We start from the raw sequence: 56,276 nt of genomic DNA, 5'->3' as shown, positions 1-56,276 counted from the left end.
CAGCGCGGCTTGCTCGTCGCAGTTGACCTTGGCCAACATCAGCTTGCCGGCGTGACTGGCGGTAATATTCAGCAGGGCCGGCAGCAACGCCTTGCAGGGCACGCACCAGGGCGCCCAGAAATCCACCAGCACAGGTTTGTCGAAGGAGGGTTTCAGCACGAGGTGATCGAAGGTGTCGGCGGTAACGTCGAAGATGCTGGCTTGGCTCATGGGGTCTCGGATCAGCGATGGCAATGGAGTCTATATAGTGCCGGCTGGCCGATTATCAAGTTGCAGCGGCGAAAAGCCAGCCCAGTTCGCCATTACTGCGCGCTGGGCCGGCTGGCGGAAAAAGTTGCAAACATCCCGCCTAAAAGTGTGCCTTCAATAGCAGGCTCGCGGTGTTCTGATTGGTTTCGCCGACAAACTGTTCGCTGACATAACCACCATCTTCAATACCGAATTTATGCTTCCAGTAATCATACTCGATGCCCACATAGACCTTTTCTCGCCAGCCCAGGGCCTTGCCCAGGTCGTATTTGATCTGGGGGTTGATATGTACGTTGGCGTGATACTCGCCGCGACTGTTTTTGTCATTGTCCACAACCCAGTCGATGAAGCCATCAATCACCAGGTCGGACCGGCCCACCGGGATGGTATAGCTCCAGGCCGGGGTGATCTGCCAGACATTATCGCCAGGCCGCCCGCCATCGGTGGTACGCAGATAGGTGTTGAGCTGGAAGTAGTCGAACCCCGGTATTGCCAGGTCGATGGCAGGGCCGATCAGATATGCTTCCGTGTCGCCTTTACCGAATTCGTAGGTCATCGAGATCAGGATGTCAGTGATAGGGCCGAAGGCCAGATTGCTGCCACTGATCTTGCCGATGGACAGGCGCGGGGAGAATTCACCATACAGTGTTCGATCATCATCCCCATCATTGGCTCCCTTGCCGTTGAAGTTGATCTGGTCAACGAACAGAAACAGATCACCAACGCTCCAGCCGCTGGCATGTTCGAAGGTGAAGGTCTGTTGGATTGAGGGGTCTACCTTGAAGTTCTTCCCGTAGAGATAGGTCAGGCTGTTGGTGTGCCATTGGACAAGTTCTTCCGCACATACTGAACCAGAAACGAGACCGGCGCCCATAAGTAGAAGTGGTAGGGTTTTTTTCTTCATGAGTAATATTCCAGTAGTTATTTTTATTATCAACGGCTCGCAGGCCGGTTTGTTTTCCGCTCTTTCTGTTTTCGGAGACAGAACCATTTTTCGCATATGAGTGCTGACAATGACTGAACTCAATGCAGTATTAAGCAGACTAGGTGCGGCCAGGTGATTGGTGGGGGTGGACTCAGTCAGGTTTAGGCGCTATGGGCTCTAAAAAAGTAGAGGGGTATAGTAGTTTGCTCGCTAGGACGTAGATCAGAGCGGCGCAAACAATGCCATTTAGGGGGGCTATGCTGAGCAGTCCTGTTTCTGGCGACATCAGCGAGGTGATAATGGCCAGTGCCCAGGCAATCATCGCTGCCCAATTGATGTTTTTGAACTGGTGTAGGGCAAAGTCTGGATAATGAGTTTTATACCGCAAGTAGAAGTCGCCGATGATGACGCCACCAATCGGTGGCAGAGCGATGCTCAAAAAAGTCAGCCAGCCGACAAAGTTATTATAGAGCAAGTCGGCTAGGGCTGTGCCGGCCAGGCCGGCGATCCACACCAGATGGACCCGCTTTAATCCGGTGAGATTGGTCAGGCCAAGGCTAGAGGCATAGAGGGCATTATCATTGGTAGTCCATATATTCAGTATGAGCAGAATCATGCCGCCGCCAAGCAAACCCTGGATAGCTAGCACTTCGGCAATATCGGCATGCGAGGTGGCTATCGCGCCGATCGCGCCAAAAAAGAACATCAGGCTGTTGCCGAAAGTGAAACCGATAATGGTAGCCCAGACACCGATCTTTCTGCTTTTGGCAAAGCGGACAAAGTCAGGTGTTAGGGTGGCACCGCTGATAAAGGAGCCGACAGCGAGAGCAATCCCAACCGAGAAGGTGAGCGGCGAACTCGGGACATTATCCAGCAGAGTCCTTATACCCCCATCGGTATCGACAATTGCTTTGCCGACTGAGGTGAAACCGAGAATCAAAATAGCGGGGACGGCAATGATGCTCAACCATTCGATGGCTTTAAAACCGACCGCCACAGTGTAAGTCATAGCCAAACCGCCAATGATAATGACCCAGAAAAACGGGACCCCAAGGAAAGTGGTGATCGGGTGAGCGAGCATGGCCAACCCCACTCCGAACCAGCCGATCTGGGTAACCGCCAGCATGAAAGAAGGCATTTTGGAGCCGGTTTTGCCGAAGGAGTACTGGGCGAGCAGGTGGGTGGAGATATTGGTCTTGGCTGCGGCATACCCCAGCAAGGAGCCATAAAGGCCCAAGATCAGGTTGCCGGCCAGAATCACTATCAGCAGGTCTGGCCAGAGGCGAAAGCCTTCGCCCAGCTTGCCGCCAGTCCACATACTGGCGGCAAAGAAAGTAAAGCCGAGCATGACGGCGGACATGGATATCAGGCCGCGGCGGTAGCTTGGCGGCACAATGGAGGAGGCGTAATCATCATGGGTGCCGCCGGCATGGGCGGGCTTTACGGGCTTCGGCATGGATACAGTCTCTTTTTATTGTTATGGGGACGGCTTACTGTGAGTCAGAACACATCTTGAATAAAACTGATGTTACGTGGCTGCCCATTGCTCAGCAGTTGCGGGACGGCGGCTGCCGTGCGGCAAATGACCTGGCCGTTGCGGATCACCTCCAAGCGGGCCGGACGCAGGCGCAGGGCTTCAATTGGATTGCTGGCTTGCAAGATCACCAGGTCCGCGCGATTGCCGGGCTGCAGGCCATAGCCGTCCAGTCCGAGTACTTTGGCGCCGTGGGTGGTGACGGCGGCAAAGGCGGCTTTCATTTCTTCGATACCGGTCAACTGACCAACGTGCAGCCCCATGTGAGCCACATCGAGCATGTCGTGTGACCCGAGGCTGTACCAAGGATCCATAACGCAGTCATGACCGAAGGCGACGTTGACGCCTGCGGCGAGCAGTTCCTTGACTCGGGTCATGCCACGGCGTTTGGGATAGTTGTCATGCCGACCTTGCAGGGTGATGTTGATCAATGGGTTGGCGACTACATGCAGGCCGGCTTCGCTAATGAGCGGAATAAGCTTGCTATTGACGTAGTAATTATCCATGGAATGCATGGAGGTGAGATGCGAGCCAGTGGCTCGCTCCTGCAAGCCGAGACGCTGGGTCTCATAGGCGAGAGTTTCGACGTGTTGGGAGTCCGGATCGTCGCTCTCATCGCAGTGTAGATCGATGGACAAGCCGCGATCCGCGGCTAACTCACAAAGGGCGGTGATCGATCGATTACCTTCTGTGCGGGTGCGCTCGAAGTGGGGTATGCCCCCAACCACATCGACACCTAAGTCCAGGGCACGGAGCAGGTTCTGCTGTGCATTGGGGGAGCGGTAATAGCCGTTCTGCGGAAAGGCTACCAACTGCAGATCGATCAGGTGTTTCAATTCGCTGCGTACTTCTAGCAGGGCTTCGACAGCCATCAGGCTATCATCTGATACATCTACATGGCTGCGTATCGCCAAGGTGCCGCGTGCGATTGACCAGTGGCACAGTTCTATGGCGCGTTTCTTTATTGCCTCGAAAGTCAGGTCGGGCTTCAGCTCGTTCCAGACAGTAATACCTTCAAGCAAGGTACCACTCTGGTTGAGACGCGGCTGGCCGAGGCTCAGGGTAGAGTCCATATGAAAATGACTGTCGACAAAGGGTGCGGTGGCCAGGCAGCCTGGGTGGCAGAGTACTTCTTGGGCCTGAGTCTGGATATGCGGCGCAATCTCCAGAATTTTTCCTTTATCAATTGCGATGTCTACGTTCTTCGCTCCGCAAGTCAAATTGACTCCACGGATAAGTAAATCAATCATTTCCCCCACCTCCACTGTTCCATAAACTCTAAAATTGGCGCACGAGAATGCCTCCGGCAATCAATAACGCGATACCCGCTACTCGCCCGATACTGAGGGCATGTGGGGTAAATCCTGCGAGGCCGAAATGATCAATCAAGGCTGCAGCAGTCATTTGCCCGACCAGCACCATTCCCAGCATGGTCGCTGCACCCAGCCGGGGGCTGAGCATAACCATTGCAGTAACAAAAAAGGCACCCATGATTCCCCCGCTCCACTGCCAGAAGGGCACCGAGGCGAGATCTCCCCAAGCAGGGCGCGGTAAGCGAACGGTCATGCATACGACTAGCAGTAACAACAGCCCGATCGCAAAGGAGACACATGATGCCCACAAGGCATGCCCTGCGCTCAACGCCAGCTGTGCATTCAAGCCTGCTTGCAACGGTAAGACAGCCCCCGCCGCCAACGCCATGAGTAGATACATCCACACTTTATTTTCCTCGTCTGCGCATGGGGCTGCTTTTTGCCATCGCTAGCCTTGGCGTACCACGGGTTGCGGCGTATTCAACTCGTTTTCACGGGCAATGGCATCAAACACCGGGCCAAAGGCTGGCCGGGGTATGTATTGGCCGGCGCCTTCGACGGCAAGCAGCTCACCTTCACGCCAGACGATCTTGCCGCGGCTCAGTGTGTGGCTTGGTATGCCGGTTACCGTGCGGCCTTCAAAAATATTGAAGTCGATATTCTGATGGTGAGTCTTGGCTGAGATAGTGCGGGTGCCAGCCGGATCCCAGACCACCAGGTCCGCATCGGCGCCGACGGAGATAGAGCCCTTGCGCGGGTACATGTTGAACAGCTTGGCAGTATTGGTTGAGGTCACCGCAACGAACTCGTTCATGGTCAGGCGGCCCTTGTTAACGCCTTCATCCCACATGATTGCCAAGCGATCCTCAATACCGGCGGTGCCATTGGGGATACGCGTGAAGTCATCCTTGCCAGCGGCTTTCTGGTCGGCGCAGAAGCAGCAGTGGTCGGTTGCGGTGGTTTGCAGATTGCCGCCGCGCAGGCCTTGCCAGAGCGCTTCCTGATGCTCTTTGGCCCGAAAGGGCGGGCTCATGACGTGGGCTGCGGCAAACTCGAAGTCGGGATGCCGATAAACGCTGTCGTCAATCACCAGATGACCGGCCAGAACCTCGCCGTAGACGCGATTGCCATTATTGCGAGCGCGGGTAATGGCTTCCAGTGACTCTTTGCAGGAGACATGCACGATATAGATAGGCACGTTCATGGCCTGGGCAATATGGATGGCCCGGTTGGCGGCTTCCGCCTCCACAACGGGCGGACGCGACAGCGGGTGGGCTTCAGGGCCGGTCATGCCCTTGGCGAGCAGTTCCTGCTGCAACTGATAGACCAACTCGCCATTCTCCGCGTGGACCGTCGGCATTGCCCCCAGCTCGACCGACCGGCGGAAGCTTTTCACCAGCGTTTCATCGTCCGCCATGATCGCATTCTTGTACGCCATGAAATGCTTGAAGCTGTTGACCCCGTGCTCGCGCACCAGCGTGCCCATTTCCTCGTGTACCGAGTCGTCCCACCAGGTAATGGCAACGTGGAAGGTATAGTCTGCTGCCGCTTTGGCGGCCCAGTCGCGCCATTGATGATAAGCCTCGAGCAAGGACTGTTGCGGCGCCGGAATCACGAAATCGATGATGCTGGTGGTGCCGCCAGCCAACCCCGCGGCCGTGCCGGAGTAGAAGTCATCACTCGCTACGGTACCCATGAAAGGCAGTTGCATATGGGTGTGGGGGTCGATGCCGCCGGGCATCACATACTGGCCGCCTGCATCTATCACTTGCGCAGTAGAGGGCGCATCCAGATTCTCGCCGATCGCAACAATTTTCCCAGCGTCGCAATAGACGTCGGCTCGATAGGTCTTGTCGGCGGTGACCACGGTACCGTTTTTGATGAGTACGGACATGTCTTATTCTCCTTGCAGATCTTGGCGAGCCGGCGATTGCACGTATCTTCCGGCTCGATAGGTAACCCGGTTCATGCGGGCTTCAGGCTATTGCGCATGAGGATCAGATAGACGCCGCCGGCGATCATCAGGCCGACAAACCAGGCGTAGGTATAAATTTCCTGGAATACGACGGGAACGTTATCGACAGCGCCGGCGACATGCAGAAAGCCCGGCAGATTTGGCAGCACGCCGATCACCAGGGCGATCATGGCTGCTGGGTTCCAGCCGTTGCGATAGCTGTATTCGCCATTGTTGCGGAACAGCGCGTGATGATTCAGCTTGGTTTTGCGGATGATGAAGTAGTCAGCGACCATGATGCCGGCCACGGGGCCGAGCAGGGCAGAGTAGCCAATCAGCCAGGTGAAGATATAAGCGCTGGTCGACTCCAGCAGCTTCCACGGCATGATCGCAATACCGATACCCGCGGTCAGGTAGCCGCCCATCTTGAATGAAATCTTGCTGGGGCTGAGGTTGGAAAAGCCGTTGGCCGGGGCGACAACGTTGGCGGCGAGGTTAGTGGTCAGGGTGGCCAGGATCAGGGCGATCAGCGAGATGACAACGGCGACGCCGCCCATCTGACTGGTCAGCTCAACGGGGTCCCAGATGGCTCGACCATAAATCACTACGGTCGCCGAGGTAACAGCTACTCCGATGAAGGCGAAGAGCGCCATGGGCAGGGGAAGCCCCAGCGCCTGACCGATGAACTGGTCTTTCTGGCTGCGGGCGAAACGGGTGAAATCGGGAATATTGAGAGCCAGTGTGGCCCAGTAACCTACCATCGCGGTCAGCCCTGGCCAGAACACGGCCCAGAACTGCCCTTCCCGGGCACCGCCGGCAACAAACTGTGAGGGTGTCGAGAGCATTTCACCAAAACCGCCCGCCTTGAAATAAGCCCAGCCCAGCAGCGCAAGACCCATGGCGATCAGGAAGGGGGCAGCGTAGGTTTCCAGCCAGCGGATGGATTCAGTGCCATAGGCGATAAAAACGACGTGCATGGCCCAGAATAGAAGGAAGCAGGCCAATTGCCCCGGATCTATGCCGAGAAAGCTGATAACACTGCCGGAAATGGCATTGTCGGTCATGATGTTGATGATGATATAGATGGCCGAGCCGCCCACCCAGGTCTGGATACCAAACCAGCCGCAGGCAACCAGCCCGCGCAGCATGGCCGGCAGTTTGGCGCCTGCGGTGCCGAAAGAGGAGCGCAGCAGAACCGGGAAAGGAATGCCGTGTTTGGTACCCGCATGACCGATGGCGATCATGGGCACCAGCACAATGAGGTTGCCGAGCAGAACAGTTAAGACCCCTTGCCACCAGGACATGCCTTCAGCTACCAGTCCAGCTGCCATCATGTAGGTCGGAACGCAGACGACCATGCCAACCCACAGACCGGAGATGCTTTGCCAGGTCCAGGTTTTGTCTTCTTCTCTGGCGGGTGCCAGATCTTCATTCCATAAGTCTGCACTTGGGCTGCTGCTCAAGGAGGTATCGTGCTGAAGTGAACCAGTTTGGGTGTGCATTACATGGTGCCTCGACTCTATTGTTTTTATTTAGCACGCCTGTATTCAGCGTTTTTTTACGGGTATTGCAATTTGATATCGCTGGCGCTTATTAAAAGTTCAATAACGCTAATTAAGTGCGCTCTGCCTGGTTGTTGCGGGTAGTGGGTTTGGTACGAGTGTCTAAGTCAGAAGCTGCGGGCGGCTGACATAGAGGGGGGATGATCTGAAAGTGGTATGGAGAAATACCCAGTAAGATGGCTGCACATTATTTCATCCTCTTATTATTGCTCTCTGATCGAGATGTTTTAAGTCGAATGCCAGTACAACGAACGGGTGCCAGTACCCATAACGGCTAAGCATCAGTGGGTATGGCTTTACGATGATTGCATCGTTGTCTTATAAGTTTAAGGCGATGGAAATGACCGTATTTAATAACTGTTGTTTGCAAACCTACAATCAAGATTTGAGACGGTCAAGGATTATTTTTCCAATCGGTCAAAACTCGCTGCAATTAGTAGCCTGGGTTTTTTGGGCTGTCCGCAGTGCGCCCGGCGCGGAGTGATCTGAGCGGGTGGGGACACCGAAGCGGTCACTCAGGCCTGCGCAGAAGGGTGTCAGCGGATAGCTATTTCACCCCTCGATCGAGTTCTTCCAGATAGCTCTCAAGCACCAGGTTCGGCGGCGCGCCTTTGCGGGTAATGGCGCCATAATGGGTGATGTATCGGTTGGCCAACGGGTCGATTGCCCGCATGGCTTCATCGCGCACCCAGCGTTCGGCGTAGTGGGTGGGTAGGTAACCGATATAGCGGCCAGTCAGGATAAGAAAAGCAATCCCTTCGCGGTCCGTTGCTGATGCCGCGGCCTTGAGTGGCTCGTGCAATGCCTTGATTTTTGGCGTTTGCGCATAGGCTGGCAGGACCGCATCCCAACCACTGAGCGTTACCGGCTCCGATGCCGGATGGTGGTACAGCGGATGGGTTGAGCTGCAATACAACTGCGAGACTTCTTCGTACAGCGGGCGGTAATGCAGCCCAGGCAGGGATTTCAGGTCAGGGATGATACCCACATGCAAGCGGCCGTCCAGAACACCCAGTTCTATATCATTGGGCGGAATCATCCGGATATTGATGTGCACCTCCGGGCCGCGGTCCTTCAGCGCGCCCAATGCCTGGGTGATCAGCATCTGCGGCATGGTCACCAAGCTGTCGGTGATCCCGATGTTGAGCTCGCCCTTCAAGTGGTCATGCAAACTGTTCACGTGGGTACGGAAGCCTTCGATGGCAGCCAGCATCTGCAGGGTAGCCTGGTACACCTCGCCGCCTTCCTGGGTCAGGGAAAAACCGCTACGGCCCCGTTGGCAAAGACGCAGTGCAAGACGGCCCTCCAACTCATTCATGGCGATGCTGATCGCCGCTCGGCTGATATTCAGCTCGACTTCGGCTGCGGAAAAACCGCCGCATTCAACCACCTTGCGAAAAATACGCAGCAAGCGCAGGTCGGTATCACTGATTTGGCCAGGCACTGCCAGCTTACGGTTTCTCATCTTGTTTTCCTCGATAACCGGTTCCTGGCAGGATAACGGAGGACACAAAGTAAGTTAAGTAAACGCTTGCATGAAGGTAAATAAGTTTGGGTTTTACTTTAGCTTGCTACTGGCGAGACTGGCTGCACAAACAACGTACACAAAGGGTGATGTTATGTCTGATCTTAATAATCAGCGCCATGCCGGACTGACCCCCGAGCAGCTTGATGCCTACTGGCTTCCCTATACTGCAAACCGCCAGTTCAAAGCGGATCCACGCATTGTTGTCGGTGCCGAAGGCAGTTATTACATAGATGCTGATGGCCGCAAGATATTCGACGGTCTTTCTGGGCTCTGGTGTTGTGGGGCTGGACATAACCGTCCGGAGATTGCCGAAGCGGTGACCAAGCAATTGCGTGAACTGGATTACGCTCCGGCTTTCCAGTTTGGTCACCCCAAGGCCTTTGAACTGGCCGAGCGGATTACCCAGCTGACGCCGCAAGGCCTCGATCATGTGTTTTATACCAACTCCGGATCTGATGCGGCGGATACGTCGTTGAAAATCGCCCGGGCCTATTGGCGCAAAAAAGGCAAGCCGACCAAGACCAAGCTGATTGGCCGGGCCAAGGGCTACCACGGGGTCAACTTCGGCGGCATCAGCCTGGGCGGCATCGGCGCTAACCGGGCACTGTTCGGCCAGGGTATCGATGCGGACCATCTGCCGCATACCTTGCTCAAGGAAAACCTCTTCAGCCGTGGCATGCCCGAGCGTGGTGTGGAACGTGCCGAGGATTTGCTGGAGCTGATTGCCCTGCATGACGCCTCGAATATTGCCGCCGTCATTGTTGAGCCCATGGCCGGTTCAGCCGGCGTATTGCCGCCGCCGGTAGGTTATCTGCAACGCCTGCGCGAGATCTGTGATCAGCATGAGATTCTGCTGATTTTTGACGAGGTCATCACCGGCTTCGGGCGCGTGGGGGCCAACACCGGCGCGGAAGAGTTCGGCGTTACCCCGGACATGATGAACGTTGCCAAGCAGCTTACCAATGGTGCTGTGCCGATGGGCGCGGTGATCGTACAGCGCGAAATCTATCAGACTTTCATGGAGCAGGGCGGCCCGGAATATGCGATCGAGTTGCCGCATGGCTATACCTACTCCGGTCACCCGGTAGCTTGTGCTGCGGCGTTGGCCTCGCTGGATATTCTGCAAAATGACCGCCTGGTTGATCGGGTCAGGGAAATGAGCCCGATATTTGAAAACGCCTTGCACGGTCTCAAAGGCACCCGCTACGTCACGGACATCCGCAACTACGGGATGGCCGGCGCGCTGCAGATAGAGAATCACCCCGGTGAGCCGGCCCGCCGCACTTACGAGATTGCCATGAAGTGTTGGAAGAAAGGCTTCTACGTACGCTACGGCGGCGACACCATTCAATTAGGCATGCCCTTCATCGTTGAGCGTGAAGAAATTGACAATGTCATCAATGCCATCGGCGATGCCATCAACGAACTTGACTGAATAATACCGCTAACAATACAGGCAGAGAGAAGAGACGATGAAGACGATCGGACACTTGATCAATGGCACTATTGATACGCAATCCAGCCGTACCCAGGACGTTTTCAATCCGTCAACGGGTGAGGTATCAAAACAGTTGGCGCTAGCGAGTAAAACCACCGTCGAAGCCGCTATTGCCGCTGCACAGGCTGCTTATCCTGCCTGGCGCAACACGCCACCACTCAAGCGCGCGAAGATCATGTTCCGCTTCAAGGAATTGCTGGAACGCAATGCAGATGAGATCTGTCGCCTGATCGGTGAGGAGCACGGCAAGATCGCCCATGACGCCATGGGCGAGCTGCAACGGGGGATTGAAAACGTTGAATATGCCTGTGGCGCTCCTGAGTTGTTGAAAGGCGAATTCAGCAAGAATGCCGGTCCGGCGATCGACTCCTGGAGCGAGTTTCAGCCGCTGGGCGTAGTGGCAGGTATTACGCCATTCAACTTCCCGGCAATGGTCCCGCTGTGGATGTATCCCATGGCGATTGTCTGCGGTAATACTTTTGTACTCAAGCCGTCCGAACGTAACCCGTCAGCGGTGCTGTTTATTGCCGAGCTGCTGCACGAAGCCGGTCTGCCGCCGGGTGTGTTGAATGTGGTCAATGGCGATAAGGAAGCAGTGGATGTGCTGCTGACCGATGCGCGCATCCAGGGGGTCAGCTTCGTTGGTTCGACACCCATCGCTGAATATATCTACACCACGGCGAGCGCCAATGGCAAACGCTGTCAGGCGCTAGGCGGGGCCAAGAACCACGCCATCGTGATGCCGGATGCCGATATGGATAACGCCGTATCAGCATTGGTTGGCGCTGCCTTCGGTTCATCCGGAGAGCGTTGCATGGCGCTGTCGGTGGCTGTGGCGGTAGGCGATGAGGCAGCTGACGCATTGATCAGCAAGATGACCGAACAGATGAAGAGCCTTAAGGTGGGTGCCTTCTCGGACAAGACTAACGACTTTGGTCCGGTCATCACCCGGGCGCACCAGGAAAAAGTCATCGGTTATATCAATAGTGCCGAACAGCAGGGCGCAACGCTGGTGGTGGATGGTCGCAAACCGACGGTGGCAGGGTATGACAAGGGCTTTTACGTTGGTGGAACGCTGATTGATAACGTAACCGCTGAAATGACCTGCTATAAAGAAGAAATCTTTGGTCCGGTGCTATTGGTCATGCGTGTCAACAGCATGCAGGAAGCCATGCAGCTGATTGATGACCATGAATACGGCAATGGCACCTGCATTTTTACCCGTGACGGTGAGGCGGCACGCTATTTCAGTGACAACATCCTGGTGGGGATGGTCGGTATCAACGTACCGCTGCCGGTGCCGGTGGCCTATCACAGCTTTGGCGGCTGGAAGCGTTCATTGTTTGGCGACCTGCATGCCTACGGCCCGGATGCGGTGCGCTTCTACACCAAGCGCAAAACCGTGACCCAACGCTGGCCATCAGCCGGGGTGCGCGAAGGAGCGCAGTTCTCTTTCCCTTCCTGAGGGAGAATGACAAAAAAGCCGGATCGTCATGATCCGGCTTTTTTATGTTCAGCGAGGAGAGTGTTCAGCCAAGATAGTGCCGCGGCACACGATTCAGATTGCAGAATAACTGATAGGGGATTGTGTCAGCCCAGTCGGCAACCTCGCTGGCTGGCACACCGTCACCCCAAAGCTGCACATCGCTGCCCAGACCGCAGGCGGGCAAGTCGGTGAGATCGACTGTCAGCATATCCATGGACACCCGACCGATCAGCGCCGCGCGCTGGCCGTCCACCAGAACGGGCGTCCCGCTTTTGGCGTGCCGGGGATACCCATCCGCATAGCCCATGGCGACCACCCCAATCCGGGTGGGGCGTTGGGCAATGAACTGCGCGCCGTAACCGACCGGCTCGCCGCTGGCAATATCGTGCACAGCAATAATTCGCGAATTCAAATGCATCACCGGTTTCAGCCTTGCGGCGCTTTTCTGGGCGAGGCTGAAGGGAGAGGCGCCGTACAGCATGATGCCTGGTCGTAGCCAATCCCCATGGGCCTGTGGCCAGGCCAGGGCGCCGGGAGAATTGCACAGGCTTGATGGGCCATCCAGATGGGCAGTGGTTTCATTGAAGCACAGCAGTTGATGCTGCGTTGTGTCGCCGCCCGGTTCGTCGGCGCGGGAGAAATGGGTCATCTTTACCAGGCTGGCTACTTTGCTACTGGCTTGCAGTGCCTTCCATATTTCCACGTACTCTTCAGGTTTGAAGCCCACCCGGTGCATGCCGGTGTCCAGCTTCAGCCAGACATGCAAAGGGCGCTCGATATCGGCCTCAGCCAGGTCGCGCAGCTGGCCATGATGATGAATGACAACCCACAGATTATATTGCTGAATCAGCATCAGCTCCGCTGCGTCAAACCATCCTTCCAGCAATAGAATCGGTTGTTGAATACCCGCATTGCGCAGTAATAGTGCTTCTTCTATACAGGCGACGGCAAAGCCATCCGCTGATGCACAGAGCGCTTGAGCGCAACGAACGGCACCATGGCCGTAGGCGTTGGCTTTTATGACCGCCAACGCTTTGTTTCCCGAAAGTTGCTTGGCCAACTGGTAGTTATGACGCAGAGCGCCAAGATCGATTAATGCATGGGCTGGACGCATAGTCTTATTCCAGAATATCGGTTTGGGGCGAGCGACTTCAGAGCGCGGCAGCCAGCCCAGGCGAATGCGCATCTGCGGCCTGGGATGCCACGCTGCGAGAAGACGCGGTTAAAGAGCGGCGGTCATGGCGATTTCCACCAGAATATGAGGCTCGACCTGTTTGGCTTCCAGGATGGCGCGAATGGGCGCTGTCCCTTCTGGCAGCCATTGGCCCCATATCCGGTCCATGGTCTCCAGGTCAGTCTTGATGTTCTTCAGGTAAATGGTCGCGGACAACAGCCTGGTTTTATCGCTGCCGGCTTCCATCAGGAGTTTCTCGATCGCCGCCAGGGTATTGCCAGCCTGCACGTTGAGATCGTTGCCGAGCGGGCTGGTATCGGCAAATCTGCCCGTCAGATAAACCCTGTCCTGATGCATCAAGACCTGACTCATCAGTACATTGGTATACGGTGATTGGATGTTCATGCATGCGCTCCTTATTTTTATTTTGCGTAACGCTCTATCTCAAAACTGTCCATCTGCAGCCGGCTCGGTTGGGTAACTGATAGGGCACGCCGCAGCGCTCCAGTACCGCGATATCCTTGGCCGCGGCATCGAGCTGTTTCTGGGTACGGAACAGCTGCAAGGTACCCAGCTCGCGATGTTCATAATTCAGGCCACTATCGGCGCGCAGTTGCATCAGACAGTCGCGGCTATACTCGGCCAGACGAATCATGCGTTCTTTATTAACGGCGTAGCGGCCTTCGGTACAGTTGGACAGCATCTGCATCATCCAGCGATATTGCTGCGGATCGGCAGTAGGGCGGATGGCCAGGGGGGGCATGCTCGGACAGCAGCCACTTGATGGCTTTGAGAGGAACGCCGGGGGCCGCCCACGCGGAGTAACCAGGTGAAATCATGCCGGCATTGCCGAAGCTGGTTTCCAGGCCTGGGCCAGGTTGGCGGTCGAGCACCGTCTCTTCATAGCCTGCTTTAGCCAGATACCAGGCGCAGGTTATACCAAGTACGCCACTACCAAGAATCAGTGCTTTCATTATTATCCTCCCGGGCGCAACCCGGCGCGCGGTTGTTAGTTGTTGTTTTTCTAGTTGGCTTACGGGGTGCCCGCTGTTACTTGTTTCTTATTGTTAATTTGCACATAGACTGTTTGCTGATATTGGTATGCGACAACATTTACAAGTGCATCCTCGGGCCGGGGGTCGCTAGTTGCCAGAGGGCTCAAGGTGTATACTCGCGCCCCTTACGAACCAACAGCGCCGGTAGCAACGCTACTTGCCAGCCACCTGGCCCGAGACCGCAACCAAGAGGTACTCCCTTGGATCGAACCCCCTTTCATTTGACTGAAAGCGCCCCTGAAAATGACGACGCGGCCAAGCCCCGCAAGCGCTCAAGCGCCCGCAAAGCCCAGGAAGCCCGCATTCTGGAAGCTGCCGAAACGCTATTTGCCCAATATGGCTACAACGGTGCATCTATCGAAGCAATTGCCGAGCAAGCCGGGTTGTCCAAACAGAACATGCTTTATTATTTTCCGTCCAAGGAAAACCTGTATCACCATGTGCTGAAAAACGTACTTGATCTCTGGGTCGAAAAAATGACCTTGTTCGAGCAGGCTGGCGATGACCCAGCCAGCAAATTGAGCAGCTATATCCTGGGCAAGCTGGAACTTTCAAAATTACGGCCCAATGGTTCCAAGATATTCGCCAATGAGATCATCAATGGCGCGCCTTATATCAAAGATTATCTACTGCAAAAGCTGTTGCCCAAACTTGATGCCGATATCGCTTTGGTTAAAGAATGGATTGCCGATGGCTTGATGGACCCAATTGATCCTCACCACCTGTTCTTTTCCATCTGGGCAACGACCCAGACCTATGCTGACTTTTCTTCCCAGATTGCTTTGGTGTTGCGTAAAGACAGTCTGGATACCGGCGACTTTGAAGCGGCAGGGGAGTTTCTTACCCATACCATTCTCAAAGGCACCGGACTCGCCAGGTAACCCGTTGCCCTGAAAGAGTCTGGCTGTCTGCTCTTTCAGGAGCTGGCGCTCACTCAACTCAGCTGTTGGCGCGTGCCACGACTGCCTGGAAAAGCACATTGCAGCCGGCGGCCAGATCTTCCGGCGTCGCATTTTCCGCTTCGTTGTGACTTATGCCATTCTCACAAGGCACAAAGACCATGGCTGTAGGGGCGACGCGGGAGATATAGCAGGCATCATGCCCCGCGCCGCTGACGATATCCCGATGGCTATAACCAAAATCCGTTGCTGCCTGGCGGACCAGGGCAACGCAGTCGGCGTCAAAGGGAACGGGTGGCGAGTACCAGATCTGCTCGAAGGCCATTTCCAATCCCAGCTCTGTGGATACGGAATCAGCTGTTTCACGCAGAGCCTGGTCCATTTGTGCCAGGACCTCAGCATCGGGGTGGCGGAAATCCACGGTAAAGAACACTTGCCCGGGAATTACGTTGCGCGAGTTGGGAAACACCTGCAGCAGACCGACGGTAGCGCAGGCGTTCGGTTGATGAGCGAGGCCGATTTTATTGACCTGATCAATCAACCGGGCGGCGCCGACCAAGGCATCCCGCCGCCGGCTCATGGGGGTGGGGCCAGCATGGGATTCCTGGCCGGTCAGAGTGATTTCATACCAGCGTTGACCCTGCGCATCCGTGACCACACCAATCTGTTTTTTCTCATCTTCGAGGATCGGGCCCTGCTCGATATGCGCCTCAAAGAACGCCTTGAATGGGCGCCCACCGACATCGTCGGGGCCGTTATAGCCGATACGCGCCAGCTCTTCACCCATGGTCTTGCCATCCAGGTCCGCGCGGCTCAAACCGTAATCCAGTTCAAACACGCCGGCAAACACCCCGGATGCCACCATCGCCGGTGGAAAGCGTGAGCCTTCCTCGTTGGTCCATACCGAGGCTTCAATGGGCGCTTGGGTATCGATGCCCTGGTCATTCAAGGTGCGAATCACTTCCAGGCCGGCCAGTACGCCGTAGATACCGTCGAACTTGCCGCCGGTAGGTTGGGTATCCAGGTGGCTGCCCATCACCACGGGTGGCAGGGAGTCATCCAGTCCGGCGCGGTGGGCGAAGATATTGCCCATCTTGTCGATGCGAATGGTGCAGCCGGCGTCTTTGCACCATTGCACAAATAGATCACGTGCCTGCTTGTCCAGGTCGGTCAAGGCCAGCCGACAGACACCGCCTTTTTCCGTGCCGCCAATCTCGCCCATGTCCATCAAGCTTTGCCATAGCCGTTGCTGGTTGATCATGGTGTTCTGCATTGTCATTGCCTCATTCGGTCATTGTTGTTTTTGGAATGCAGATGCCCGACAGAGCGGGCAACTGCTTCTGGCGCGGGCCAGGTCCTCGTCAAACCGGTGGTGGTTTCACCACCGGTGCCAGCTCAGGCCTGGAATCGGGGAATAATGTGCGCGCCATACTGGGCAATGATGTTTTCCTCATCGCCATTATCCAGATAGATATTGAATTGTGTGGCCCCGGCCGCCTTGAGCTCATTGAGCTTGCTGACATGCTGCTCGGCTTCACCCAGCACACAGAAGCTTTCAACAATGTCTGGGGTAATGAAGTCCAGGTAGGGGTTATCGCTCTGACCATGCTTGGAGTAGTCATAGCCCTTACGTTTTTCGATATAGTCGGTCAGGCTGGCGGGTACGGTACCGCTGTCGCTGCCGTACTTTTCAACGATGTCGGCAACATGGTTGCCGACCATGGCCGGGAACCATTTGGTGGCTTCGATGCACTCATCCCGGCTACCGAAATAGGCTGGGGCCGCGACGATCACCTTGTAATTGTCCATGTCACGACCGGCTTCCTTACCGGCATTGATGCTCTGCTCAGCTAGCCATTTGACGATGCTCGGTTCGCCAATCTGCAGGATGACGCCGTCGCCCACTTCCCCTGCGGTTTTCAGCGCCATGGGGCCATAGGCGCCGATATGCACGGGCAATTCGTAACCATCAGCCCAGGGGAATTTGACCGGCTCAGGGCACTCACCATAAAGCACCTCTTCGCCCCGGATCATGGCTTTTACCTTGGTGGTGAATTCAGCTACACGCGCCAGTGAGGCAGGCTTCTTGCCCATCACCCGGACCGAACTGTCACCCCGGCCCAGACCGATATCGAAGCGCCCGCCGCTTTGCTTGGCCAGGCTGCCGAACAGGCTGGCGGCCAACGACCAGTCACGGGCGTTGGGGTTGGTGACGCACGGCGCAAAGCGCATCTTCTTGGTGTGCTCCATACACATGGCAATCGCGGGATAACATTCGCGCCACAGAATATGCGAGTCATAGAACCAGCAATAAGCGAAGCCGGCTTCTTCAGCCTGTATGACCAAGCTGCGGGCCCGTTCGGGGCTGACAAAACCTTTAAAGCAGATACCGAATTCCATTGTTATTCTCCTATGTCGGTAGGTATTACTTATTGCTGCATCAGGCGTCTGGCGCCCAGATACGGATTCCTGCGTGGGTGAAAGGGACTTTCTTGGAAATATTCAGGCGTATCAGAATCGGCGTAATGGCCTCGATACAGCGGGCACTGCTGGCTGGACCGCAATCGTAGGCGGCTATGTCCATCTTATTGATCAGCTCAATGACCTTGTCCTTGGCTGGCATGGCGTCACCGCAGACCAGTACATCGCAATTAATGGCGTGATCCAGATTGTTCAGAGTGGCTGCGGAGACGTTATGCAGCGCGCCGACAACGGGGATCGCCTCGCCTAGCAGTTGCTGGGCAGCTTCGGTCGCCGAGCCGGCTGCCGGCATGGCCACCGCACGAGGATTGCCCTCCGCCAGGGGGACGACGATATCGACCAGGATCTTGTCCTGCAGCAGCTCGGCAATCGATTCGATCGTGGCGTCATGGGCTGCGTAGGGCACAGCCAGAATCACTATCTCATCGGCTGCGCCCACGGCATCGCGAATATCCATGCCGCGAATAGCGGCGGCCGAGTCCGGCAGCAAGGCCTGGAGTTCCTGCGCTGCGGTGCTAGCCCGTTCAGCATCGCGGGAGCCAATTGCCACCGGTACGCCGGCGCGGGCCCAGCGTAAAGCCAATCCCCGGCCTTGTGGGCCGGTACCGCCTAGAATTGCAATGGTCATCGGAAGAGATCCTCTTTTTGTGGTCTTATCAGGTCAGTTGCCGAGCTGGGGGCGGACTCCCAATCCACGCCCTGGAAAAGAATGGCGGGTGTTTTGCCGTTCTTGCTCATCAGCAAGCCCGAAGCGGCAGCTATTTCATCGGCCAGGGCCGGGATGGTGACGGCCAGTTCGCGGCCAAAGGCATCCTGCTCGCCGATCAGGCTGATTTGGGCAGGCACATTGGCCAGACCTATGGCGACGTTGACCAGACCCATCCGCCAGGGGCGGCCAAAGGTGTCGGTGATCACCACACCCAGGCGCACGTCGAAGGTTCCTTCCAGCGCTGCGCAGATTCTCCTGGCGCTGTTGTCGGGGTCCTTCGGTAGCAGAATGACGGTGTTTTCTTCGCCCACGTTGGATTCATCCACCGCCGCGTTGGCGCAGATAAAGCCCAGCCGGTGTTCGGCAATCAGAATGCCTTCGGCTTGTTGTGGGTGTTTGAAAGCCCGCACCACGCGGCGGGATTCACGAAGAATCACTTCGATCTTGCGTGGATCCTTGTTCAGCTCTGCCGCCAGTTGCCGGGCCTCTTCACCAGGCTCGATACCGTCCAGGGACACCACCTGGCCTTCCGCCTTGGAGACGACCTTGTGGGCGATGACCAGAATGTCGCCATCGTTCAGTACGACATCATTGCTGCGAATAGCCTTGACCAGGATATCGGCCAGGTCGTCGCCGGGCAGAATATCGGCAATCCCGGCCAGGGCGGTCATGCTCAGACTCTTGGATTGGCTCAACATGCGGGAACTCCCTGGCTCGGCATGGGCCGGTAGGCGGGCGACGACGGTGTTGGCTGACGCTGCCACGGTGCGTCGAGTTCCGTGCAGTCCGGCTCGTTGGATTGGCAGAGCAGGTTGGCCAGGTCAGCCGGTGTATCAATATCAAAGCGCAGCTTGGGGAGATGGATCAGGCTGCAGGTGATGCCCCGGCGATGTGCGGTATTCCAGTGCTGGTCACTTGAATGAAGGCCAAACTGGAAGGGCAGGATGTCCGGCGGCGTGGTCAGCAGGGCATTGGTGCCGCGATCATGGGCCGGACTGATCAGTACTGACGGAACCGGTCGCGGGTGATTGATCAGCGCGCGCAGCTCGGCTTCATCCAGTTGGGCTATATCCGCGGGGATCAAGAGCTGCGAATCATAGCCTTGGGCACAACTCCACTCGGCGGCCAGCTGCGCTGCCGCTGACATGCCGCGTGAATGGCTTTCACGCAGGACCGCCGCGCCATAACTGCTGGCCAGCTGGGCAATGGTGTCGCACGCGGTGACCACCAGCACATCCTGCTCGGGCATGCAGTCACGGAAAAACGTCAAGGTGCGCTCGCATAACCAGCGCGCCAGTGCAGCCCGGCGACTAGGTCCGCATAATGGCTCCAGCCGGGATTTGGCATCAGCAAAATCCCGCACCGGGATCACTACCAGAGTTTTCATCAGCATGCCTGCTTCTCCTCTGTAAGTTGACCTTGGGCGAACTGCAACAGCTCGCCGGCCAGACGTGTTTTGTCGGCGGTATCTCGCATCAGGGTCTGGGTGACCATGACATCGATACCGCGCGCTTTCAGGCCGTCGGCCTCTGATCGGTCCTGATGATCAATGATCAGTCCGTCAATCAGGTCGGCATAACAATCGGCAATCCCGAGGTTATTGCAGCTGTAACCACAGGCGCTGAGCATGCGGTCGGCGGGACCCTTGACGGTGGCACCGCCAATCAACGGAGAGACCGCGACCTTGAGCGCATTGGACAGGGCAAATGCCTGGCCCAGGCCGGGTATGGCCAGGATCGGCCCGATACTGACAATCGGGTTGCTCGGGGCGATTACCAGCAGGTCTGCCTCACGGATGGCGGCGAGGGCTTCCGCCGTTACCGTGGCACGCTCGAGGCCATCAAGCTGAATTTCCAGAATCTCGGGCTGACATTGTTCACGGACAAAGTATTCCTGAAATGACAGCCAGCCATGAGGTGTTCTGATCCGCGTCTGTACGCGATCATCGGTGGGCAAAACGATATTGCTCTGTATGCCGAAGGACTCAGCAATCCGCTGGGCGATAACGCTGGGGCGGATACCCTGCTTGCGCAGGACGGTGCGCATGATATGGGTCGCCATATCCTGATCACCCAGATACATCCAGCTGTCACCCCCCAGGCGTTTCAGGCCATCGAGCACACGGTTGCTTTCGTCTGCCAGGCCCCAGCCTTTGTCGCTGTCGATCCGGCCGGCCAGAGTGTAAGTCAGGGTGTCGATATCAGGGGATACCCACAGGCCGTGAAACTCCTGGTCATCGGCAATGTTGCCTATGATGCTGAGCTGGCCGGGCTCACAAATGGATGCCAAACCCACCGCGAGCTTGGCACCGCCGACCCCGCCGGCGAGCAAGGTGATACGCGGCCGGCGACTGTTCACAGCGCTGCTCCGGCATAGCGTGGCGCGGCCGGCGTGGCCTCGGGAGCATCGTAAACGGTGATGTGACGGTACAGCGTGTTGCGCCGGACCGGCTGGCGCCGCATGTTGCGCATGATCTGAATGAAGCCCTCCGGATGCATTTCCTGGCCATGTTCAGCGCCTGCCGCCCGGGAAATGCTTTCATTCATCAGGGTGCCGCCCAGGTCGTTCACCCCGGCGGTGAGCATCTGCTGGGCCAGCTCCGGCCCCAGCTTGACCCAGGACGCCTGGATGTTATCGATCCAGCCGTTGAGCATGAGACGGGCGACGGCGTGCATGCGGATATGCTCCAGTCGAGTGGGGCCGGGTCGCACACCGGCGTGCTCCAGGTACAGCGGCGTTTTGTGATGGATGAACCCCAGTGGCACAAACTCGGTAAAGCCGCCGGTTTCCTTCTGGATATCGCGCAACAAGGCCAGGTGCGCCGCCCAGTGTTCGGGGCCATCGATATGGCCGTACATGATGGTGGAGGTGGTGGGTAGCCCCAGCTTGTGGGCGGTTTTGACAATCTCTACCCATTCTTCGGTGGTCAGTTTGTCGCGGGTCAACTGCTTGCGGATGGTGGTGTCGAGGATCTCTGCCGCGGTGCCCGGCATTGAACCCAGGCCGTGATCAATCAGATCCTGGATAAACTCGGCATAGGACATCTTGCTTTTGCGCGCGCCGAACCAGATTTCAAAGGGTGAAAACGCATGGATATGCATATCCGGCAGCTGGGCTTTTATCGCTTTGAGCATGTCGCGATAGAAATGCCCGGGAATATCCGGGTGCAAGCCGCCCTGGATACAGACTTCGGTTGCGCCTCGGTCCCAGGCCTCTTGGGCTCGCGCAACAATTTCATCCAGATCAAAGAACTCGGCATCCGGATCACCCTTGCGTTTGGCAAAACTGCAGAAGCGACAACCCATGTAGCAGACATTGGTGTAGTTGATATTGCGGTTGATGACGAAGGTCACCGTATCGCCGACACTGGCACGCCGTAGTTGGTCAGCGCAGGCGGTCAGTGCATCCAACTCAGCACCCTCGGTGCCGAATAAGGTAATAGCGTCCGCTTCATTAAGTTCCTGGCCCGCTAATACACTTGCCAGAATGGTGCGTACTGTTATGCCTACACCTGGTTGGTAAAGTTCTGGTACTGGTTTATGTAAGGCAATGTTCGCTGATACTTGTACATTCATTGCGGAGTTCCTCAAGACAGGCACTGTTGTAACGCCAGACCATCAGCCCGGGCGATGGCGGATAACCGGGGAGCCACTTCACCAGTAAAGAAATGCTGAGGGCGTTCCAGATAGCGGGGATAGACCGCGAGACGTTCTTCAAGACCGTAGCCACAATCTGCTGTAGCACGGCGAAGTGATTCTATTTGCGGCCAGGCGCGTTCCGGATTGATATGGTCGATGGTCAATGGGGAGACACCGCCCCAGTCATTGATGCCGGCAGCGATATAGGCTGCGAACCGGCTCTCCAGATTGGGAGGCGCTTGCAGGCTGATGGACGGGTCAAGCAGCAGGCGGGCCAGTACCAGCGTGCGGACCATGTCGTCCAGGCTGGGCTCGGGATGGCCGGCCATCGCGGTACCGGGCTTGGCCCGGAAATTCTGCACTATGACTTCCTGAATATGGCCATGTTCGAGGTGCAGATTGTTGATGGTCATCAGGCTATCGACGCGCTCTGCCCAGGTTTCACCTATGCCGATCAGAATGCCGGTAGTGAAGGGGACGCCAAGGCGGCCCGCCCGGTCCAGAGTGCGAATGCGTTGCACTGGTACCTTGTCCGGGCAGGCATAATGGGCGCCGCCCTTGGCGATCAGGCGGCGGCTGACATTCTCCAACATCATGCCCATGCTCACGCTGTGCGGCTTGAGGAGTCGGATATCCGCTTCGGAGAGCGTGCCGGCATTCACATGGGGCAGCATGCTGCTTTCGCTCATTACCATGGCGCAGACTTCGGCCAGGTAGCTGATCATGCTGGTATGCCCTTGACGGGCCAGTGCGGCCTGCGCCTGTGGGTAACGCAGCTCGGGCTTCTCCCCGAGGCTGAACAACACTTCCTTACAGCCCATGCGTTCACCGTCATGGACGATCTGCATAACTTCAGCAGGCGTCATCAGGCGTGCATTAGGGGAGTCTGGCTTTTGAACGAAGGTGCAATAACCGCAATCATCACGGCACATATTGGTAAGTGGAACGAAAACCGCTCGTGAATAAGTCAGAGCTTTGCCCCAATGCATATCACGAATGCCGGCCGCTTGTTTGGCCAGTTCGGTAAATTCGTTATCGGGCGCCTTTTCAAGCGCTAGTGCCTGTGAACGGGTCAACATAATGACCACTGCCTCCGTTATTTTTTTTGTGGAGTCTTGATGCATATTTTACCAGTCGGTAAAAAGAGAGTAGGCCATATTTTCCCGAATGGTCAAACTTTTAATGTCGGTAGAATCAATTATCTTTGACGAGAATATTTGGAGGTGTCTGGAATGCATCTTTGCTTCCACAGAGTGGGAAGTTTATTCAGTGCTGGTAGAGCCTGGCGGGGGTAGGAATTGCTCTTCGAGGAGCTGATTGGTATCAAGATAGTGGCAGTATGAGGGTGGCTCACTACCAAGGTTAGTCGACTTCCTTGAGTTGCCGGTCAGCAAGTTACCGCAGCGGCGGAGCGGTAAAGCGAGACCTGCCGAAAGATCTCCGGCTCGCCCAGATCCGGCCAGGTCTGACCGCTGAGGGTGGCGACCCGCCGATAGCCGGGATGCTGCAGATCACGCACCCGTGAATCCGCGATCAACACGTCATTGGCGCGATTGAGGAAGTGGCCGAGGAAACCGTGGTTATCCTGGTCGTACAGCACATCGGCGGCGAAGATCAGGTCCAGCTCGTCGGTGACAGCAAAGTAATCGTCCGCCAGCTCGATGCCCAGACCGTTGAGCTGCGCATTCATCGCGCTGGCCAGACGTGCAGGGTGATCCAGGTCACAGGCGATGCTCTGCCGTGCACCGGCGGCGCTGCAGGCCAGCGCGACTATCCCTGAGCCGGCCCCGAAATCCAGTACCCGTTTGCCGTGCACCTGTTCCGGATGATCGAGAATCCAGCGCGCCAGGGCCAGGCCACTGCCCCAACAGAATCCCCAGTAAGGTGGTTGTTCCAGCAGGCGTTGGGTTTCATCGCTGGCAAAGGCGCGATCCAGGTTGGCGGGATCGAGTAGCCACAGCTGTAGCTCGGGCAAGTCGGGGAGGGTGCTGGCGCTCAGCTGGGCATTCGGCAGAATCTGCTGCAGCGTGTTTTGCAGGGCGTCGATCGAGCCGAGTGCGGACATGACTGAGTACCTTGGCGGAAAAGCCGCCATTGTAGCGTGCCGGTGCGATATCGGTGAATCGGTTGGATGGGTGTTGATACCGAGGCAGGGTGCGGCAATGAGTGGCAGGTTAACATTGGTTTACTTTAATAACCTCCTGTCAGCGAGTATGCTATGGGCCTTCTAAAAACCCAGCATGGCCGCAGCGCGGCCGCTGTTCAGACCTTTACTGGATCCGAGCATGTATTGTCCCTTTTGTGGCGCCAATGACACCAAGGTAATTGATTCCAGGCTGGTAGCGGACGGTGGCCAGGTGCGTCGCCGGCGTGAGTGTCTCGCCTGTCAGGAACGTTTCACCACCTTCGAAACCGCTGAATTGGTGTTGCCACGGCTCATCAAGCAGGACGGTCGGCGTCAGCCGTTCGATGAGGACAAGCTGCGGGCCGGTCTGCTGCGCGCGCTGGAGAAACGCCCGGTCAGTGTCGAGCAGATCGAGGCGGCGCTCGGTCGTATCAAGCATCAGCTGCGTGCCACCGGCGAGCGCGAGATCAAGGCGATGGTGGTCGGCGAGATGGTCATGGCCGAGCTCAAACAGCTGGATGAAGTGGCCTATATCCGCTTTGCCTCCGTCTACCGGCGTTTCCAGGATCTCAATCAGTTCCGCGAGGAGATCGACCGTCTGTCCCGAGGCGAGCCGGGCGAACCCGATGCCTGAGGAGTCTGCTGACCGATGTCTGATGGCCCGGGCCATTCAATTGGCCGCCAAAGGGATATATACCACCGAGCCTAATCCGCGGGTGGGCTGTGTGCTGGCGTGTGACGGTGAGATTGTCGGTGAAGGCTGGCATGTACGCGCAGGTGAAGGCCATGCGGAAGTCAACGCTCTGGCCCAGGCCGGCGAGCGCGCTCGCGGCGCGACAGCCTATGTCACTCTGGAACCCTGCAGTCACTTCGGCAAGACGCCGCCCTGCGCAGATGCCTTGATCAACGCCGGTGTCAGTCGGGTGGTTGCCGCCATGCAGGACCCCAATCCCCAGGTGGCCGGTCAGGGGCTGGCACGTTTGCGCGCTGCCGGCATCGAGGTCGATTGTGGGCTGCTGGAAAGCGATGCGCGTGACCTCAATCCCGGATTCATCAAACGCATGCAGCAGGGGCTGCCTTGGGTGCGCCTGAAACTGGCGATGAGTCTGGATGGCCGCACGGCGATGGCCAGCGGTGAAAGCCAATGGATCACCGGGCCGCAGGCTCGCGCCGATGTGCAGCGTCTGCGGGCGCGCAGTGGCGCGGTCATCAGCGGGGCGGATAGCGTGCTGCTGGATGATTCGGCGCTGACGGTGCGTGCCACCGAGCTCGGTCTGGATGCCGAACTGGCGACTGCTGCCGCTGCCAGCCAGCCTCTGCGCGTGTTGATCGATGGACGCCTGCGCGTACCGCTGCAGCAGCGCCTGTTCCGCGAAGTCGGCCCGGTGCTGGTGGTCTGTACTGATCCGCAGCAGCGCGCAGCGGATTATCTCGCGCAGCAGATAGAGCTGCTTACGCTGCCTGGCGCGGACGGCAAGGTGGATCTTGCTGCCCTGTTGCGCGAATTGGCGCAGCGTGGCTGTAACGAGGTACTGGTGGAGTCCGGTGCTGGCTTGGCTGGTGCCTTCTGGCGTGCTGGCCTGGTGGATGAGTTGATTGTGTATATGGCGCCAAGGCTGCTGGGTAGCCGGGCGCGACCGCTGTTGGAGCTGCCCTTCGATGAGATGGCCGAGGCCATGGATCTCGATGTGACTGACATGCGGGTTATCGGCGGTGATTGGCGGATCACGGCGCGACCGGTTTTTTCCTTCCGAGAGTAACAATCCATGAGCGCAGTAGAGGTAGCCCTGCTTTTGATGGCCTTCCTGGCCATTCTGGGCGTCATTTTTGAAGAAGTAACCCACATCAGCAAATCCATGGTCGTGTTGTTCTTCGGCACGCTGGCCTGGGTGGTGCTGTTCATCGCTGCGCCGGATGACGCTTTTCGGTTACGTGTACAGGACGCGTTCAATCACAATATTCTGGATATCGCCGGGTTATGGCTGTTCCTGATGGCGACCATGACCTTCGTTGCCTATCTGAACAAGAAGGGGTTGATCGACAGCGTCATCTTCAAGATTCTGCCCAGGCGTATAAGTGAACGAAAGCTGCTGTTCCTGACGGCTCTGTTCTGCTTTGTGTTTTCCTCCTTTGCCGACAATATCACTGCCACATTGGTATCCATGGCGCTGGTGCTGAGTTTGAAGCTGGAGCTGCGCAAGGCGCTGCGCTTCGCCACCCTGGTGGTGTTCTCGGTCAACTCGGGCGGGGTGGCGATGATCACTGGGGATGTCACCACCTTGATGATCTTCCTCGCCGGTAAGGTGGAGATCACCCAGCTGCTGCTGTTGGCGATTCCGGCGCTGGCTGCGGTGCTGTTGCTGGCCGGTCTGCTGTCCGTCGGGATGAATGATGTGGTGGTCATCGACCGAGGTTCCAGGGTGCATTCTCAGCGCACCGGACGCATGGTCGCGCTGGTGTTTTTCCTGACCATCTTCGCCACCATCCTTGGCAGCTTACTGTTTGATATACCGCCGACGCTGACGTTTCTCGCGGGCTTGTCGGTGATGTTTCTGTTGGCGCATCACCTTGAGGAGGACGTCATGCATGATCCTATCCTTGAATATATCCGCGCTATCGAGTTCGAGACCTTACTGTTCTTCCTCGGCATTTTGCTGGTGGTGGGCATGTTGCAGTTCATCGGTGTGCTCGGCAGTCTGACTGCGCTGTATGACTTGATGCCCACGCTGTTGGCCAACTTTCTGATGGGCCTGCTGTCAGCCTTGATCGACAACGTGCCGCTGACCGCCGCGCTGCTCAAATCCGACCTGGAAATGAGCGTCGCTGAATGGATGGGACTGACTTATGCTGTCGGTGTAGGTGGTTCCCTGCTTATAATTGGCTCCGCAGCCGGGATCGTGGCCATGAGCAAGTTGCCGGGACTGACCTTCATGTCCTACTTCCGTTGCTTCGGCCTGCTGTTGTTCGCCTTTATTTTCGGCTTCCTGGCGGTGTTCGCTGTGGGCCAGCTGATCACGCCCTGATAATGCACACGTAACCGAGGCAATCATGTTTACCGGGATAATCGAAGCAGTTGGACAGGTCCAGACTCTGCAGCCGCGCAGCGGTGATGTGCGGGTCTATGTAAAGACCGGAAAGCTGGATCTGGACGACGTCAAACTGGGTGACAGTATTGCGGTCAACGGCGTATGCCTGACCGTTGTCGAGTTGCCAGGCGACGGTTTCTGGGCGGATGTCAGCCAGGAAACCATGCGCCGCAGCGCCTTCACCGAACTGGTGGTGGGCAGTCGGGTGAATCTGGAAAAAGCCCTGACCGCCACCACGCGGCTGGGTGGTCATCTGGTCAGCGGCCATGTCGATGGTGTTGGCAAGGTATTGTCGCGCACCGAAGAGGCCCGCTCGGTACGCTTTCGTATCGAGGCGCCTGCCGCGCTGGCCCGCTACATCGCCGAGAAGGGCTCGATCACTGTCGATGGCACCAGTCTTACTGTCAACGGCGTGGATGGCGCCATTTTCGAGCTGAACATCGTCCCCCACACCCTGCAGGAAACGGTCATGGGCGACTATCAGCAGGGGCGTCCGGTGAATCTGGAGGTCGATGTGATTGCCCGTTATCTTGAGCGTCTGCTGTTGGGTGACAAGGCTGCCGAATCTGGCGCCGCTCCCGGTATCAACATGGCATTTCTTGCCGACAACGGCTTTTTGAAGTCCTGAGCAACGCGCCCAGGAGGGCCGTATGAAACTGAACACTATTGAAGAACTGATTGAAGATATCCGCGCTGGCAAGATGGTCATCCTCATGGATGACGAAGATCGTGAGAACGAAGGTGATCTGATCATGGCCGCCGAGGCCTGCAAGGCTGAGGATATCAACTTCATGGCCCGTTACGGCCGTGGTCTGATCTGCATGCCGATGAGTCTGGAGCGTTGCGAGCGACTCAAGCTGCCGTTGATGGTGCAGCGCAATGGCTCGGGTTTCGGTACCAAGTTCACCGTCTCCATCGAGGCTGCCGAGGGGGTTACCACCGGTATTTCTGCCGCTGATCGCGCGCGCACCGTGGAAGCGGCCGCAGCAGTTGATGCGGTAGCCGAGGACATTGTCAGCCCAGGCCACATCTTTCCGCTGATGGCCCAGCCCGGTGGCGTGCTGGCACGTGCCGGTCACACCGAAGCGGCCTGTGATCTGGCACGCATGGGTGGCTTCGGCGAGTCCGGGGTCATCTGCGAAATCATGAATGAAGATGGCAGCATGGCGCGGCGTCCGGAGCTGGAAGCCTTCGCTGAGGAACACGGCTTGAAGGTTGGCACTATCGCCGATCTGATTCACTACCGTCTGCTCAACGAGCGCACCGTACAGCGCGTTTCCGAACAGCCGCTGGATACCGAACTGGGTACCTTCAAGCTGGTGACCTACAAGGACAGCCTGGAGAATGCTGTACACCTGGCACTGACCCTGGGCGACATCGAGCCGGAAGAGCCGACACTGGTGCGAGTGCACAACATGGATCCGCTGCGCGACCTGTTCATGGTCAAACAGCCGGGTCGCTGGAGCCTGCGTGCGGCCATGGCCAAGCTGGCCGAACAGGGTAATGGCGTGGTGTTGCTGCTGGGTAATCAGATGGAAGGCGACGAACTGCTGCACCATGTCCAGCAATTGAGTGGCGATGAGCCGGCAGTACGGCGTCCGACCACCTACAATACTGTAGGGGCCGGCTCACAGATCCTGCGTGACCTGGGTGTACGCAAGATGCGGCTGCTATCGCTGCCGATGCGCTTCAATGCCATATCCGGGTTCGACCTGGAAGTAGTAGAATACCTGCCCTGCGAATAAACGCATTGGATTCACGGCGGCGCCTGTGCGCGCCACCGGTTCTTTAAGAGAGATTGATATGACTGCTATCCGTACCATCGAAGGTGACTTCATCGCTGCACAGGGTCGTTATGCCCTGGTTGTCGGCCGTTTCAACAGCTTTGTGGTTGAAAGCCTGGTCGACGGCGCTGTCGACACGCTCAAGCGTCACGGGGTCAAGGAAGCTGATATCACCATAGTGCGCGTTCCCGGTGCCTTCGAAATTCCGCTGATGGTGCGCAAAGTGGCCGATCTGAAGCAGTTCGACGCCATCATCACCCTCGGCGCGGTCATTCGTGGCGGTACGCCGCACTTCGAATACGTCGCCGGTGAGTGCGTCAAAGGCGTGGGTGCAGTGTCTCTGGACACCGGTGTCCCGGTTGCCTTCGGCGTGTTGACAGTCGACAGCATTGAGCAGGCCATTGAGCGTTCCGGTACCAAGGCCGGTAACAAGGGCGCCGAAGCCGCGCTGTCAGCAATCGAAATGGTCAGCGTGATCAAGCAGCTGGAGGCTTAAGTGGCCGACCACGACGCGAAACCCAAGCGCAGCGGTGGGCAATCCCGCAATGCCATGCGCCGCAAGGCGCGTAGCTTGGCTTTGCAGGCCCTGTACTCATGGCAGATGGCAGGTCAGTCGTTGACGGATATCGAGGCGCAATTGCGCAGCGATGTCGAGTACGAGTTCGATAGCGCTGACGGTGCCTATTTCCGCGAGCTGTTCCATGGTGTGCCGCAGTACCTTGATGAAATAGATGATCATCTGGCACAGGTGCTGGATCGGGGGATTAACGATGTTGATCCCATCGAGCTGGCCATCTTGCGTATCGGCGTCTTTGAAATGACCCATCGCGTCGACGTGCCCTACAAGGTGGTGATCAACGAAGGCATTGAAATGGCCAAGATCTTCGGTGCTACCGATGGCCATAAATATGTCAACGGCATCCTCGACAAGCTGGCTCCCCGCCTGCGCAGTGTCGAGGTGAATGCGTCCCGCAGGGGGCGTTGAGTCACGGCAGGGAGGCAGCCGCCATGCCGCTGGGTGAATTTGGATTGATTGGTCAGTACTTTCAGCGCGCAGCGTTGGAACAGGCAGGCCGACCTTCCGCAGTCGCCCTCGGCATCGGTGACGATGCTGCCTTGCTGGAGCCCACGCCGGGCTGCCAATGGGTCATATCCACTGACAGTCTGGTGCAGGGCGTTCACTTTCCCGAGCAATATTCTCCTGCTGATCTGGGCTATCGCGCCTTGGCAGTGGCTGTCAGTGACCTGGCGGCCATGGCCGCCAGACCGGTGGCATTTACCCTGGCGCTCACCCTTCCCGAGGTGGATGAATCCTGGCTGCAGAGTTTTTCTGACGGCCTGGCCGAGTGCGCCGCTGATCATCGCATCAGCCTGATTGGCGGTGATACCACCCGCGGTCCATTGAATATCGGCGTCAGCGTTTTCGGTGAAGTGCTGTCGGGGCGCGCATTGCGGCGTTCCGGTGCGCAGCCCAGGGACCTGCTGTGCATCGGTGGTCCCGTGGGCGAGGGCGCTGCAGGCCTGGCGGTGGTGCTGGGGCAGGCTGTGCCGGAGACACTATTAGCCAGCGACCGGGACTACCTGACTGGCCGTTTCTGGCGCCCGCAAGCCCAATGTGCGCTGGGTACTGCGCTGGCTGGTGTGGCTACGGCCGGTCTGGATGTATCTGATGGTCTGCTGCAGGATGCCGGGCATCTGGCCCGTGCCAGCGGGCTGGCGCTGCATGTGCGCAGCGCTGATCTGCCTCATTCCCCGGCTCTGCAGGCGTGGCCAGCGACCCAGCAGCTGGACTGGATGCTGCGCGGCGGAGATGAATACGTTTTGCTGTTCACGTTGCCGCCAAACCAGGCTGCGTTGCTGGAGCAGTGGCGCGAGCAGGGATGGTCGGTCAGCGTCATCGGCGAAGCAGTCACCGGAGCGGGCGTCTGGCTGGACCAACAACGGGTCGGCGGGGCTGACGGTTACCAACATTTCAAGGAGTCCACGCATGGCTGAGTCTCGCGAGCCAACACCGGCATCGATATGGCGCAACCCGATTCATTTTCTGGCCTTCGGTTTCGGCAGCGGAGCATTGCCAAAAGCGCCTGGAACCTGGGGCTCGCTGGTGGCGCTGCCTTTTGCACTCTTGTGGCAACAACTGCCGCCGGGGGGTTATGCGCTGGTGCTGGTGCTGAGCACCTTGCTGGGTATCTGGTTGTGTCATCGCACTGCCGCGGATCTGGGCGTGCATGACCATGGCGGTATCGTCTGGGACGAGTTCGTCGGCGTATGGATTACCCTGTGGCTGGCGCCTCCCGGTTGGCTGTGGCTGGTGGTGGGGTTTCTGCTGTTTCGCCTGTTTGACATCTGGAAGCCCTGGCCGATCGGCTGGGCGGATCGTCATGTCAGTGGCGGGCTGGGCATCATGCTTGATGATATCCTCGCTGGCCTCATGGCCCTGTTGGTATTGCTGGCGTTGGCCGAATTGCCGGGTCTGGTATAACCCAGCATCAATCCGGGCACATCGGCGCTGACGGTCATACGCATGTGCTGTTAAGATAGTTGCCCTCTATATCAGCGTGGTCGGACAGGAGACAGCGTGCCAGTCACCTTTGTTGCGTCATCCCAATTACCCACCAAGTGGGGCATTTTTACCATGCACGGCTTCCTGGAACCCGGAACGGGCAAGGAGCACGTGGTGTTGACCATGGGCGAGGTAGGCGACGGCCAGCCGGTGCTCGGGCGCCTGCACTCAGAGTGCCTCACTGGCGACGCCCTGTTCAGTCTGCGCTGTGACTGCGGCTTCCAGCTGGAAGCGGCGCTGAAAGCGATTGCCGACGAAGGTCGCGGCGCCTTGCTGTATCTGCGCCAGGAAGGTCGTGGCATCGGTCTGATGAACAAGATTCGGGCGTATCACCTACAGGATGGTGGTGCCGATACGGTGGAAGCCAACGAGCTGCTCGGCTTTGGCGCGGACCAGCGTGATTATGGGATCTGCAAGCCCATGCTGGCGTATCTGGGCATCACCGGCCTCAAGTTGCTGACCAACAACCCGCGCAAGGTCAAGGCACTGGAAGACTTCGGTATCACCGTGGTCGAACGTATCCCGCTGAAGACCGGCCTGAATCCCTTCAATCGCAACTACCTGGCAACCAAGGCCGGCAAGCTCGGCCACCTGCTGGGAACCATTCATCAGGCCGAGGCAGAATAATGCTCGATACCCGCCCTCACTGGCAGGCAATGCGGCGCAACTGGCGCATGCAGTGCGCTGCATCGCTGATTCTGCCGATAGCCGTGGTCTGGTTCTTTCATGATCGCCAGGGGGCTTACCCAGAAGCCGCAGTGCCGCTGTTCATCGCCGGCCTGCTGACCCTGCTGCTGAGTGTCTGGCGCTTCCGGCATTTTCGCCAGGCGGTCATCGCCGCTGACGCGCAACAGGATACCGCCTCAGCCGAACAGGCCTGGACTCGTCTGCATCATCAACAGCTGCTGGGCCTGACTAACGCTAAGTTACCCGGCTGGGTCGGGATGCTGCATTACGTCTGCACTTTGGAATTGACGCCGCTGATCCTGCTGGTGCTCGCCAGCCAGGGTGCGATGCTGCTGTATCGGCCGCCGAGCGCTCGGTTCAGTTGAGAGCGCTAGGAGTGTCTGCGATGCTTCCCGTTGTGCGGGAGTGGAAGCCTTCCTGGTCGAGAAATCGTCCTGCCATGCGCAGCGCTGGCAGCAATTGTTGATCAGCGTAATCGCAGCCGGTTTCAATAGGGTCGATCTGCCCACCTTTGCCGCCTTGCTCGGGAGTATGGCCGGCGCCCTCGTGAAGGGCATTCAGCATTTGCCGATATCCCGGCTGCCAAGACAGCAGGTGGGGTAGGGATAGGCGGAGCGCGCGCAGGATACCCATGCCGGCATAGTCCAGGTCGCCCCAGAAAAAAGCTTGGATGGACGGCTGTTTCCAACTCGCTTTGAAACCGTCTGCATCTGATCCGGGCAGGAAGGCAAAACGGGTTGCCGAGCTGATCAGGCGACTGGCGCTGGCGCGAAACCCGCCGCTGTAAACTAATGCGCTATTGCTGGGAGGCTGTTCTGTCAGGTGCAGGAAAGTATCCTGATTCTCGATAAATAACAGCTTGGAAAAACCGGCAGGTGCCCAAGCGGTCAGTAGCAAGGGGCGCTCAATCAATGATGATATGCTGTCCCCGAACAGGCGGGTCAGCAGCTCCTGTCGGTTGTCCAGCACTTTGGAGTTGCCAAGAAAACAATGCGCAGAAATCTCGCGTAACGTCAGCGATTGGCCAAGGAGCGTCCCCGCAGAAGCTATTCCGGCTACCAGCTGTACGCTGGAATAGCCGGGCAGGGTGAGACGCTGAGCCCTCAGAGCTGCTCCGTGGTCAATAAAATGATGTGCGTAAAGATCTATCGCGGCCTGCCAGTTTTGTTCCTCGGGGCTGATCCGGGGGCGATTGAGCCAGTGCCGTAAAAGAGGCTCGGTAGCCGCGTTCAGGCGCAGCTGGACATTTTCATAAGGTTCCTGGCTCTGTTTTGAGCGCCGGGCAGAGCTGATGGAAAATACTTGATAGCGCTGGACCAGTTCTCGTTCGATCAGCTCCCAGCGGTATTTTGTATCTTCACTGAAATCAAACAGGGCCGGTACCGTCTTCTGCTTTACCAAGCGAGTCACGTCGCGGCTTCTCTGTTTTTCCAGCTTGCCAATGAACCAGAGCAGTAACTCCTGTAGCCAGGGCTCTTCAGCCAGCCATACCGGCGCGGGAGGCAGGGTGTTCAAAGCATCTCCATGAAATCCAGCGCGCCCTGTTGACGGATCACCCGACGATGATTGGCCCAGAGTTCGGCAATGCGTTCCCGGTTGAGCTGTTGGCGGTCGAGTAGTACGCGCGTGTTGAGTTCGCCCATAGGGCGGGCGCTGGGGACCTTGCTGAAGACGAACTGGTTGCTGATCAGCTCCAGGAAGGGGCCGGCCTTGCTGGTGGGCATGATGAAGATCAGCTGCAGCCCCAAGGTCTCGGTCAGGTAATTGATGACCTCCCTTGAGCGGGTTTCGTCCATGTGCATGAACGCCTCATCGACAATCACCATGCGCAGATGGCTGTCGCCGTCGTTGAAGCGAAAGGCGCTGGTGACGGCTGCGGCGCGGATGATGTAGGCCGGGGTTTCCAGCTGGCCGCCGGAGCCGGTGCCGTATTCGCTGAGACGGATTGCCGCCTTGCCCTCGGGGTGCTTGAGAATGTCATAGCGGCGATAGCGACGGTAATCACTGATGCGTTCCAGTTCGCGCAACGCCTGTTGCTCCTCACCGTCGAGCAGCAGGCCGAGCAGCTGATCGCGTACCCTTGCCCCTTTGTCTGACAGGCTGGCATCAAACAGGCTGGCACCGTCTCCCAGATTGGGCATCTGGGTGACTTCGCGGAAGAACTCCCAATACTCCTTGTACTCCGGCACCCAGCTCCATTCGAACTGAAAGCCCTCGCGATCAGCGCCGAAACGATGATGTTCCAGCTCGCTGTTAAGCCCTTCCAGGGTCCGCCCACCATCATTGATTGCCTGATGGATCTCATGGCACAGGTCGCTGATGAAGGTGGTGTTGAAGCTGTCGCGCAGCTTGCCTAGCTGCTCCTGTTTCTCCAACAGCACGTTGTTGCGCAGGCGGTTGTGCAGGTTATCCAGCTGCTGGCGTAACGTGCAGACATGACGGAAAAAGTCCATGTGGTGCAGTTCGGCAGCGGTGTCGTGCAACACATGGTCGGCCGGTTGCGCCTGCTGGTTGTATTCCTTCAGACCGCTGTCCAGCGCGATGGCGAGTTTATACAGCGTATCGGTCAACGCCTGGCTGTCGGCAGCGAAGTCGAACTCGCTTGCCGCTTGGGCAAGCCGTGTGTCTATCTCCTCCAGGTGCTGCTGTGGGTCTATGCCCGTGACCAGCGCGGCGGCATCCAGCAGGTAGCGTTCCGCGTTGTCGCGCTTATCCTGCAGCGCCTCGCCCTGATCAGCGAGTCTGCGCACCTGTTCAGTCACCTGTTCGAGGCGCAGGCTCAGTTCTCCGGATTCCTTCTGCAGCTGCTTCTGATGTTCCTTCAGCTCTTCATGGCGTTGGTTGACACGCTGCAGCTCGTTTTCCATATCCTGATGGGCGGAGAGGTCCAGGCTGGCCAGCTGCTGTTCCACTTCGCGCAGCAGCTGCTGAGTTTCCAGCAGCAGGTTGGCGCAGGCTGCGTAATCCAGGGGTTTGATGCGCTGTAGCGCTGTGCCGAGGCTGTGCAGGTTGTCGCTGAGTTGTTGATGGCTCTGACGCAGCACCTGTTGTTCTGCGAGCAGCGCTTGCTGGGCCAGTAGATTGCGTTCGCGGGCGGCCGCGCCGAACACCAGTTGGCTGTCATCGATATCGCAGCGGAACATGGCATAGCTACCTGAGCCCATACCTTCGCTGGTGATACCGCGGCGCGTCTGGCGCAGGCTTTCGGCATCCTTGACGCGGACCACGTTGCCATAGGAAGCGTGCAGGTAATATTCGGCGATGCGGTGGCTGAAGCGCATGGCGTGGATGATTGAATCGTCCGGCAGGCTGAGTCTTTCCGCATCCTGGCGGGCCTTGTCACCCTGAATAACCTTGGCGCGGTTGCGCTCGCGGCCACTCAATTGGCGGACGATGCGAATGGCCTCGGCCTCGAAGGCAGGTTCGACCAGAATGCCGTAGCGCGAACCACCGATATAGCCTTCGATTGTCATCTGCCAGTCGGAATCGATCACGTCGACGTAATCGCAGAGCACCCGCGGATCAGCTTGCGGACAGTGCTGGCGGATGGCTGCGAGAGCGTCTTCGACATAGCCGGGGTAGGTGACCCGGCTATCCTGCAGCGCCTTGATCTGCCGCTCGGTTTGGCTGATCTGCCGATCCAGGGTGTTCGATGCGGCGAGGCGCTCCTGACGCAGGCGGTCGACCCGCTGTGCCAGGTTGTCACCCTCGACAGTCGGCTCGTTGAGCAGAGCGGCCATCTGGTTATGCTCATGTTGTTGAGCACGGATTGCGTCCAGTCCGGCATCCAGCGGGGTCAGATCTATCCAGTCTTGCGCCAGCAGCTGGTTGAGTTCGGCAACCGGTTGCTTTTCCGCTATCAGCACCGCATCGGCGCGCTCCTGCCAGTGCCGACTGTCCAGTTCCGGCAGCTCGGCGCTCAGGCCGTCCTTGGCCAACTGCTGAATGCTGCGCACTGCCTCGACGTTGAGGTCGCGCTGGCGAGCCTGCTCCAGCAGAGGGGCCACGCCCTGTTGCAGTTGGTCGGCGAGTTGCTGGTGACGTGCCTCCAGCTGGTCTTTGCTTTGCAGGGCGGGAATGCCTTGTCGGCGGGCTTCCAGTTGTACCAGCTCCTGATGGGCCTGGGAGGTGCGCTGGTCATTCAGGCGTTGTTGTTCGTTCAGGGTATCGCGCCGGCCATCGAGATCCTGCTGTTGCTGTTTGCTATGCAGGTAGTTCTTCTGGTTCTTGTTCCAGGATTGGGCCGCGGCGGCATAATCCTGCCCGGTGCGCTCCAGCCAGTTATCCAGATAGCGGTCGGCCTGACTGCGGGATTGCTCCAGCAGGTTGACACTATTACGTACCCGTGCGGCTTCCTGTTCCATGCCGTGCACGGTGCGCAACAGTTCACGGATGCGTTTGATGGTGTCACCGAATTCGCGCGCCTCAAGTACTTCCCCGGCGACGAACTGGTCGATGGAGCGTACCGGTTTATAGGCCATGAAGTTGGCGAAGGTGCGCGCGGCGTTCTTTGCCTCGCGAATGGAGACCGCATCGCGCTTGCCACGCAGTGCGCCATACAGGCGGGCCAGGTAGGCGCTCTTGCGTTCATACACTTCCACCTGCTGTTTGCCGAACTGGCGGCGCAGCAGATTGGGAAGCTCGGTCACTGGGATCACATGGCGACCATCGGCTTGCTCACGCACGAAGTGCGACAGTGACAGCATTTCACCGGGCACTATCATCAGCAGTAGCTCGTCCTGGCGAGCCTGACGGCTACTGCCGGCGGTATCCAGATGGGCGCGCACACCGATCACTGCGGTGAACGGCTCGGCGGTTTCTCCCTGAGTCGGGTGAAAGATGCCGGCGATATAGCCATCGGTAGCCCAAGGGCGGGCATAGGCGCCATCGTCGCAGCCGAGCACATAGGAGGCGAGGGTGCGTACTTGTTTACCGCCGCGCCCGCGCTGGGTGGTTTCATCCTGGCCGGGGTTGTAGTTGAACAGGTTGTCGTGGGCAGCGGTCATCAGCGTCTGCAGGGCATCGGCCGCGGTGGTCTTGCCGGAGCCGTTGCCGCCGGAGAACAGGTTGACCGGGCCGTATTCCAGTTCTTCCACCGGCAGGTTGCCCCAGTTGGCGGTGATCGAGCGCTTCAGATACATGCTCAGTTGTCTCCCTGGGCGATTTCTTTGATGGTTTCATCTGCGGCGGTACCCGCCAGCTGGCTCAGTGCGGTATCGGTAACCAGACTGAGGATGCCGGGACGGATGGTGACCCAGCTTTCATCATCCATGCCGGCGTCACTGCTGCTGCGGATCAGGCGCAATTGGCGCATCCGCCGCAGCAGGGTCTGGCGCTCGCCGGCCTGTTCGGGCAACGGGCGGCCAAGCAGATTGCGATGGCTCAAGCTGAGGGTTTCCAGCGACAACATCACCTGACCCTGCTCATCTATCAGGCCTTCGCGCAGGGATTTGTCATACTCGGCGCGTAGCACCAGGATCAGTGCCACCTCATGTTGGTGCAGGCGATCGCGCAGGCCGGTACTGATGCTGTCTTCACTGTCGGCCAGACCGGGTACTTCGGCGCCGGGCGGGAATATTCGGACCAGTTCGAAGCGCGGTTCATGCAGCAGGCGGATGCGCAGGACGCTCAGATAGTCCTCGACCAGATCGCGTATCTGCAGGAAGTGATCATAGAGCTGCGCTTCCTTTTTGCTTTCGTCGCGACAGAGCACACCGCGATCCAGCAGCCGAATCATCAATTCGGAAAAGTCCTCGGCACTGATGCCGCGTTGCTGCAGTTGATCTTCCAGTGCGTCACGCATGGTGGTCTTGCTCCAGTTCGATAATAAAGCCGTCGCGGCGGGCGAAATAGGTTCCGCCAGTAACGGGCTGACCCGTTGGCTCGATATTGACGCGAAAGCCGGTCGCAGCGTTATCGGCACTGCCGAGACCGATGACGTGACTGAGCGCCAACAGGTCGCTGGCGTTTTCTATTGGTAGGTCGCGGCTGTCGATGCGATGGCCATCGCCTAATGCACTGCGCAGATAGTTGCGCAGGCCGCTGGCGTTGATATGAAAAGCCTGCTCGAGTAACTGCTGCACAGCCAATGCTCGCAGGGTGGCTGGGTCGGGCGTACCGGGATCATCCATCTGGCTTTGTACCGGTTGGCGTAATTGGCGCTCGCGCAGGCGTACCTGACCGGGATCCACCAACGCCAGGCGTACGCCGGCCAGCGCATTGCCTGCGGCATTCAGGCGGGCGGCATAGCTGTCCTGGTCGAGTGTACTCAGCTCCCGGCACAGGCCGACGATGTCGTTATGCTGCTGGGTCTGCAGGTAGCTGAGCTGACGGATGATGATGTCGGCCCGCTTGGTGAAGCTCTGCAAAGTGCGACGCAGAGCGGGCAACATGATCTCCGAGGCGTTGCGCAGGCGGTTTTCGATGCTGTCGAGCAGTTGCCAGAGTACCGAGCTGCGCTCGTCAGTCAGTAGGTCCGGGGCCAGTCGGCGCAATTCACGTTCGGCATGCGCTTTCCATTCCTTGGGCTGATGGCGAATGCGGTGCAGGACTTCCTGAATGCGGTCGCGGTGTTTCTCCACGCTGTCGGCGGACAGGCGAATGGCGACGTCAGGTTGAAAGCGCCGTTCCATGAAGTCGAAGAACTGGTCGCTGGCCTGTTGTACCAGTTGCTGGGCTTCGACTTCGCGTACCAGCTGGCGTTTGCGCTCTTCCAGTTCGGCGATGATGTCGGTGAAGTCGACAATGATCTGCTCGGAATATTCATGGGCATCCAGCAGGTCGTAGACTTCGCCGCGCTCGACGAAGGCTGACAGGGCATTCAGCGTGTTGCGGGTGTTGCGGTGGCGGGTACGTACGCTGTGATTGACGGCTGCGGTGAGCGATTGGGTGAACAGGCGACCCAGGCGGCTGAAGGGGTAGGCAGACTGGAAGGTGGCCTGGTCTACCTGGCGCTCCAGCCAGCCATGCTCAACCAGATTGTTGAGTACCCAGCCGGCCTGCTCGCGGTTGTTCTTGAAGCGCCCTTGGTCATCTTCGTCGCCATCGAGCAGTGGCGCGCGTTCCAGTGCCTCGCAGAAGATATCCAGCACCTGGTCGCGCTTCAGCGATTCGCCATAATCCGCGCTGGCGCTGTACAGCCGTCCATGCAAAAGGCGCAGGCATTCAACAACCTGTTCACGGTATTTGCTGGTCAGTGGTTTGAAGAACTGGAGGCGCTGGTCGGTAAAGAACATGGGGCGTCCGGAGCTGGTGAATCAGGCGGGTATTATGCCGTATGCGTTGGGAGTTTTCTTGCTGTCGTTCTGTTGGGCTGTCGGCTTGCATGGCGTGCTGGGGAGGTGAGGCGGGGGAGTCAGGGATGGGTATCCAGGCGGAGGGTAGGGGCAGCCATGCTGACCGGTAACGCCCTCCGCGACACCTCGGCTTCGGTCAGCTTGCGCCGGGCAGGCGTTGGCGAATGGCGCGCTCGATACCGGCAGCATCCAGGCCGCATTCGGCCAGCATGCTGCCAGGCTTGTCATGTTCGACGTAAATATCGGGCAGGCCAAGGTTGAGCACCGGGATCTGAATTCCCTGAGCGAGCAGCCACTCGTTAACGGCGCTGCCCGCACCACCCATGATGGCGTTTTCTTCGAGCGTGACCAGCAGACTGTGACTGGTGACCAGCTGTTGCAACAGCTCGGTATCCAGCGGTTTGACGAAACGCATGTTGACCACGGTGGCATTCAGCGCGTCGGCGGCGAGTTGTGCATTGGCGTGCAGGGTGCCAAAGCTGAGAATCGCAACCTGCTCGCCCTGGCGGGTGATCACGCCCTTGCCGATGGGCAGTGGCTCGAGCGCCGGGTCGACCGGTACGCCGGGTCCGGTGCCACGCGGGTAGCGCACGGCGGCTGGACCGTTGTGCAGGAAACCGGTGGTCAGCATCTGCCGGGTTTCGTTCTCGTCGGCCGGTGCCATGATCAACATGTTGGGAATGCAGCGCAGGAAGCTCAGGTCGAAGCTGCCGGCGTGGGTCGGGCCGTCTTCCCCCACCAGTCCGGCGCGGTCAATGGCGAACAGCACGTCCAGATCCTGCACCGCGACGTCATGGATCAACTGATCGTAGGCGCGTTGCAGGAAGGTCGAATAGATGGCCACCACCGGCTTGGCACCTTCACAGGCCATTCCCGCGGCCAGGGTGACAGCATGCTGTTCGGCGATGGCGACATCGAAATAGCGCTGCGGGAAGCGTTCGCTGAAGGCGATCAGGTCGGAGCCTTCCTTCATCGCCGGAGTAATGCCGACCAGCCGTGCATCGGCTTCGGCCATGTCGCACAACCACTTGCCGAAGACGCTGGAGTATTTCGGTTTGCTCGGGCCGTTGCTGGCGGGCTTGGGCTCGAGTTTGGTGATGGCATGGTAGCCGATGGGATCGGCTTCGGCTGGGGAGAAGCCTTTGCCCTTTTTGGTCACCACGTGCAGAAACTGCGGGCCCTTGAGCTGGCGCATATTGCGCAGAGTGGTAATCAGGGTCGGCAGGTCATGGCCGTCGATGGGGCCGATGTAGTTCCAGCCCAGCTCCTCGAAGAGCACGCCCGGTGCCAGCATGGCCTTGGCGGTTTCCTCGGTCTTGCGTGCCAGCTCCCAGGCCGGCGGAATCTTTGCCAACACCTTCTTGCTGCCTTCACGCATGTGCGCATAGGTGCGGCTGGAGAGGATCTTCGCCAGGTAGTTGGACAGGCCGCCGACGTTATGCGAGATCGACATGTCGTTGTCATTCAACACCACCAGCATGTCAGCATCGACCACGCCGGCGTGGTTGAGCGCTTCGAACGCCATGCCTGCGGTCATGGCTCCGTCGCCGATGACGGCAACAGTGCGCCGGTCCAGCCCTTGCAGGCGGGAGGCGATGGCCATGCCCAGACCGGCGCTGATCGAGGTGCTGGAGTGACCAACGCCGAAGGTGTCAAATGGGCTTTCACTGCGTCGCGGGAAAGCAGAAAGACCATCTTTCTGGCGCAGGCTGGCCATTTGTTCGCGGCGACCGGTGAGAATCTTGTGCGGGTAGGCCTGATGGCCCACGTCCCAGAGCAAGCGGTCTTCGGGGGTCTGATAGATGTAGTGCAGAGCGACCGTCAGCTCGATTACTCCGAGTCCGGCGCCAAAATGCCCGCCGGTCTGGCCGACCGTCCATAGCAGGAACAGGCGCAGCTCATCCGCCAGTTCAGGCAGCTGTGCTTCATCGAGTTCGCGCAGCTGGGCTGTGGTGTCAAGGCTGTCCAGCAGGGGGGTGCAGGGACGGTCACGGGGTATGTCGTGGAAAGTGCTAGGCATCAAACAAGGCTCTGATTGCCGCAGGGTGCAGCAGGAAACAAGCGCGCAGTTTAACCGATGAGGGGACGATAGCCCAACATCGACTGCGCCGTCCGACGGAACTGGTGCTCAGAACTGGCGTTCCACAATGTAGCGGGCGACCTGACGCAGGCGCTCGGCGGGACTGCCGAAGGGTTCAAGCGTGCTGATTGCCTGGTCACACAGCGAGCGGGCCAGCGCATGCGCACCGTCGAGTCCGAGCATGGCGGGATAGGTGGGTTTGTCCCGGGCGCGATCTGCGCCCTGCTGCTTGCCCGATACGCTGGTATCGCTTTCGATATCGATGATGTCGTCCTGCACCTGGAACGCCAGGCCGATGCAGCGGGCATACTGTTCCAGTGCCGCCAATTGATGATCATCGGCACGCTCGGTCGTCAGAGCACCAAGCTGCACGCTGGCACGAATCAGTGCGCCGGTTTTATGTTGGTGCATGTCTTCCAGCGCGTTCTGGTCCAGCTGCACACCCACTGAGGCGAGGTCGATGGCCTGACCGCCGACCATCCCCTGAGGGCCGGCGGCGCAGGCTAGCAGGGTGGTCATGCGCAGCCGGGTCTCGGCCTGCCAGCTGCCTTCGCAGCTGATCCATTCAAAGGCCAATGCCTGCAGTGCGTCACCGGCGAGAATGGCGGTGGCTTCGTCGAAGGCACGATGGCAGGTCGGACGTCCGCGACGCAGGTCGTCGTCATCCATGGCGGGCAGATCGTCATGAATCAGTGAATAGGCGTGAATCAATTCAACGGCGCCCGCGACCACATCCACCGGCGTGTCAGTCCCGCCCAGCGCTTCGCAGCTGGCGTAGGCGAGGAGCGGGCGAACGCGCTTGCCACCGCCGATGACGCTGTAGCGCATGGCAGCGTAAAGGCGTTCCAGCCCGGAGTGGCTGTTGCAGAACTGCTGATCGAGATGGTTGTCGATGCGCTTCTGGCAGGCCGCGAGATAGTCTTCGAAATCGGTCATTGCGCGTCGTCCGCAAAGGGCGTGGTCACCAACTGACCATCCTGCTCCAGCAGTTGCGAGACTTTCTGTTCGGCCTGGGTCAGAGCCTGCTGGCATTCGCGGGTCAGGGTCACGCCCTGCTCGAAGGCGCTGAGTGAATCTTCCAGGCTGAGATCGCCACTTTCCAGGCGTTCAACCAGGGTTTGCAGAGCGCCCAGCGATTGCTCGAAATCGACTGCAGTTTTTTTTCGGGCCATGGGTCGCTACCTCGATTGAATGAATGATCGGAAAAACCGCTGAACATTACCCAAGCCGGCGGGTGTGGTCAATTGCAGCTCGGATTGGGTCAAAAATCGCCCCAGAGCTGCTGGGCAATGCTCAGCGCTACTATCGGTGCGGTTTCAGTGCGCAGTACACGTGGGCCAAAGCGTGCGGCCTTGAACCCAGCGGTTTCAGCCTGGTCTATCTCGGCGGCGCTGAGGCCGCCTTCGGGGCCGATCAGCAGGCCCAGCGTTTGTGGTGGAGTCATGCTGGACAGGCTCTGGGTGGTGCGATGATGTAACACCAGCTTCAGGTCGGCCTCGAGTGCGCTGAGCCAGTCGGCCAGCGCAATGGGTGGATTGACGGTTGGCACCACGCTGCGCCCACACTGCTCGCAGGCGCTGATCGCGATTTGCTGCCAATGGTTCAGGCGTTTGTCTGCACGCTCGCCTTGCAGGCGTACTTCGCAGCGTTCGGTCATCAATGGGGTGATCTGCGTGACACCCAGTTCAACGGCTTTCTGAATCGCCCAGTCCATGCGTTCACCACGGGACATGGCTTGCCCCAGGTGAACCTGCAGAGGCGATTCGGTCAGGCCAGGCATCGGTGCGCCGAGCTCGATGCGCACCTGGCGCTTGCCGGCTTCCAGCACCTCGCCGGGCCATTCCTGGCCGCTGCCATTGAAAATCTGTACCGCTGCGCCTGCGCCCAGGCGCAGCACGCGGCTTATATAGTGCGCCAGATCACCGTCCAGCAGCTGCTCGCCCTGGCTCAGTGGCGCATCCAGATAAAAGCGGGAGACGCGCACGGGTTCAGTTCCTGGTAGCCAGTTCGATACCTTCCCAGGCGACGCTGGCAAGATGATCGATCTGGTCGGGGGTGATGATATAGGGTGGCATGAAGTACACCACGTTACCCAGGGGGCGCAGCAGGGCTTCATGCTTGAGGCCATATTCATAGACGCGGATGCCGCGGCGCTCCTGCCAGGGGTAGGGCGTGCGGTTGGCCTTGTCCTGTACCATCTCGATGGCCAGCACCATGCCGGTCTGGCGAACCTCGGCCACGTTGGGGTGGTCGGTGAAGTGGGCGGTGGCCTTGGCCATATGGGCGGCCAGGGCCTTGTTGTTTTCGATGACGTTATCTTGCTCGAACAGATCCAGGGTCGCCAATGCCGCGGCGCAGGCCAGCGGGTTGCCGGTGTAACTGTGCGAATGCAGGAAGGCGCGCAGGGAGCTGTAATCGTCGTAGAACGCCTCGTAGATCCTGTCGGTGGTCAGGCAGACCGACATGGGCAGGTAACCGCCGGTCAGCGCCTTGGACAGACACAGGAAGTCCGGACTGATGTCGGCCTGCTCACAGGCAAACATGGTCCCGGTACGGCCAAAGCCCACGGCGATTTCATCATGAATCAGATGCACGCCATAATGGTCGCAGGCTTCACGCAGCAGTTTGAGGTAGACCGGGTGGTACATGCGCATGCCGCCTGCGCACTGGATCAGTGGTTCGACGATGACTGCAGCGACCTGTTCGTGGTTCTCAGCCAGAGCGCGCTCCATGTGTTCGAACATGAGTCGGCTGTGCTCTTCCCAAGTGGCGCCCGGCTCGCGGTCATAGCAATCGGGTGATGGAACAGTAATGACTTCCATCAGCAACGGTTCGTAGGTTTCCTTGTACAACGCCACATCGCCCACTGCCAGCGTCGCCAGGGTTTCGCCGTGATAGCTGTTGGACAGGGTGATGAAGCGCTTCTTCTCCGGCTTGCCGGTATTGAGCCAGTAATGAAAGCTCATCTTCAGCGCTACTTCGATACAGGAGGAGCCGTTGTCAGCGTAGAAGCAGCGGGTCAGAGGGGCTGGTGTGATGGCGACCAGGCGCTCGGACAGTTCGATAACCGGTGGGTGAGAAAAACCACTCAGAATGACATGCTCGAGAGTGTCGAGCTGCTGTTTGACCCGCTGGTTGATATAGGGGTTGGCGTGGCCGAAGGCATTGACCCACCAGGAGCTGACCGCATCCAGGTAGCGGTTGCCCTCGAAGTCATGCAACCACACACCTTCACCCCGCTGAATCGGAATGATCGGCATATGTTCGTGGTCTTTCATCTGGGTGCAGGGATGCCAGAGTACCGAAATGTCCCGCTGCATCCACTCATTGTTCAGACCCATAGTCGCCTCGCCGGATAGGAAATTATCCGGCGATTGTACATCAAGCTAACGGGTGCCTGCAGGGGCTCAGCGGGTACCGTAGACCACCATGGTTTTGCCCTTGGCGTGAATCAGGCCCTGATCTTCCAGCGTTTTGAGTACGCGACCGACCATCTCCCGCGAGCAGCCGACGATACGGCCAATCTCCTGGCGGGTGATTCTGACCTGCATGCCGTCCGGGTGAGTCATGGCGTCGGGCTGCTTGCACAGGTCCAGCAAGGTGGCGGCGACCCGGCCGGTGACATCGAGAAAGGCCAGATTGCCTACCTTGCGGGTAGTGCGGCGCAAACGGTCGGCCATTTGTCGTCCCACCGCATAGAGCAGTTCGGGGTCGCAGGCGGTGATGGCGCGGAATTCGCTATAGGGCAGTTCGGCCACTTCACATTCGGTTCTGGCCTTGACCCAGGCGCTACGGTCCTGCTCGGCGAAGCCTTCATCGAACAAGCCCATCTCGCCGAAGAACTCGCCCTGATTGAGATAGGCGAGAATGATATCGCGGCCAGGTGCTTCCTGGAGAGTGATGGTGACCGAACCCTTGACGATATAGAACAGGCTGTCGGATACATCTCCGGCATGGATAATGGTGCTGCGGGGCGGGAAGAGATGGTGCTCGCAATGTCCCAGAAACGCATCGATATTTTTTGTTATGAGTGTCGGCGAATTAGCAATCATTGTTGTCATCCTGGCAGTTATGATCGAGCGGACCATGCAAACATGGGCATCCTTGCAGCCTCAAACCGAGACCAATTTGGATTATGTCCAGTTTTATGCCGAATGACCAGTGCCAGAGCTGTCGTATTGGCGCTGTGCTATTCTCCGCCGCCAGCGGATAACTTATTGCAGCGGGAGAGCGAAATGAAGGCGCATATCAAGTGGGTGGACGGGGCCATGTTTCTTGGCGAATCAGGTAGCGGTCACACCGTGGTCATGGATGGGCCGGAAGAGGCGGGCGGGCGCAACATGGGCGTGCGCCCCATGGAGACCTTGTTGATCGGCCTGGGTGGTTGCGCCAGTTACGACGTGGTCAGCATTCTCAGGAAGGGGCGGCAGAATATTCACGACGTGGAGGCCAAGCTGGAAGCGGTACGCGCTGACAGCGAGCCCAAGGTGTTTACTCGCATCCACGTGCATTTTGTAGTCAAAGGCAGGCAGCTGAAAGAAGCTCAGGTCAAGCGTGCGGTCGAGCTGTCGGCAGAGAAGTACTGCTCTGCTTCCATCATGCTTGGCCGCGGTGGTGTGGAAATCACCCATGATTACGAAATTATCGACGTCGACTGAATGCGACCCGGCTATCGGGTCCGGGCCGCATTGGCTCAGATCCGATAGGTGGCTGCCGTCATGACTTTCGACATCAGTTTCATGGCACCTTTCACCGGTTGGGGAAAGACGACGCCACCGGCCTGCAGCGCCTGACTGCCATGCTCTATCTCATCCACGCGCATCTGTTCAAGAATCGCGCGGGATTTGAGGTCATCCTCCGGCAGTTGACGGAGATGGTCATCCAGGTGCCGTTCCACCAGCTGCTCCGTGGCGGCAACAAAGCCCAGACTGATGCGGTCACTGATCTTGCCTGCGGCTGCGCCTATGCCGAAGGATAAACCGTAGAACAGCGGGTTGAGTACGCTGGTACGGCTGTCCAGTTCGCGCAAACGCTGTTCGCACCAGGCCAGGTGATCAATTTCCTCGGCAGCCGCCTGCTCCATCTTGCCGCGTATTTCGGGCAGTCTGGCGGTCAGCGCCTGGCCCTGATACAGCGCCTGGGCGCACACCTCGCCGGTATGGTTGATGCGCATCAGACCAGCGATATGCCGACGCTGCGGCTCGGCCACGGTATCGGTACGCAGATGCTGCGCCGGGGAGGGGCGGCCGGGCTGAGCGGCACCAGGCACCAAGGTACGCATGGCCTGATCGGACTGGCTCAGCAAACGGTCAAGCAGGCTGTATTGGCGTGTGCTCATATCATGTCTCCTGAAACATACTTCAGTATAGCGGTAGAGTCAGTGGCGGCCATTGTTGCAGGTCAACCCGGCGGCCACCCCATCTGCCGCTGCCCGAGCACATGCAGGTGAATGTGGTACACCGTCTGGCTGCCCATCTCCTTGCAATTGAATACGGTACGAAAGCCGCCATCGCAGCCGAGCTCCAGGGCCAGCCGCTGGGCGACATAGGTCATATGGCCAACCAGTTCGCAATCTTCCTCTGTCATGTCGTTCAGAGTGGCGATATGCTTTTTCGGGATCACCAGGAAATGCACCGGAGCCTGAGGGTTGATATCGTGGAAGGCCAGCACACGGTCATCCTCGAAGATCTTCTTTGACGGGATCTTGCCTTCGGCAATCATGCAGAACAAACAGTCCACGGCATGCTCCTGAATATTGTGGGAATGCGGTCAGTTTAACCGACCATCAGCAGAATGTAACAGCGAGGGATACGCAATGAAAAACGACATCCATGATCTGGGGTTGGTGCTGGACTCCCGGGTCCGCCTGGTAGTGATCGAATCCTGGGAAGAACTGCGCGTGCTCGAGGCCATAGGAACGCTTGCGGTCAAGCGGCAGCAGACCTGGTATACCTGGGACCAGATTGATGGGCTGCAGCGCCTGGGCTTTGGCAGTGCGCTGGAGGAGGCGGGTGATCTTGCCGATCCGGAAGTGGCGTTGGATCACATACGTCGGCATCGTCAGCCGGCGTTATACGTATTCTGCGACCTGCACCCCTTCATGCAGTCCCCACGGCTGATCCGTCTGCTCAAGATGATCGCCATGGACCCATCCGACAACGCTCCGACACTGCTACTGATCAGCCATGAGCTGCCGTTGCCGCCGGAACTGCAGCGGCTGACGGCGCGTATCAGCCTGAGCATGCCTTCGGATGAGCAGCTGGCGGCCATCATTCGTGAAGAAGCAGCTCGTTGGACCGAGCGCAACCAGGGGCAGCGCGTGCGTACCGACAACCGCACCCTGCAGCAGGTGGTGCGCAATCTGCGCGGCGTGACCCACGAAGAGGCCAGGCTGCTGGCGCGCAAGCTGATCGTCGACGATGGTGCCATCACCCAGGAAGATCTGCCGGTGTTGAACCGTGCCAAGTTCAGCCTGTTGGATATGCAGGGTACGCTGAGCTTCGAGCAGGATACGGCGCGCTTTGCCGACGTTGGTGGGTTGGCTCAGTTCAAACGATGGCTGGCAGATCGTCAGGCAGCGTTCCACGAGCCGCGAGCCAATGGTGATACGCCCAAAGGTGTGCTGCTGGCGGGCGTGCAGGGTTCCGGCAAGAGTCTCGCGGCACGCGCGATAGCCGGATTATGGGGGTTGCCACTGCTGCGGCTGGATTTCGGCGCGCTGTACAACAAGTACATAGGTGAAACCGAGAAGAATCTGCGTGAGGCGCTGGCCATGGCCGATGCAATGGAGTCGTGCGTGTTGTGGATAGATGAAATCGAGAAAGGCCTGGGCGAGGACGGCGCTGATCAAGGCGTATCACGGCGCGTGCTGGGTACCTTGCTGACCTGGATGGCCGAGCGCAAGAGTCGCGTGTTTCTGGTAGCCACAGCAAACAACGTCATGCAGCTACCACCGGAATTGATCCGCAAGGGGCGTCTTGATGAACTGTTCTTTGTTGATCTGCCTGATGCGCGGGTGCGCGAGGATATCTTTCGTATTCACCTGGGCAATCGTGAACTGGCCGTCGAACGTTTCGACATGCCTGCGCTGGCAGATGCCAGTGAAGGGTTCGCTGGCGCCGAGATCGAGCAGGCCGTGGTCTCGGCGGTATACTGCGCTGCGGCCCGACAGGAAGAAGTCGAGAGTGCACATCTGCTCGACGCGCTGAACCAGACCTCGCCGTTGTCGGTTGTTATGGCCGAGCGCATCCAGGCCCTTCGCGACTGGGCCAAAGGCCGTGCGGTAATGGCCGATTGATCAGAAGGGTTTCAGTACGGCAAGCAACACTGCACCGACAAGCACGATCACCGGTGCTTCGTTGAACCAGCGGTAGAATACGTGGGAGCGGGTGTTGCTGTCGGCGGCAAAGCGTTTGAGTTGCGCGCCGCAGATGAAATGGTAGCCGATCAGCAACGCGACCAGGGTCAGTTTGGCATGCAGCCAGCCCTGCGCAAACCAGCCGGGGGCGAGCATCAGCATCCAGATGCCCAGCCCGACAGCGACCAGCATCGAAGGGGTCATTATGCCGCGATACAATTTGCGTTCCATGATCTTGAACCGGTCACGGCTGATCTGATCCTCGCTCATGGCATGGTAGACGAACAGTCGTGGCAGATAAAACAGGCCGGCGAACCAGGTGACAACAGCCATGATGTGAAAGGCTTTGATCCACAGATACACGTTTGACTCCTGAAATGATTGATAAGAAGCCGCATCCGCGGCGGTTGTCGTCAGGGTTTGCTGGTAATTTCCCTCAGCGCTTTTATCATAGGGGCTTGTCAGCCATGTTAATCGATTCGAGGCGTAAAATGATCAAGATAGGCATTGTAGGGGGAACCGGTTATACCGGTGTCGAATTGCTGCGTTTGCTGGCAGTGCACCCGGAGGCGCATGTCGAGATCATCACGTCCCGATCAGAAGAGGGTGTGCGCGTCGCGGATATGTACCCCAATCTGCGGGGGCATTACGATGAGCTGGTCTTCAGCGTGCCGGATACCGCCACCCTCGGCAAATGTGATGTGGTGTTCTTCGCTACGCCCCACGGTGTTGCCCATGCTCTGGCCGCCGAGCTGCTGGCGACGGGCACCCGCGTGATCGATCTGTCCGCAGATTTTCGCCTGCGTGATGCAGATGTGTGGGCCAAGTGGTACGGCCAGCCTCATGGCGCGCCCGAGTTGCTCGGCGAGGCGGTCTACGGTCTGCCCGAAGTCAACCGTGAAGCCATTCGCAACGCCCGGCTGATTGCGGTGCCAGGTTGCTATCCCACTTCAGTGCAGCTGGGCCTGATTCCTCTGTTGGAGGCTGGGCTGGCTCGTACCGACAACCTGATCGCCGACTGCAAGTCCGGTGTCAGCGGTGCAGGGCGGGGCGCCAAGGTGTCATCACTGTTCGGCGAAACCACCGAGAGCATGAAAGCCTATGGTGTGGCGGGCCACCGTCACCTACCGGAAATCGCCCAGGGTCTGCAGCGCGCGGCGGGCAGCGAGGTGGGTTTGACGTTTGTGCCACATCTCACGCCGATGATCCGGGGCATCCACTCCACTCTGTACGCCCATGTGCCGGACCACAGTGTCGACCTGCAGCAGCTGTTTGCCGACCGCTACGCCAATGAGCCCTTCGTTGATGTGATGCCGGCTGGGAGTCATCCGGAAACCCGGAGTGTGCGCGGGGCCAACGTCTGCCGTCTGGCGGTACATCGGCCACAGGGGGGTGACTTGGTTGTGGTGTTGTCGGTGATCGACAATCTGGTCAAGGGCGCCTCCGGGCAGGCCATCCAGAACATGAATATTGCGCTGGGGCTGGATGAGCGCTTGGGGCTGGCTCATCCGGCGCTCATGCCTTGATGGATAGCGAGCAGAGTAACCGGCCCGCTGAGGAGCAGAACTTTAGTCTGTTACCGGCAGCGCCAGTGTCGCGTCGGCGCCAACTGCTTTTATGGGCGTTGCTTGCCAGTCTGCCGCTCTGCGGCTGGCTGGGCTGGACGGCAGCGATGAACTCCTCACAGATGCACGACTATCAGCGCCTGCAGCAGGAGCGCAGCGGTATCCAGACGGAGCTGGAGGAGACCCGACAGCGCCACCAGCAGCTCGAGGTAGATCTGCTGGTGGCGCGGCAGTCAGTCAGTGACGGGCAGCAGGTCATCGATGATCTGGAACAGCAGCTGTTTCGCTTGCAGCAGGACCTGGCCCAGTATCAGGGCGCGCTGGCGCCCAATGCGATGAACCCGGGCGTACGCTTTCAGGCTTTTGAGCTGCAGGCCACTGACGTGCCGGGTGTTTTCCGGTACAAGGTGATGGTCAGCCGGGTCGGTAATGAAAGTGATACCGTTCAGGCGCAGCTGACAATTGCGGTACAGGGTAAGCTTGAAGGTGAGGATAAGCGGGTCACCTTGTCCGAGCTCACCGGTGGGAGAACAACTGCGCTGGCGCTGAATTTCCGGTATTTTCAAGTGGTACCGGCAAACGGTAGCGATGCCGAGCTGATGTTACCAGTGGGTTTTGTGCCGGAAAGCGTGCATCTGCGCGCCGAGCAGGATGGCAAGCTGTTGCTTGAACAGACAATGGAATGGACTGAAACGGGAGTAAGATCCTGATGTTGAATTTGAGTAAGCGCAAGAGAGCAAGTATCAACCAGCCTACGGGCAGAACCACCTTCATCGCCGGTGATACGGAGTTGCGTGGCAATCTGCGTTTCAGCGGAGCGGTCAAGGTCGAAGGTCGCGTCATCGGCAATATCGATGCAGACGAGGGCGCGGTTTCTGTCGGCCAGGAAGGCTACGTGGAAGGCATCATCAAGGCGCCTAGCGTGCTGGTGAATGGTGTGATAGTCGGTGATGTGCATGCTTTCGAACATCTGCAGCTGGATGCCGAGGCCCGGGTCGATGGTGACCTGTATTACCGCTTTATGGAAATGGTCTCGGGCGCGCAGATCAACGGGCAACTGCACTACCTCGGTGAAGGGCAGAACGCGGATGCTGGCACCGAGTTACTGCACCGGGAATTCAAGAGTAGTTGACCAAAAGAGTCGGATAAATGGATAATAGCCGGCTTGTTGTGCTGCGGCACTTGCCGCCGGAGGTTGTATGTCTAGTGCTGAAGTGTTTACCCCTGCTGCGATGCAGTTTTCCGATAGTGCTGTGGGCAAGGTCCGTGCGCTGATCGAGGAAGAGGGTAACGAACGCCTGAGTTTGCGTGTATTCGTGACCGGGGGCGGTTGTTCCGGCTTCCAGTACGGCTTCACCTTTGATGACGAATTGGCTGAAGATGATACCGTGGTTGAGCGCGGTGGCGTCCGATTGGTAATCGATCCGATGAGCTTCCAGTATCTGGCCGGCTCGGAAGTGGATTACCTGGAAGGGCTGGAAGGTTCTCGATTCGTCATTAACAACCCTAACGCCACGACTACCTGTGGTTGCGGTTCGTCATTCTCCATCTGAAGCACGCGGGGCGATGTTCAGGCTGGATATATCGCCCCCAGAATGCGTTCGCCTCGCGCGCCGGTAACCGCCGGCAGGTTACCCGTCTGGCGTGAGTTGCAGCGCCACGCCAGCCAGGCAAAGGCGATCGCCTCCATCCAGTCGGGATCCACGTCCAACACAGCTGTGCTATGTATGGGTCTGGGCGTCAGCAGTTGTTGCAGACGCTCCATGAGCCAGCCGTTACGTACTCCACCACCGCAGATATAGATCTCATCTGCTGGCGGGTGGCAACTATCCAGTGCATCGACAATGGTACGTGCTGTCAGCTCCAGCAGTGTTGCCTGCACGTCGACGGAGTTGTCCTGCCGTCCGGCGAGCTGGTGTTCCAGCCAGGCTGGATGGAAGTACTCACGGCCCGTGCTTTTCGGTGCACTGCGACTGAAGTACGGGTCCTGCAGCATGTTGTGCAATAATCCCGGCACCACCTGGCCGCTTCGCGCCCATGCGCCGTCAGCATCGAACAGCTGGCCGGTGTGTCGCTGCACCCAATAGTCCAGCAGCACGTTGCCGGGGCCGCTGTCGAAGCCGCTGACGCGCCCTTCGCCGAGTAGCGTCAGGTTGGCAAAGCCGCCGATGTTCACCAGTGCTCGTGTATGTTGCGCAGAGGACAGTAGCCAGGCGTGAAAAGCCGGTACCAAAGGAGCACCTTCACCGCCGGCCGCCAGGTCACGGTTGCGAAAATCACAAATCACATCGATACCGCACAGCTCCGCCAGTAAGGCTGGCGCACCAATCTGCACGCTGAAACCGGCTTCGGGATGATGGCGGATGGTCTGCCCATGGCTGCCTATAGCCGATATCTGGCTGTTGGCAATGCCTTGCTGCTGCAGTAAACGGGTCACTCCCTGCGCAGCTAGCCTGGCCCATTGCTGACCAGCCGTGCCGGCGCGGCGGATTTCGTCCGCGCCCGGTTGGCAGAGTGAGAGCAGGTCATTGCGCAGAGCGGCGGGAAAAGACATGCACAGCGCGCCAAGCAGAGTGGCGCGCTGTGCTGAGGGAGAGAAGGAGGTCAGGGCGATGTCGATACCATCCAGGCTGGTGCCTGACATGATACCGACATACAACTGTTCCACTTACTCGTCCAGCTGGGCCAGCTGTGTGCCACCCTGCTGGTCGAGGCTTGCCATCATCTGATTGCTCAGCGCCATGAACTTGGTACGCTCGCTTTGTGCGATGGGGTCGGATGCTGGCAGCTTGACGCTGAGTGGATCGACATGCCGTCCACTTACCTGAAACTCATAATGGAGGTGAGGTCCGGTGGCCAGGCCGGTCATGCCGACATAGCCGATGACTTGGCCCTGGGCGACGTTACTGCCGGATCTGATGCCATTGGCATAACGGCTCATGTGCGCATACAGCGTCTGGTAGGTCTGGCCATGCTTGATGACCACCGTATTGCCATATCCACCTTTGCGCCCGACATGGACCACGCGGCCGTCGCCGGTTGCCCTGATGGGGGTGCCGGTGGCGGCCGCATAGTCCACGCCATTGTGCGCGCGAATCTTATTCAGTACCGGGTGACGGCGATTGGGGTTGAAGCGTGAGCTGATGCGGGCGAATTCAACGGGGGTGCGAATGAAAGCCTTGCGCATGCTGGTGCCGTCGGCGCGATAGTAGCTGCTGTTGCCGCTGCTGTCGGTATAGCGCACTGCAGTGAAAGTGCGACCACGGTTGGTGAAGCGGGCGGCCAGGATGTTGCCGCTGCCGACCCGTTGGTCGTCTACATGTTTTTCTTCGAACAGCACCTCAAAGTTGTCACCTCGGCGAATTTCTCGCGCGAAATCAACGTCATAACCAAAAATATTCGCCATCTGCATGGTCAGATTGTGCGACAGGCCGGCGTTCTGAGCAGCAACAAACAACGAGCTATCGATGCTGCCATTGGCGAAGCGGGTGCGGGTGTCAGGTTCGATGACGTCTTTGCTGAATGCATAGTTGTCGCCGTCGCGGTCGATCCGAATGGTCTCAAGGCTGTTCCGCTGGGAGCGCATGCCGAGCAGTTCACCGTTATCGTCCAGTTTGAACTCCAGCTCCTGGCCTGCGCGCAAGCGAGTGAAAGCCTTGGCTTCCTTGCTGCTGCTGATGACCGAGTGCAGGGTATTGGCTGACAGGCCGGCATTCTGAAACAGGATCGACAGGGTGTCACCTGGGGTGACGGTCACGCTTGACCACTCGGAGACAGGCTGAACAACAGCGTCCGTCTGCTGAGGTTGCAAGGTGAGTCCGGTCTGGATGACTTCTGGGGAGGCGGCAGTGCTCAGCGACTCGGAAGTGCTGGTCATTTCCAGCGGAGAGTTGATTGTGACTGTTTCACTGATCAGCGCATCCAACTCTTCAGAGAGTGCGGATTTCGAGTTGTCCAGCTGCAGGTCTTGCAGTTCGAGCTGGACTAGAGTCTTCTTGGCTTCGACTTCGGTTGTGGGGATGACGAGCAGGAAAATGCTCAGCGCGGCGGCGATACCACTGGCGGCCATCAGATGGCTTTTAGGGTAGCGCGGTGACTTTGACTTGTGATGGCCCATAAGCGCTCTTGTAGTTGATTCTGTGAAATGTAGACTAACTTGCTAAAATATAACTGAAAGTGCCTCAAGGCAAGCTTTTGTGTGCCCGCCTGTCAGGTTGCTGGCGCCAATTATTGGTATGTGCTACGCAAGCGTTCTCGATGTGGGGCGCTGCAAGTTTAATCTTGGTCGCCAATGTTGTATCGTTTGCCGCCTTTCTTCTTTGGCTTTTATCAATCTTCACAGACAGGAATCACGCATGAAACCGGTTGACGAGCAGTTGGCGCTGATCAAGCGCGGGGCGGACGAAATTTTGGTGGAAGCCGAGCTGCGAGCCAAGCTGGAGCGCGGCACACCACTGCGTGTCAAAGCCGGTTTCGACCCGACTGCGCCGGACCTGCATCTTGGTCATACCGTCCTTATCAATAAGCTCCGTCAGTTTCAGGATCTGGGCCATGATGTGCTGTTCCTCATCGGTGATTTCACCGGCATGATCGGTGATCCGAGTGGCAAGAACAGCACTCGCCCGCCGTTGACCCGTGAGCAGGTTCTGGCCAATGCCGAAACCTATAAGGAACAGGTATTCAAGATCTTGGATAGAGAGCGCACACAGGTGGTTTTCAACTCGGAGTGGATGGATGCCTTTTCCGCTGCCGAGATGATCCAGCTGGCGGGCAAGTACACAGTGGCGCGGATGCTCGAGCGGGATGATTTCGACAAGCGCTATGAAGGTGGCCAGTCGATCGCTATCCATGAGTTCCTCTATCCACTGATCCAGGGCTACGATTCCGTTGCCATGCGCGCTGATATCGAGCTCGGCGGTACCGACCAGAAATTCAATCTGCTGATGGGGCGTGAGTTGCAGCGTCAGTACGGGCAGGAGCCACAGATAACCTTGACCATGCCGCTGTTGGTTGGGTTGGATGGCGAAATGAAGATGTCCAAATCCCTTGGCAACTATATTGGTATCAACGATCAGCCGGGCGTGATGTACAACAAGATAGTGTCCATGCCGGATTCGCTGATGTGGCGCTACTTTGAATTGCTGAGCTTCCGCAGCATGGAAGAGATCAATGGTTTGCGTGCAGATGTCGAGGCGGGAGCCAATCCGAGGGATATCAAGATAAAGCTGGCGGAAGAGCTGGTTGGGCGTTTCCATGGTGAAGCGGCGGCGGCCAGCGCCCACCGCTCGGCGGGCAATAGATTGAAGGAAGGTGAGCTGCCCGAGGATCTGCCAGAGGTAGTGCTGGAGGCGGAAGCCGATCTGCCAATATCGGCGGTGCTCAACCGTGCGGGCATGACCAAGAATGCAGCAGCTGCGCGTGACCTGTTAGGTGCTGGTTCGGTGAAGGTGGATGGTGGAGTAGTTGATCGCGACTTCATGTTCAAGGTCGGTTCTGTACATGTCTGTCAGGCAGGGAAAAAGAAGTTTGCCAGAATTACCGTAAAAACCCCTTGACGTAAAATTTGACGGGTCTATAATTCGCCCCTCGCAAGCCGCGGTGCTTTGTAAAAAGCCCAGGCCAATCAATAAGTTAGCAATAACTTGGGGGTTGACAGGCAAACGAAACGGCGTAGAATGCGCCGCTCACTGAAGAGGCCGGTTTGATCGCTTCTTCAAGGTGAGAAAGGA

Annotated in this window: 54 protein-coding genes and 2 pseudogenes (1 of these 56 running past the window's edge); 21 read left to right on the top strand and 35 right to left on the bottom strand. The window is 58.4% G+C overall.

The genetic code is table 11. The features are described 5' to 3' along the window. The 8 genes and pseudogenes from trxA to INT39_RS18670 form a co-directional block, all read right to left on the bottom strand. A pseudogene (trxA, locus tag INT39_RS18705) lies at positions 1-210 on the bottom strand (thioredoxin); its annotated part reaches 120 nt to the left of the window's first position; the annotation flags it as partial. Between the two features lie 139 nt (positions 211-349). Continuing rightward, complete coding sequence (locus tag INT39_RS18700; protein ID WP_193075515.1) at positions 350-1,153, bottom strand: outer membrane protein OmpK; 804 nt, start codon at positions 1,151-1,153, stop codon at positions 350-352. A gap of 172 nt (positions 1,154-1,325) precedes the next feature. Further along, positions 1,326-2,630 (bottom strand): cytosine permease, encoded by a 1,305-nt coding sequence (gene codB, locus INT39_RS18695; protein WP_193075514.1) that lies wholly within the window; start codon positions 2,628-2,630, stop codon positions 1,326-1,328. Positions 2,631-2,674: 44 nt separating this feature from the next. Beyond that, the gene (locus INT39_RS18690; RefSeq protein ID WP_193075513.1) at positions 2,675-3,958 is read right to left on the bottom strand and encodes an amidohydrolase family protein; all 1,284 of its coding nucleotides are present in this window, start codon (positions 3,956-3,958) and stop codon (positions 2,675-2,677) included. A 28-nt stretch (positions 3,959-3,986) separates the two neighbouring features. Next, on the bottom strand, positions 3,987-4,421 hold the full coding sequence (locus INT39_RS18685) for a DMT family transporter (protein WP_226944897.1): 435 nt from the start codon (positions 4,419-4,421) through the stop codon (positions 3,987-3,989). A gap of 48 nt (positions 4,422-4,469) precedes the next feature. Next, positions 4,470-5,915 carry a dihydropyrimidinase gene (hydA, locus tag INT39_RS18680; RefSeq protein WP_193075511.1) on the bottom strand — a complete coding sequence of 482 codons (1,446 nt, stop codon included), beginning with the start codon at positions 5,913-5,915 and terminating at the stop codon, positions 4,470-4,472. Positions 5,916-5,986: 71 nt separating this feature from the next. After that, positions 5,987-7,477 carry an NCS1 family nucleobase:cation symporter-1 gene (locus INT39_RS18675; protein WP_193075510.1) on the bottom strand — a complete coding sequence of 497 codons (1,491 nt, stop codon included), beginning with the start codon at positions 7,475-7,477 and terminating at the stop codon, positions 5,987-5,989. A 607-nt stretch (positions 7,478-8,084) separates the two neighbouring features. After that, positions 8,085-9,002 (bottom strand): LysR family transcriptional regulator, encoded by a 918-nt coding sequence (locus INT39_RS18670; protein WP_193075509.1) that lies wholly within the window; start codon positions 9,000-9,002, stop codon positions 8,085-8,087. A 154-nt stretch (positions 9,003-9,156) separates the two neighbouring features. Here INT39_RS18670 and INT39_RS18665 point away from each other — a divergent pair, with 154 nt between their 5' ends. Both INT39_RS18665 and INT39_RS18660 read left to right on the top strand, forming a co-directional pair. Beyond that, positions 9,157-10,500: an aspartate aminotransferase family protein gene (locus tag INT39_RS18665; protein ID WP_193075508.1), complete on the top strand. Its 1,344-nt coding sequence runs from the start codon at positions 9,157-9,159 to the stop codon at positions 10,498-10,500. A 37-nt stretch (positions 10,501-10,537) separates the two neighbouring features. Continuing rightward, a complete protein-coding gene (locus tag INT39_RS18660) occupies positions 10,538-12,028 on the top strand; it encodes a CoA-acylating methylmalonate-semialdehyde dehydrogenase (RefSeq protein WP_193075507.1) in 1,491 nt (496 codons plus the stop codon). A gap of 64 nt (positions 12,029-12,092) precedes the next feature. Here INT39_RS18660 and alr read toward each other — a convergent pair whose 3' ends face one another. From alr to INT39_RS18645, 3 genes and pseudogenes are all read right to left on the bottom strand, one after another. Continuing rightward, entirely contained in the window at positions 12,093-13,163 is a 1,071-nt protein-coding gene (gene alr / locus INT39_RS18655) for an alanine racemase (protein ID WP_193075506.1), read from the bottom strand. Positions 13,164-13,271: 108 nt separating this feature from the next. Then, the gene (locus tag INT39_RS18650) at positions 13,272-13,628 is read right to left on the bottom strand and encodes a RidA family protein (protein ID WP_193075505.1); all 357 of its coding nucleotides are present in this window, start codon (positions 13,626-13,628) and stop codon (positions 13,272-13,274) included. A gap of 58 nt (positions 13,629-13,686) precedes the next feature. Beyond that, a pseudogene (locus INT39_RS18645) lies at positions 13,687-14,197 on the bottom strand (FAD-dependent oxidoreductase); the annotation flags it as partial. 281 nt (positions 14,198-14,478) lie between these two features. Here INT39_RS18645 and INT39_RS18640 point away from each other — a divergent pair. Then, positions 14,479-15,159: a TetR family transcriptional regulator C-terminal domain-containing protein gene (locus INT39_RS18640; RefSeq protein WP_226944890.1), complete on the top strand. Its 681-nt coding sequence runs from the start codon at positions 14,479-14,481 to the stop codon at positions 15,157-15,159. 58 nt (positions 15,160-15,217) lie between these two features. Here the strand turns inward: INT39_RS18640 and INT39_RS18635 are convergent, their stop codons facing one another. The 9 genes from INT39_RS18635 to INT39_RS18595 form a co-directional block, all read right to left on the bottom strand. Then, positions 15,218-16,450 (bottom strand): Zn-dependent hydrolase, encoded by a 1,233-nt coding sequence (locus INT39_RS18635; protein WP_193075504.1) that lies wholly within the window; start codon positions 16,448-16,450, stop codon positions 15,218-15,220. A 122-nt stretch (positions 16,451-16,572) separates the two neighbouring features. After that, positions 16,573-17,577, bottom strand: coding sequence for a TIGR03842 family LLM class F420-dependent oxidoreductase (locus INT39_RS18630; RefSeq protein ID WP_193075503.1), 1,005 nt, complete (start codon positions 17,575-17,577; stop codon positions 16,573-16,575). Between the two features lie 40 nt (positions 17,578-17,617). After that, entirely contained in the window at positions 17,618-18,286 is a 669-nt protein-coding gene (gene npdG, locus INT39_RS18625; protein WP_193075502.1) for an NADPH-dependent F420 reductase, read from the bottom strand. Further along, a complete protein-coding gene (gene cofE / locus INT39_RS18620) occupies positions 18,283-19,065 on the bottom strand; it encodes a coenzyme F420-0:L-glutamate ligase (RefSeq protein ID WP_193075501.1) in 783 nt (260 codons plus the stop codon). The genes npdG and cofE overlap by 4 nt, the downstream gene beginning before the upstream one ends. Then, positions 19,059-19,760, bottom strand: a complete 702-nt coding sequence (gene cofC / locus INT39_RS18615; protein WP_193075500.1) for a 2-phospho-L-lactate guanylyltransferase — start codon at positions 19,758-19,760, stop codon at positions 19,059-19,061. Before cofC ends, cofE begins: the two co-directional genes overlap by 7 nt. After that, on the bottom strand, positions 19,754-20,725 hold the full coding sequence (cofD, locus tag INT39_RS18610; protein WP_193075499.1) for a 2-phospho-L-lactate transferase: 972 nt from the start codon (positions 20,723-20,725) through the stop codon (positions 19,754-19,756). Before cofD ends, cofC begins: the two co-directional genes overlap by 7 nt. Beyond that, on the bottom strand, positions 20,722-21,942 hold the full coding sequence (cofH, locus tag INT39_RS18605) for a 5-amino-6-(D-ribitylamino)uracil--L-tyrosine 4-hydroxyphenyl transferase CofH (RefSeq protein ID WP_193075498.1): 1,221 nt from the start codon (positions 21,940-21,942) through the stop codon (positions 20,722-20,724). Before cofH ends, cofD begins: the two co-directional genes overlap by 4 nt. A gap of 11 nt (positions 21,943-21,953) precedes the next feature. Further along, positions 21,954-23,084: a 7,8-didemethyl-8-hydroxy-5-deazariboflavin synthase CofG gene (gene cofG / locus INT39_RS18600; protein ID WP_193075497.1), complete on the bottom strand. Its 1,131-nt coding sequence runs from the start codon at positions 23,082-23,084 to the stop codon at positions 21,954-21,956. A 308-nt stretch (positions 23,085-23,392) separates the two neighbouring features. Beyond that, on the bottom strand, positions 23,393-24,070 hold the full coding sequence (locus INT39_RS18595) for a class I SAM-dependent methyltransferase (protein ID WP_193075496.1): 678 nt from the start codon (positions 24,068-24,070) through the stop codon (positions 23,393-23,395). Positions 24,071-24,290: 220 nt separating this feature from the next. On the opposite strand from INT39_RS18595, the gene nrdR reads away from it, so the two are divergent. The 11 genes from nrdR to INT39_RS18540 all read left to right on the top strand — a co-directional run bounded on the left by nrdR (position 24,291) and on the right by INT39_RS18540 (position 32,615). Beyond that, entirely contained in the window at positions 24,291-24,764 is a 474-nt protein-coding gene (gene nrdR, locus INT39_RS18590; RefSeq protein WP_193075495.1) for a transcriptional regulator NrdR, read from the top strand. After that, positions 24,757-25,890: a bifunctional diaminohydroxyphosphoribosylaminopyrimidine deaminase/5-amino-6-(5-phosphoribosylamino)uracil reductase RibD gene (ribD, locus tag INT39_RS18585; protein ID WP_193075494.1), complete on the top strand. Its 1,134-nt coding sequence runs from the start codon at positions 24,757-24,759 to the stop codon at positions 25,888-25,890. The genes nrdR and ribD overlap by 8 nt, the downstream gene beginning before the upstream one ends. Before the next feature lie 6 nt (positions 25,891-25,896). Then, entirely contained in the window at positions 25,897-27,153 is a 1,257-nt protein-coding gene (nhaD, locus tag INT39_RS18580) for a sodium:proton antiporter NhaD (RefSeq protein ID WP_193075493.1), read from the top strand. A gap of 25 nt (positions 27,154-27,178) precedes the next feature. Then, entirely contained in the window at positions 27,179-27,844 is a 666-nt protein-coding gene (locus INT39_RS18575; RefSeq protein WP_193075492.1) for a riboflavin synthase, read from the top strand. Between the two features lie 22 nt (positions 27,845-27,866). Then, on the top strand, positions 27,867-28,961 hold the full coding sequence (gene ribBA / locus INT39_RS18570; protein ID WP_193075491.1) for a bifunctional 3,4-dihydroxy-2-butanone-4-phosphate synthase/GTP cyclohydrolase II: 1,095 nt from the start codon (positions 27,867-27,869) through the stop codon (positions 28,959-28,961). A gap of 58 nt (positions 28,962-29,019) precedes the next feature. Then, positions 29,020-29,496 carry a 6,7-dimethyl-8-ribityllumazine synthase gene (ribE, locus tag INT39_RS18565; RefSeq protein WP_090275961.1) on the top strand — a complete coding sequence of 159 codons (477 nt, stop codon included), beginning with the start codon at positions 29,020-29,022 and terminating at the stop codon, positions 29,494-29,496. Positions 29,497-29,550: 54 nt separating this feature from the next. Then, complete coding sequence (gene nusB, locus INT39_RS18560) at positions 29,551-29,985, top strand: transcription antitermination factor NusB (protein ID WP_193075565.1); 435 nt, start codon at positions 29,551-29,553, stop codon at positions 29,983-29,985. A 29-nt stretch (positions 29,986-30,014) separates the two neighbouring features. Next, positions 30,015-30,995: a thiamine-phosphate kinase gene (gene thiL, locus INT39_RS18555; RefSeq protein WP_413468947.1), complete on the top strand. Its 981-nt coding sequence runs from the start codon at positions 30,015-30,017 to the stop codon at positions 30,993-30,995. After that, positions 30,988-31,482, top strand: coding sequence for a phosphatidylglycerophosphatase A (locus INT39_RS18550; protein WP_193075489.1), 495 nt, complete (start codon positions 30,988-30,990; stop codon positions 31,480-31,482). The genes thiL and INT39_RS18550 overlap by 8 nt, the downstream gene beginning before the upstream one ends. Positions 31,483-31,578: 96 nt before the next feature. Then, the gene (ribA, locus tag INT39_RS18545) at positions 31,579-32,190 is read left to right on the top strand and encodes a GTP cyclohydrolase II (RefSeq protein ID WP_193075488.1); all 612 of its coding nucleotides are present in this window, start codon (positions 31,579-31,581) and stop codon (positions 32,188-32,190) included. Next, positions 32,190-32,615, top strand: a complete 426-nt coding sequence (locus INT39_RS18540; RefSeq protein WP_193075487.1) for a hypothetical protein — start codon at positions 32,190-32,192, stop codon at positions 32,613-32,615. Before ribA ends, INT39_RS18540 begins: the two co-directional genes overlap by 1 nt. Here INT39_RS18540 and INT39_RS18535 read toward each other — a convergent pair. The 10 genes from INT39_RS18535 to crp form a co-directional block, all read right to left on the bottom strand. Next, a complete protein-coding gene (locus tag INT39_RS18535) occupies positions 32,608-33,765 on the bottom strand; it encodes a Wadjet anti-phage system protein JetD domain-containing protein (RefSeq protein ID WP_193075486.1) in 1,158 nt (385 codons plus the stop codon). The genes INT39_RS18540 and INT39_RS18535 overlap by 8 nt on opposite strands. Then, on the bottom strand, positions 33,762-37,391 hold the full coding sequence (locus INT39_RS18530) for an ATP-binding protein (RefSeq protein WP_193075485.1): 3,630 nt from the start codon (positions 37,389-37,391) through the stop codon (positions 33,762-33,764). The genes INT39_RS18535 and INT39_RS18530 overlap by 4 nt, the downstream gene beginning before the upstream one ends. Positions 37,392-37,393: 2 nt before the next feature. Beyond that, entirely contained in the window at positions 37,394-38,053 is a 660-nt protein-coding gene (locus INT39_RS18525; RefSeq protein ID WP_193075484.1) for a DUF4194 domain-containing protein, read from the bottom strand. Continuing rightward, positions 38,046-39,485 (bottom strand): Wadjet anti-phage system protein JetA family protein, encoded by a 1,440-nt coding sequence (locus INT39_RS18520; RefSeq protein ID WP_193075483.1) that lies wholly within the window; start codon positions 39,483-39,485, stop codon positions 38,046-38,048. Before INT39_RS18520 ends, INT39_RS18525 begins: the two co-directional genes overlap by 8 nt. Before the next feature lie 196 nt (positions 39,486-39,681). Further along, positions 39,682-41,565, bottom strand: coding sequence for a 1-deoxy-D-xylulose-5-phosphate synthase (gene dxs / locus INT39_RS18515; RefSeq protein ID WP_193075482.1), 1,884 nt, complete (start codon positions 41,563-41,565; stop codon positions 39,682-39,684). Between the two features lie 108 nt (positions 41,566-41,673). Beyond that, positions 41,674-42,561: a polyprenyl synthetase family protein gene (locus INT39_RS18510; RefSeq protein WP_193075481.1), complete on the bottom strand. Its 888-nt coding sequence runs from the start codon at positions 42,559-42,561 to the stop codon at positions 41,674-41,676. Beyond that, the gene (locus INT39_RS18505; protein WP_193075480.1) at positions 42,558-42,797 is read right to left on the bottom strand and encodes an exodeoxyribonuclease VII small subunit; all 240 of its coding nucleotides are present in this window, start codon (positions 42,795-42,797) and stop codon (positions 42,558-42,560) included. The genes INT39_RS18510 and INT39_RS18505 overlap by 4 nt, the downstream gene beginning before the upstream one ends. Before the next feature lie 89 nt (positions 42,798-42,886). Then, on the bottom strand, positions 42,887-43,609 hold the full coding sequence (locus tag INT39_RS18500) for a 16S rRNA (uracil(1498)-N(3))-methyltransferase (RefSeq protein WP_193075479.1): 723 nt from the start codon (positions 43,607-43,609) through the stop codon (positions 42,887-42,889). 4 nt (positions 43,610-43,613) lie between these two features. Next, positions 43,614-44,966: an adenosylmethionine--8-amino-7-oxononanoate transaminase gene (locus INT39_RS18495; RefSeq protein WP_193075478.1), complete on the bottom strand. Its 1,353-nt coding sequence runs from the start codon at positions 44,964-44,966 to the stop codon at positions 43,614-43,616. A 66-nt stretch (positions 44,967-45,032) separates the two neighbouring features. Beyond that, the gene (gene crp / locus INT39_RS18490) at positions 45,033-45,677 is read right to left on the bottom strand and encodes a cAMP-activated global transcriptional regulator CRP (RefSeq protein ID WP_193075477.1); all 645 of its coding nucleotides are present in this window, start codon (positions 45,675-45,677) and stop codon (positions 45,033-45,035) included. A gap of 183 nt (positions 45,678-45,860) precedes the next feature. Here crp and INT39_RS18485 point away from each other — a divergent pair, with 183 nt between their 5' ends. After that, on the top strand, positions 45,861-46,283 hold the full coding sequence (locus tag INT39_RS18485; RefSeq protein ID WP_193075476.1) for an OsmC family protein: 423 nt from the start codon (positions 45,861-45,863) through the stop codon (positions 46,281-46,283). Between the two features lie 35 nt (positions 46,284-46,318). Here INT39_RS18485 and coq7 read toward each other — a convergent pair whose 3' ends face one another. Together coq7 and INT39_RS18475 are read right to left on the bottom strand one after the other, a co-directional pair. After that, a complete protein-coding gene (coq7, locus tag INT39_RS18480) occupies positions 46,319-46,963 on the bottom strand; it encodes a 2-polyprenyl-3-methyl-6-methoxy-1,4-benzoquinone monooxygenase (protein WP_193075475.1) in 645 nt (214 codons plus the stop codon). 62 nt (positions 46,964-47,025) lie between these two features. Then, a complete protein-coding gene (locus tag INT39_RS18475) occupies positions 47,026-47,364 on the bottom strand; it encodes a histidine triad nucleotide-binding protein (RefSeq protein ID WP_413468946.1) in 339 nt (112 codons plus the stop codon). A 76-nt stretch (positions 47,365-47,440) separates the two neighbouring features. On the opposite strand from INT39_RS18475, the gene INT39_RS18470 reads away from it, so the two are divergent. Further along, positions 47,441-48,922, top strand: coding sequence for an AAA family ATPase (locus tag INT39_RS18470; protein ID WP_193075474.1), 1,482 nt, complete (start codon positions 47,441-47,443; stop codon positions 48,920-48,922). Here INT39_RS18470 and hemJ read toward each other — a convergent pair whose 3' ends face one another. Further along, positions 48,923-49,345: a protoporphyrinogen oxidase HemJ gene (gene hemJ / locus INT39_RS18465; protein ID WP_193075473.1), complete on the bottom strand. Its 423-nt coding sequence runs from the start codon at positions 49,343-49,345 to the stop codon at positions 48,923-48,925. A gap of 128 nt (positions 49,346-49,473) precedes the next feature. Between hemJ and argC the strand changes: the two genes are divergently transcribed. The 4 genes from argC (at position 49,474) to erpA (ending at position 52,100) form a co-directional block, all read left to right on the top strand. Then, a complete protein-coding gene (argC, locus tag INT39_RS18460) occupies positions 49,474-50,508 on the top strand; it encodes an N-acetyl-gamma-glutamyl-phosphate reductase (protein WP_193075472.1) in 1,035 nt (344 codons plus the stop codon). Next, positions 50,508-51,257 (top strand): DUF6776 family protein, encoded by a 750-nt coding sequence (locus tag INT39_RS18455; protein ID WP_193075471.1) that lies wholly within the window; start codon positions 50,508-50,510, stop codon positions 51,255-51,257. The genes argC and INT39_RS18455 overlap by 1 nt, the downstream gene beginning before the upstream one ends. Continuing rightward, the gene (locus INT39_RS18450; RefSeq protein ID WP_193075470.1) at positions 51,257-51,679 is read left to right on the top strand and encodes a bactofilin family protein; all 423 of its coding nucleotides are present in this window, start codon (positions 51,257-51,259) and stop codon (positions 51,677-51,679) included. The genes INT39_RS18455 and INT39_RS18450 overlap by 1 nt, the downstream gene beginning before the upstream one ends. Before the next feature lie 67 nt (positions 51,680-51,746). Beyond that, positions 51,747-52,100 (top strand): iron-sulfur cluster insertion protein ErpA, encoded by a 354-nt coding sequence (erpA, locus tag INT39_RS18445; protein WP_090276000.1) that lies wholly within the window; start codon positions 51,747-51,749, stop codon positions 52,098-52,100. Between the two features lie 17 nt (positions 52,101-52,117). Here erpA and INT39_RS18440 read toward each other — a convergent pair whose 3' ends face one another. Both INT39_RS18440 and INT39_RS18435 read right to left on the bottom strand, forming a co-directional pair. Beyond that, positions 52,118-53,215, bottom strand: coding sequence for an anhydro-N-acetylmuramic acid kinase (locus INT39_RS18440; RefSeq protein ID WP_319021388.1), 1,098 nt, complete (start codon positions 53,213-53,215; stop codon positions 52,118-52,120). Beyond that, positions 53,216-54,664: a peptidoglycan DD-metalloendopeptidase family protein gene (locus INT39_RS18435; protein ID WP_193075469.1), complete on the bottom strand. Its 1,449-nt coding sequence runs from the start codon at positions 54,662-54,664 to the stop codon at positions 53,216-53,218. 238 nt (positions 54,665-54,902) lie between these two features. On the opposite strand from INT39_RS18435, the gene tyrS reads away from it, so the two are divergent. Then, complete coding sequence (gene tyrS / locus INT39_RS18430; protein WP_193075468.1) at positions 54,903-56,102, top strand: tyrosine--tRNA ligase; 1,200 nt, start codon at positions 54,903-54,905, stop codon at positions 56,100-56,102. The last annotated feature ends 174 nt before the right edge of the window (positions 56,103-56,276 follow it).

This window comes from Pseudomonas sp. FME51 (genome assembly GCF_014897305.1).
Note: the sequence above shows the minus strand (reverse complement) of the source record. Positions and strands in the feature narration are given on the sequence as shown.

What these genes read in the sequence shown, in the direction of transcription:
- INT39_RS18550 (WP_193075489.1), top strand. Translation starts at nt 30,988, where the DNA reads ATGGCTGAGTCTCGCGAGCCAACACCGGCATCGATATGGCGCAACCCG.
- INT39_RS18435 (WP_193075469.1), bottom strand. Translation starts at nt 54,664, where the DNA reads ATGGGCCATCACAAGTCAAAGTCACCGCGCTACCCTAAAAGCCATCTG.
- INT39_RS18685 (WP_226944897.1), bottom strand. Translation starts at nt 4,421, where the DNA reads ATGTATCTACTCATGGCGTTGGCGGCGGGGGCTGTCTTACCGTTGCAA.
- INT39_RS18575 (WP_193075492.1), top strand. Translation starts at nt 27,179, where the DNA reads ATGTTTACCGGGATAATCGAAGCAGTTGGACAGGTCCAGACTCTGCAG.
- erpA (WP_090276000.1), top strand. Translation starts at nt 51,747, where the DNA reads ATGTCTAGTGCTGAAGTGTTTACCCCTGCTGCGATGCAGTTTTCCGAT.
- cofC (WP_193075500.1), bottom strand. Translation starts at nt 19,760, where the DNA reads ATGCTGATGAAAACTCTGGTAGTGATCCCGGTGCGGGATTTTGCTGAT.
- nhaD (WP_193075493.1), top strand. Translation starts at nt 25,897, where the DNA reads ATGAGCGCAGTAGAGGTAGCCCTGCTTTTGATGGCCTTCCTGGCCATT.
- INT39_RS18690 (WP_193075513.1), bottom strand. Translation starts at nt 3,958, where the DNA reads ATGATTGATTTACTTATCCGTGGAGTCAATTTGACTTGCGGAGCGAAG.
- INT39_RS18525 (WP_193075484.1), bottom strand. Translation starts at nt 38,053, where the DNA reads ATGCGTGACGCACTGGAAGATCAACTGCAGCAACGCGGCATCAGTGCC.
- coq7 (WP_193075475.1), bottom strand. Translation starts at nt 46,963, where the DNA reads ATGAGCACACGCCAATACAGCCTGCTTGACCGTTTGCTGAGCCAGTCC.
- INT39_RS18630 (WP_193075503.1), bottom strand. Translation starts at nt 17,577, where the DNA reads ATGGAATTCGGTATCTGCTTTAAAGGTTTTGTCAGCCCCGAACGGGCC.
- cofE (WP_193075501.1), bottom strand. Translation starts at nt 19,065, where the DNA reads ATGTTGAGCCAATCCAAGAGTCTGAGCATGACCGCCCTGGCCGGGATT.
- INT39_RS18540 (WP_193075487.1), top strand. Translation starts at nt 32,190, where the DNA reads ATGCTCGATACCCGCCCTCACTGGCAGGCAATGCGGCGCAACTGGCGC.
- ribE (WP_090275961.1), top strand. Translation starts at nt 29,020, where the DNA reads ATGACTGCTATCCGTACCATCGAAGGTGACTTCATCGCTGCACAGGGT.
- INT39_RS18450 (WP_193075470.1), top strand. Translation starts at nt 51,257, where the DNA reads ATGTTGAATTTGAGTAAGCGCAAGAGAGCAAGTATCAACCAGCCTACG.
- crp (WP_193075477.1), bottom strand. Translation starts at nt 45,677, where the DNA reads ATGATTGCTAATTCGCCGACACTCATAACAAAAAATATCGATGCGTTT.
- INT39_RS18675 (WP_193075510.1), bottom strand. Translation starts at nt 7,477, where the DNA reads ATGCACACCCAAACTGGTTCACTTCAGCACGATACCTCCTTGAGCAGC.
- ribD (WP_193075494.1), top strand. Translation starts at nt 24,757, where the DNA reads ATGCCTGAGGAGTCTGCTGACCGATGTCTGATGGCCCGGGCCATTCAA.
- INT39_RS18505 (WP_193075480.1), bottom strand. Translation starts at nt 42,797, where the DNA reads ATGGCCCGAAAAAAAACTGCAGTCGATTTCGAGCAATCGCTGGGCGCT.
- alr (WP_193075506.1), bottom strand. Translation starts at nt 13,163, where the DNA reads ATGCGTCCAGCCCATGCATTAATCGATCTTGGCGCTCTGCGTCATAAC.
- codB (WP_193075514.1), bottom strand. Translation starts at nt 2,630, where the DNA reads ATGCCGAAGCCCGTAAAGCCCGCCCATGCCGGCGGCACCCATGATGAT.
- INT39_RS18665 (WP_193075508.1), top strand. Translation starts at nt 9,157, where the DNA reads ATGTCTGATCTTAATAATCAGCGCCATGCCGGACTGACCCCCGAGCAG.
- INT39_RS18520 (WP_193075483.1), bottom strand. Translation starts at nt 39,485, where the DNA reads ATGTTCTTTACCGACCAGCGCCTCCAGTTCTTCAAACCACTGACCAGC.
- INT39_RS18470 (WP_193075474.1), top strand. Translation starts at nt 47,441, where the DNA reads ATGAAAAACGACATCCATGATCTGGGGTTGGTGCTGGACTCCCGGGTC.
- INT39_RS18595 (WP_193075496.1), bottom strand. Translation starts at nt 24,070, where the DNA reads ATGTCCGCACTCGGCTCGATCGACGCCCTGCAAAACACGCTGCAGCAG.
- INT39_RS18485 (WP_193075476.1), top strand. Translation starts at nt 45,861, where the DNA reads ATGAAGGCGCATATCAAGTGGGTGGACGGGGCCATGTTTCTTGGCGAA.
- cofG (WP_193075497.1), bottom strand. Translation starts at nt 23,084, where the DNA reads ATGTTGACCCGTTCACAGGCACTAGCGCTTGAAAAGGCGCCCGATAAC.
- INT39_RS18510 (WP_193075481.1), bottom strand. Translation starts at nt 42,561, where the DNA reads ATGACCGATTTCGAAGACTATCTCGCGGCCTGCCAGAAGCGCATCGAC.
- INT39_RS18700 (WP_193075515.1), bottom strand. Translation starts at nt 1,153, where the DNA reads ATGAAGAAAAAAACCCTACCACTTCTACTTATGGGCGCCGGTCTCGTT.
- INT39_RS18530 (WP_193075485.1), bottom strand. Translation starts at nt 37,391, where the DNA reads ATGTATCTGAAGCGCTCGATCACCGCCAACTGGGGCAACCTGCCGGTG.
- INT39_RS18495 (WP_193075478.1), bottom strand. Translation starts at nt 44,966, where the DNA reads ATGGGTCTGAACAATGAGTGGATGCAGCGGGACATTTCGGTACTCTGG.
- npdG (WP_193075502.1), bottom strand. Translation starts at nt 18,286, where the DNA reads ATGACCATTGCAATTCTAGGCGGTACCGGCCCACAAGGCCGGGGATTG.
- INT39_RS18650 (WP_193075505.1), bottom strand. Translation starts at nt 13,628, where the DNA reads ATGAACATCCAATCACCGTATACCAATGTACTGATGAGTCAGGTCTTG.
- nusB (WP_193075565.1), top strand. Translation starts at nt 29,551, where the DNA reads ATGCGCCGCAAGGCGCGTAGCTTGGCTTTGCAGGCCCTGTACTCATGG.
- hydA (WP_193075511.1), bottom strand. Translation starts at nt 5,915, where the DNA reads ATGTCCGTACTCATCAAAAACGGTACCGTGGTCACCGCCGACAAGACC.
- INT39_RS18455 (WP_193075471.1), top strand. Translation starts at nt 50,508, where the DNA reads ATGGATAGCGAGCAGAGTAACCGGCCCGCTGAGGAGCAGAACTTTAGT.
- ribBA (WP_193075491.1), top strand. Translation starts at nt 27,867, where the DNA reads ATGAAACTGAACACTATTGAAGAACTGATTGAAGATATCCGCGCTGGC.
- INT39_RS18660 (WP_193075507.1), top strand. Translation starts at nt 10,538, where the DNA reads ATGAAGACGATCGGACACTTGATCAATGGCACTATTGATACGCAATCC.
- INT39_RS18635 (WP_193075504.1), bottom strand. Translation starts at nt 16,450, where the DNA reads ATGCAGAACACCATGATCAACCAGCAACGGCTATGGCAAAGCTTGATG.
- dxs (WP_193075482.1), bottom strand. Translation starts at nt 41,565, where the DNA reads ATGCCTAGCACTTTCCACGACATACCCCGTGACCGTCCCTGCACCCCC.
- INT39_RS18670 (WP_193075509.1), bottom strand. Translation starts at nt 9,002, where the DNA reads ATGAGAAACCGTAAGCTGGCAGTGCCTGGCCAAATCAGTGATACCGAC.
- nrdR (WP_193075495.1), top strand. Translation starts at nt 24,291, where the DNA reads ATGTATTGTCCCTTTTGTGGCGCCAATGACACCAAGGTAATTGATTCC.
- argC (WP_193075472.1), top strand. Translation starts at nt 49,474, where the DNA reads ATGATCAAGATAGGCATTGTAGGGGGAACCGGTTATACCGGTGTCGAA.
- tyrS (WP_193075468.1), top strand. Translation starts at nt 54,903, where the DNA reads ATGAAACCGGTTGACGAGCAGTTGGCGCTGATCAAGCGCGGGGCGGAC.
- cofH (WP_193075498.1), bottom strand. Translation starts at nt 21,942, where the DNA reads ATGAATGTACAAGTATCAGCGAACATTGCCTTACATAAACCAGTACCA.